52 protein-coding genes, 6 tRNA genes and 1 other RNA gene (1 of these 59 running past the window's edge) are annotated in these 56,376 nt (G+C 56.7%); 36 read left to right on the top strand and 23 right to left on the bottom strand.

What is annotated here, in order from left to right:
• The 5 genes from AC0IXH_RS00470 to maeB all read left to right on the top strand — a co-directional run.
• On the top strand, nt 1-328 hold the 3' end of the coding sequence (locus AC0IXH_RS00470) for a triose-phosphate isomerase family protein (protein WP_471719741.1). Its footprint begins 467 nt before the window's first position; 328 of the gene's 795 nt are visible here — the last part of the coding sequence; its start codon lies off the left edge, out of view; its stop codon occupies nt 326-328.
• The gene (locus AC0IXH_RS00475) at nt 313-1,119 is read left to right on the top strand and encodes a sugar phosphate isomerase/epimerase family protein (RefSeq protein ID WP_471719742.1); all 807 of its coding nucleotides are present in this window, start codon (nt 313-315) and stop codon (nt 1,117-1,119) included. The genes AC0IXH_RS00470 and AC0IXH_RS00475 overlap by 16 nt, the downstream gene beginning before the upstream one ends.
• 4 nt (nt 1,120-1,123) lie before the next feature.
• Complete coding sequence (locus tag AC0IXH_RS00480; protein WP_013203324.1) at nt 1,124-1,981, top strand: phosphogluconate dehydrogenase C-terminal domain-containing protein; 858 nt, start codon at nt 1,124-1,126, stop codon at nt 1,979-1,981.
• Between the two features lie 154 nt (nt 1,982-2,135).
• On the top strand, nt 2,136-3,098 hold the full coding sequence (locus tag AC0IXH_RS00485; RefSeq protein WP_013203323.1) for a sugar-binding transcriptional regulator: 963 nt from the start codon (nt 2,136-2,138) through the stop codon (nt 3,096-3,098).
• Between the two features lie 297 nt (nt 3,099-3,395).
• Complete coding sequence (maeB, locus tag AC0IXH_RS00490) at nt 3,396-5,675, top strand: NADP-dependent oxaloacetate-decarboxylating malate dehydrogenase (protein WP_471719743.1); 2,280 nt, start codon at nt 3,396-3,398, stop codon at nt 5,673-5,675.
• A 60-nt stretch (nt 5,676-5,735) separates the two neighbouring features.
• Here the strand turns inward: maeB and hemF are convergent, their stop codons facing one another.
• A complete protein-coding gene (gene hemF / locus AC0IXH_RS00495; RefSeq protein WP_471719744.1) occupies nt 5,736-6,644 on the bottom strand; it encodes an oxygen-dependent coproporphyrinogen oxidase in 909 nt (302 codons plus the stop codon).
• 50 nt (nt 6,645-6,694) lie between these two features.
• Entirely contained in the window at nt 6,695-7,573 is an 879-nt protein-coding gene (gene amiA, locus AC0IXH_RS00500; RefSeq protein WP_134822531.1) for an N-acetylmuramoyl-L-alanine amidase AmiA, read from the bottom strand.
• 211 nt (nt 7,574-7,784) lie between these two features.
• Here amiA and AC0IXH_RS00505 point away from each other — a divergent pair, with 211 nt between their 5' ends.
• The 4 genes from AC0IXH_RS00505 to AC0IXH_RS00520 all read left to right on the top strand — a co-directional run bounded on the left by AC0IXH_RS00505 (nt 7,785) and on the right by AC0IXH_RS00520 (nt 10,358).
• Nucleotides 7,785-8,210, top strand: a complete 426-nt coding sequence (locus AC0IXH_RS00505; RefSeq protein WP_013203319.1) for a GNAT family acetyltransferase — start codon at nt 7,785-7,787, stop codon at nt 8,208-8,210.
• A 56-nt stretch (nt 8,211-8,266) separates the two neighbouring features.
• Nucleotides 8,267-8,713 carry a DUF2919 domain-containing protein gene (locus AC0IXH_RS00510; protein ID WP_013203318.1) on the top strand — a complete coding sequence of 149 codons (447 nt, stop codon included), beginning with the start codon at nt 8,267-8,269 and terminating at the stop codon, nt 8,711-8,713.
• A gap of 115 nt (nt 8,714-8,828) precedes the next feature.
• Nucleotides 8,829-9,446, top strand: coding sequence for an RpoE-regulated lipoprotein (locus tag AC0IXH_RS00515; RefSeq protein WP_471719745.1), 618 nt, complete (start codon nt 8,829-8,831; stop codon nt 9,444-9,446).
• A gap of 15 nt (nt 9,447-9,461) precedes the next feature.
• Nucleotides 9,462-10,358, top strand: a complete 897-nt coding sequence (locus AC0IXH_RS00520) for a Dyp-type peroxidase (RefSeq protein WP_471719746.1) — start codon at nt 9,462-9,464, stop codon at nt 10,356-10,358.
• Nucleotides 10,359-10,422: 64 nt separating this feature from the next.
• Here AC0IXH_RS00520 and xylB read toward each other — a convergent pair whose 3' ends face one another.
• A complete protein-coding gene (xylB, locus tag AC0IXH_RS00525; protein WP_471719747.1) occupies nt 10,423-11,886 on the bottom strand; it encodes a xylulokinase in 1,464 nt (487 codons plus the stop codon).
• A gap of 17 nt (nt 11,887-11,903) precedes the next feature.
• Complete coding sequence (gene xylA / locus AC0IXH_RS00530; RefSeq protein ID WP_013203314.1) at nt 11,904-13,223, bottom strand: xylose isomerase; 1,320 nt, start codon at nt 13,221-13,223, stop codon at nt 11,904-11,906.
• 353 nt (nt 13,224-13,576) lie between these two features.
• Here xylA and xylF point away from each other — a divergent pair, with 353 nt between their 5' ends.
• From xylF to AC0IXH_RS00590, 12 genes are all read left to right on the top strand, one after another.
• Entirely contained in the window at nt 13,577-14,572 is a 996-nt protein-coding gene (xylF, locus tag AC0IXH_RS00535) for a D-xylose ABC transporter substrate-binding protein (RefSeq protein WP_013203313.1), read from the top strand.
• A 31-nt stretch (nt 14,573-14,603) separates the two neighbouring features.
• Nucleotides 14,604-16,145 (top strand): xylose ABC transporter ATP-binding protein, encoded by a 1,542-nt coding sequence (locus tag AC0IXH_RS00540; RefSeq protein WP_206403785.1) that lies wholly within the window; start codon nt 14,604-14,606, stop codon nt 16,143-16,145.
• Entirely contained in the window at nt 16,123-17,301 is a 1,179-nt protein-coding gene (gene xylH / locus AC0IXH_RS00545) for a xylose ABC transporter permease XylH (RefSeq protein ID WP_013203311.1), read from the top strand. The genes AC0IXH_RS00540 and xylH overlap by 23 nt, the downstream gene beginning before the upstream one ends.
• Nucleotides 17,302-17,434: 133 nt before the next feature.
• Nucleotides 17,435-18,613: a D-xylose utilization transcriptional activator XylR gene (gene xylR / locus AC0IXH_RS00550; protein WP_013203310.1), complete on the top strand. Its 1,179-nt coding sequence runs from the start codon at nt 17,435-17,437 to the stop codon at nt 18,611-18,613.
• A gap of 162 nt (nt 18,614-18,775) precedes the next feature.
• Complete coding sequence (locus tag AC0IXH_RS00555; RefSeq protein ID WP_346593960.1) at nt 18,776-19,792, top strand: sulfate ABC transporter substrate-binding protein; 1,017 nt, start codon at nt 18,776-18,778, stop codon at nt 19,790-19,792.
• Nucleotides 19,792-20,625, top strand: a complete 834-nt coding sequence (gene cysT, locus AC0IXH_RS00560) for a sulfate/thiosulfate ABC transporter permease CysT (protein ID WP_013203308.1) — start codon at nt 19,792-19,794, stop codon at nt 20,623-20,625. Before AC0IXH_RS00555 ends, cysT begins: the two co-directional genes overlap by 1 nt.
• Entirely contained in the window at nt 20,625-21,500 is an 876-nt protein-coding gene (cysW, locus tag AC0IXH_RS00565; protein ID WP_013203307.1) for a sulfate/thiosulfate ABC transporter permease CysW, read from the top strand. The genes cysT and cysW overlap by 1 nt, the downstream gene beginning before the upstream one ends.
• Nucleotides 21,490-22,578 carry a sulfate/thiosulfate ABC transporter ATP-binding protein CysA gene (cysA, locus tag AC0IXH_RS00570; protein ID WP_013203306.1) on the top strand — a complete coding sequence of 363 codons (1,089 nt, stop codon included), beginning with the start codon at nt 21,490-21,492 and terminating at the stop codon, nt 22,576-22,578. The genes cysW and cysA overlap by 11 nt, the downstream gene beginning before the upstream one ends.
• An 80-nt stretch (nt 22,579-22,658) precedes the next feature.
• On the top strand, nt 22,659-23,537 hold the full coding sequence (cysM, locus tag AC0IXH_RS00575) for a cysteine synthase CysM (protein WP_013203305.1): 879 nt from the start codon (nt 22,659-22,661) through the stop codon (nt 23,535-23,537).
• A gap of 93 nt (nt 23,538-23,630) precedes the next feature.
• Nucleotides 23,631-24,311 (top strand): response regulator transcription factor, encoded by a 681-nt coding sequence (locus tag AC0IXH_RS00580; protein WP_013203304.1) that lies wholly within the window; start codon nt 23,631-23,633, stop codon nt 24,309-24,311.
• The gene (locus AC0IXH_RS00585; RefSeq protein WP_013203303.1) at nt 24,308-25,657 is read left to right on the top strand and encodes an ATP-binding protein; all 1,350 of its coding nucleotides are present in this window, start codon (nt 24,308-24,310) and stop codon (nt 25,655-25,657) included. Before AC0IXH_RS00580 ends, AC0IXH_RS00585 begins: the two co-directional genes overlap by 4 nt.
• A gap of 64 nt (nt 25,658-25,721) precedes the next feature.
• The gene (locus AC0IXH_RS00590) at nt 25,722-26,417 is read left to right on the top strand and encodes a GntR family transcriptional regulator (protein ID WP_013203302.1); all 696 of its coding nucleotides are present in this window, start codon (nt 25,722-25,724) and stop codon (nt 26,415-26,417) included.
• Here the strand turns inward: AC0IXH_RS00590 and AC0IXH_RS00595 are convergent.
• Nucleotides 26,414-27,637 (bottom strand): amidohydrolase family protein, encoded by a 1,224-nt coding sequence (locus AC0IXH_RS00595; protein WP_471719748.1) that lies wholly within the window; start codon nt 27,635-27,637, stop codon nt 26,414-26,416. The two genes, AC0IXH_RS00590 and AC0IXH_RS00595, sit on opposite strands and share 4 nt — an antisense overlap.
• 148 nt (nt 27,638-27,785) lie before the next feature.
• Between AC0IXH_RS00595 and AC0IXH_RS00600 the strand changes: the two genes are divergently transcribed.
• From AC0IXH_RS00600 to AC0IXH_RS00635, 8 genes are all read left to right on the top strand, one after another.
• A complete protein-coding gene (locus AC0IXH_RS00600; protein ID WP_106381737.1) occupies nt 27,786-28,187 on the top strand; it encodes a nuclear transport factor 2 family protein in 402 nt (133 codons plus the stop codon).
• A gap of 259 nt (nt 28,188-28,446) precedes the next feature.
• Nucleotides 28,447-30,021 (top strand): ABC transporter substrate-binding protein, encoded by a 1,575-nt coding sequence (locus AC0IXH_RS00605; protein ID WP_346593970.1) that lies wholly within the window; start codon nt 28,447-28,449, stop codon nt 30,019-30,021.
• 23 nt (nt 30,022-30,044) lie between these two features.
• Nucleotides 30,045-31,010 (top strand): ABC transporter permease, encoded by a 966-nt coding sequence (locus tag AC0IXH_RS00610; protein ID WP_053144442.1) that lies wholly within the window; start codon nt 30,045-30,047, stop codon nt 31,008-31,010.
• Between the two features lie 10 nt (nt 31,011-31,020).
• The gene (locus tag AC0IXH_RS00615) at nt 31,021-31,989 is read left to right on the top strand and encodes an ABC transporter permease (RefSeq protein ID WP_013203297.1); all 969 of its coding nucleotides are present in this window, start codon (nt 31,021-31,023) and stop codon (nt 31,987-31,989) included.
• A 14-nt stretch (nt 31,990-32,003) separates the two neighbouring features.
• A complete protein-coding gene (locus tag AC0IXH_RS00620; RefSeq protein ID WP_471721104.1) occupies nt 32,004-32,996 on the top strand; it encodes an ABC transporter ATP-binding protein in 993 nt (330 codons plus the stop codon).
• Nucleotides 32,993-34,018: an ABC transporter ATP-binding protein gene (locus tag AC0IXH_RS00625; RefSeq protein ID WP_471719749.1), complete on the top strand. Its 1,026-nt coding sequence runs from the start codon at nt 32,993-32,995 to the stop codon at nt 34,016-34,018. Before AC0IXH_RS00620 ends, AC0IXH_RS00625 begins: the two co-directional genes overlap by 4 nt.
• Entirely contained in the window at nt 34,015-35,205 is a 1,191-nt protein-coding gene (locus AC0IXH_RS00630) for an amidohydrolase family protein (RefSeq protein WP_471719750.1), read from the top strand. The genes AC0IXH_RS00625 and AC0IXH_RS00630 overlap by 4 nt, the downstream gene beginning before the upstream one ends.
• Nucleotides 35,193-36,695 (top strand): amidohydrolase family protein, encoded by a 1,503-nt coding sequence (locus AC0IXH_RS00635; RefSeq protein WP_471719751.1) that lies wholly within the window; start codon nt 35,193-35,195, stop codon nt 36,693-36,695. Before AC0IXH_RS00630 ends, AC0IXH_RS00635 begins: the two co-directional genes overlap by 13 nt.
• Nucleotides 36,696-36,744: 49 nt before the next feature.
• Here the strand turns inward: AC0IXH_RS00635 and crr are convergent, their stop codons facing one another.
• The 5 genes from crr to cysZ form a co-directional block, all read right to left on the bottom strand.
• Nucleotides 36,745-37,248, bottom strand: a complete 504-nt coding sequence (gene crr, locus AC0IXH_RS00640) for a PTS glucose transporter subunit IIA (protein ID WP_053144436.1) — start codon at nt 37,246-37,248, stop codon at nt 36,745-36,747.
• A gap of 43 nt (nt 37,249-37,291) precedes the next feature.
• Nucleotides 37,292-39,019 carry a phosphoenolpyruvate-protein phosphotransferase PtsI gene (gene ptsI / locus AC0IXH_RS00645; RefSeq protein ID WP_013203291.1) on the bottom strand — a complete coding sequence of 576 codons (1,728 nt, stop codon included), beginning with the start codon at nt 39,017-39,019 and terminating at the stop codon, nt 37,292-37,294.
• Between the two features lie 220 nt (nt 39,020-39,239).
• Entirely contained in the window at nt 39,240-39,497 is a 258-nt protein-coding gene (gene ptsH / locus AC0IXH_RS00650; protein WP_013203290.1) for a phosphocarrier protein Hpr, read from the bottom strand.
• Between the two features lie 392 nt (nt 39,498-39,889).
• Nucleotides 39,890-40,861, bottom strand: a complete 972-nt coding sequence (cysK, locus tag AC0IXH_RS00655; RefSeq protein ID WP_013203289.1) for a cysteine synthase A — start codon at nt 40,859-40,861, stop codon at nt 39,890-39,892.
• A 129-nt stretch (nt 40,862-40,990) separates the two neighbouring features.
• Nucleotides 40,991-41,752, bottom strand: coding sequence for a sulfate transporter CysZ (cysZ, locus tag AC0IXH_RS00660; RefSeq protein WP_013203288.1), 762 nt, complete (start codon nt 41,750-41,752; stop codon nt 40,991-40,993).
• Between the two features lie 220 nt (nt 41,753-41,972).
• Here cysZ and zipA point away from each other — a divergent pair, with 220 nt between their 5' ends.
• From zipA to AC0IXH_RS00675, 3 genes are all read left to right on the top strand, one after another.
• Complete coding sequence (zipA, locus tag AC0IXH_RS00665) at nt 41,973-42,935, top strand: cell division protein ZipA (protein ID WP_346593979.1); 963 nt, start codon at nt 41,973-41,975, stop codon at nt 42,933-42,935.
• Between the two features lie 86 nt (nt 42,936-43,021).
• On the top strand, nt 43,022-45,040 hold the full coding sequence (ligA, locus tag AC0IXH_RS00670; RefSeq protein WP_471719752.1) for an NAD-dependent DNA ligase LigA: 2,019 nt from the start codon (nt 43,022-43,024) through the stop codon (nt 45,038-45,040).
• Between the two features lies 1 nt (nt 45,041).
• A complete protein-coding gene (locus AC0IXH_RS00675; protein ID WP_013203285.1) occupies nt 45,042-45,257 on the top strand; it encodes a DUF3820 family protein in 216 nt (71 codons plus the stop codon).
• Nucleotides 45,258-45,275: 18 nt separating this feature from the next.
• On the opposite strand, the gene AC0IXH_RS00680 is transcribed toward AC0IXH_RS00675, so the two are convergent.
• On the bottom strand, nt 45,276-46,295 hold the full coding sequence (locus tag AC0IXH_RS00680; protein WP_013203284.1) for a bile acid:sodium symporter family protein: 1,020 nt from the start codon (nt 46,293-46,295) through the stop codon (nt 45,276-45,278).
• Between the two features lie 95 nt (nt 46,296-46,390).
• On the opposite strand from AC0IXH_RS00680, the gene AC0IXH_RS00685 reads away from it, so the two are divergent.
• Nucleotides 46,391-47,311 carry a LysR family transcriptional regulator gene (locus AC0IXH_RS00685; RefSeq protein ID WP_053144426.1) on the top strand — a complete coding sequence of 307 codons (921 nt, stop codon included), beginning with the start codon at nt 46,391-46,393 and terminating at the stop codon, nt 47,309-47,311.
• Here AC0IXH_RS00685 and AC0IXH_RS00690 read toward each other — a convergent pair.
• The 6 genes from AC0IXH_RS00690 to AC0IXH_RS00715 form a co-directional block, all read right to left on the bottom strand.
• On the bottom strand, nt 47,308-47,661 hold the full coding sequence (locus tag AC0IXH_RS00690) for a FlxA-like family protein (protein WP_013203282.1): 354 nt from the start codon (nt 47,659-47,661) through the stop codon (nt 47,308-47,310). The two genes, AC0IXH_RS00685 and AC0IXH_RS00690, sit on opposite strands and share 4 nt — an antisense overlap.
• Nucleotides 47,662-47,863: 202 nt before the next feature.
• A non-coding RNA gene (locus AC0IXH_RS00695) (RtT sRNA) lies at nt 47,864-47,986 on the bottom strand.
• A gap of 31 nt (nt 47,987-48,017) precedes the next feature.
• Nucleotides 48,018-48,093, bottom strand: a tRNA-Lys gene (locus AC0IXH_RS00700).
• 4 nt (nt 48,094-48,097) lie between these two features.
• Nucleotides 48,098-48,173 (bottom strand) — tRNA-Val (locus AC0IXH_RS00705).
• A 30-nt stretch (nt 48,174-48,203) separates the two neighbouring features.
• Nucleotides 48,204-48,279 (bottom strand) — tRNA-Val (locus tag AC0IXH_RS00710).
• Nucleotides 48,280-48,329: 50 nt separating this feature from the next.
• Nucleotides 48,330-48,405 (bottom strand) — tRNA-Val (locus tag AC0IXH_RS00715).
• Between the two features lie 273 nt (nt 48,406-48,678).
• On the opposite strand from AC0IXH_RS00715, the gene gltX reads away from it, so the two are divergent.
• Entirely contained in the window at nt 48,679-50,094 is a 1,416-nt protein-coding gene (gene gltX / locus AC0IXH_RS00720) for a glutamate--tRNA ligase (RefSeq protein WP_013203281.1), read from the top strand.
• A gap of 50 nt (nt 50,095-50,144) precedes the next feature.
• Here gltX and AC0IXH_RS00725 read toward each other — a convergent pair whose 3' ends face one another.
• Nucleotides 50,145-50,504 (bottom strand): YfeC-like transcriptional regulator, encoded by a 360-nt coding sequence (locus tag AC0IXH_RS00725; protein WP_013203280.1) that lies wholly within the window; start codon nt 50,502-50,504, stop codon nt 50,145-50,147.
• Nucleotides 50,505-50,653: 149 nt separating this feature from the next.
• Nucleotides 50,654-51,442: a formate/nitrite transporter family protein gene (locus AC0IXH_RS00730; protein WP_013203279.1), complete on the bottom strand. Its 789-nt coding sequence runs from the start codon at nt 51,440-51,442 to the stop codon at nt 50,654-50,656.
• Nucleotides 51,443-51,872: 430 nt separating this feature from the next.
• Between AC0IXH_RS00730 and AC0IXH_RS00735 the strand changes: the two genes are divergently transcribed.
• A tRNA-Ala gene (locus AC0IXH_RS00735) sits at nt 51,873-51,948 on the top strand.
• Between the two features lie 49 nt (nt 51,949-51,997).
• Nucleotides 51,998-52,073: transfer RNA gene (locus AC0IXH_RS00740), tRNA-Ala, on the top strand.
• A 40-nt stretch (nt 52,074-52,113) separates the two neighbouring features.
• Here AC0IXH_RS00740 and AC0IXH_RS00745 read toward each other — a convergent pair.
• Genes AC0IXH_RS00745 through AC0IXH_RS00760 form a run of 4 tightly spaced genes read right to left on the bottom strand, consistent with a single transcriptional unit; the run spans nt 52,114 to nt 56,347 of the window.
• On the bottom strand, nt 52,114-53,715 hold the full coding sequence (locus AC0IXH_RS00745) for a rhodanese homology domain-containing protein (RefSeq protein ID WP_471719753.1): 1,602 nt from the start codon (nt 53,713-53,715) through the stop codon (nt 52,114-52,116).
• On the bottom strand, nt 53,633-54,298 hold the full coding sequence (locus tag AC0IXH_RS00750) for a cysteine dioxygenase family protein (protein WP_471719754.1): 666 nt from the start codon (nt 54,296-54,298) through the stop codon (nt 53,633-53,635). Before AC0IXH_RS00750 ends, AC0IXH_RS00745 begins: the two co-directional genes overlap by 83 nt.
• Nucleotides 54,291-55,265, bottom strand: a complete 975-nt coding sequence (locus tag AC0IXH_RS00755; protein ID WP_105760579.1) for an ABC transporter substrate-binding protein — start codon at nt 55,263-55,265, stop codon at nt 54,291-54,293. Before AC0IXH_RS00755 ends, AC0IXH_RS00750 begins: the two co-directional genes overlap by 8 nt.
• On the bottom strand, nt 55,265-56,347 hold the full coding sequence (locus AC0IXH_RS00760) for an LLM class flavin-dependent oxidoreductase (RefSeq protein WP_053144416.1): 1,083 nt from the start codon (nt 56,345-56,347) through the stop codon (nt 55,265-55,267). Before AC0IXH_RS00760 ends, AC0IXH_RS00755 begins: the two co-directional genes overlap by 1 nt.
• Nucleotides 56,348-56,376 lie beyond the last annotated feature (29 nt).

Here is a 56,376-nt window from a genome sequence, read left to right on the forward strand (position 1 = left end):
TCTGCTGACGGCCCGCCAGCAACAGCTTTCCGGCCACATCGTTCTGGCCTATGAACCGCAGTGGGCGATTGGCGCGGCCACCTCCGCGCCCGACGATTTTATCGCTGAGGTCTGCCACGGCCTGCGTGCGTTCAGCGGGCTAGGGGAATTCACCTTCAGCGTGATTTATGGCGGCAGCGCGGGGCCGGGCTTATTACGCCGTCTGGGTCACCACGTTGACGGTTTGTTCCTTGGACGCTTTGCCCATCAGCCGGCGGCACTGGCGTCAATTATTGATGAAGCCGCCGAACTGGCTACATCTCAGGAGGCAGCATGGCAACAGGCTTAAGCACCTACGCCTATTTCTGGCGGATGTCAGAAAAAGTCCCGGCACCGATGTCCCTGCAACAGGTCCTGCAGCACACCGCTGAAATAGGCGTGTCGCTGTTCCAGATTTGCGACTATCCGCAGATTGAAAGCTGGAGCGCGGCGCAGCTTCAGGCGCTGCGTCAGCAAGCTGACCAGCTGGGCATGGCGCTTGAGCTGGGCACGCGTGGCCTGCAGGCCGGGCATCTGCAACGCTACCTCGAACTGGCCGATGCGCTTGAAGTGACCGTATTGCGGTCAATGTTCAACAGCGCGACGTCACGACCGACGCTGGCCGAAGCGGGCGCGATGATCGAAACCGTGCTGCCACAATTTGAGCAGCAGCAGGTCAAACTCTGTCTCGAAACCTACGAGCAGGTGCGCAGCGCCGACATGATGTCGGTGATCAACCGCTTCGACTCCCCGTCTCTGGGCGTATGTCTCGATCCGGCCAACTGCGTGGCCGCGCTGGAACTGCCTGAACAGGTGATTGAAAACACCGTCGATCGGGTACTGAACCTGCATATCAAAGATTTTGCTTTCTCGCGTCAGGATGGCTGGGTCGGCTTTACCCTCGCCGGCAGTCCGATGGGCGAAGGCTTACTGAATTATCGCCAGCTGATTGAGCGCGTGCGCCCGGACAGCAGAGGCATCAACCAAATCGTCGAGCACTGGTTACCCTGGCAGCAGGATGCGCAACGCACCTGCCAGCTGGAACAGCAGTGGACTCAACAAAGCGTCGATTATTTAGCGAAACATCAATTCCAGGAGTGATTTTATGAGCACACAATTAAAAACAATTACCGTTATTGGCGCCGGCGGCAAAATGGGCATGCGCATCTCAGCCAATCTGCAAAAAAGTGATTATCAGGTCTTCTATTGTGAGAGCGCGCCACAGGCGCAGGAACAGGTCACCGCCCAGGGCCGTGAACTGTCGGCCGCTGAATCGGTGGTGCCGGTCAGTGATGTGGTGATCCTCGCGGTGCCGGACATCGTGTTGGGCAAAGTGTCTGAAATCGTGGTGCCGCAGATGAAAACCGGCGGCATCCTGTTAACGCTGGATCCGGCTGCCGCCTATGCCAACCTGATCGCCCAGCGCGACGGCATTGAGTACGCGGTTGCGCACCCTTGCCATCCCTCGGTATTCCTCGAGCGTTACACCAAAGAAGAACATGCCGATGCGTTCGGGGGTGTGGCCGCCATCCAGCACATTGCCGCATCCTATGAGACCGGCAGCGACGCGCAAAAAGCCGAGCTGAGCAAGGTGGTCAGCGTGATGTACGGCCCGGTTGAGGAAGTGCACTGGGTGACGGTGAAGCAGCTGGCCTATCTGGAGCCAACGTTAGTGGAAACCGTGGCCTGTATGGTCGGTGCCTTTATGAAAGAAGCGCTGGACGAAACGGTCAAGCATTCTGGCGTGCCGGAAGCCGCTGCGAAAGCGATGCTCTACGGGCATATTCAGATTGCGCTGGCGGTGGCTTTCCGCGCCACCAACCCGTTCTCGGATGCCTGCATGATCGCCATGGAATATGGCCGTGAGAAGATTGTGAAACCCGACTGGAAGCAGATTTTTGACGAGAAAGAGCTGGATATCGTCATTGCCCGTATGCTGAAAATTGACGCAATCCGCCGCTAATTGTGAGCGTCCCCCTGGCAAGAATGGGCAATCATTGGCTCATCGCCGGGGGAAAGTGGTATAAATCCGGTCTATACCGTGCGGGCGGCCCGAGTGCCGCCCGGGCTTTGTTGCCCGCCAGGCACCGACTTATCTCCAGCTCAAGAGAACCCGGATGGAAAAGAACTCGCCTTCTCAGGATACAGAACTGCTGACGGAAATTGCCGTTGCCTACTATCAGGACGAAATTACCCAGGAAGAGATCGCGCGTAAATTCGGTATTTCCCGCATCAAAGTGGGTCGCTTGCTCAAGCGGGCCAAGGAAGAGGGCATTGTTGAAATCAACGTGCGCTATCACCCGGTGTTCAGTACCCGCCTGGAACAGCAGCTGCTGGAGCGCTTTCCGCTGCAACGTGCCTTAATCGCTTTGGATTATCAGGATGAAGAAGAGCAGCGCCGTCAGGTTGCGGCGCTGGTTTCCGCGCATCTGGCGCAGACGCTGAAGGATAACGCGGTGGTCGCCGTGGGACAGGGACGCAATATCGCCGCGGTGGCCGATCATCCCGGCAACGTGCCGATCCGCAACTGCCACTTTATCAGCGGCATTGGCGGCACCCATCGGCCTGGCGATGCGATCAACGCCGACCATATCAGCCGCCGTCTGGCGCGCAAGTTCGGCGGCATCAGCGAAACGCTGTATGCCCCGGCCTACGTGGAAAACCGCGCGCTGAAAGAGTCCTTTATGCAAAACGGCACCATTAAAGAGACCCTCGATCGCGCCCGCAAAGCCGATATTGCGCTGGTCGGCATTGGTGACATGAACGAGAACAGCTATATGGTGAAGCTCGGCTGGTTTACGCCGCATGAAATTATTGATGCCAGCCTGAATCAGGGCGTCACCGGGGATGTGGCGGGCTATGACTTCTTTAATGCGCAGGGCCAGCACGTTGATACGGTGATGAACGATCGGGTGATCGGTTTGAGTATCGAAGAGCTGCGCAAAATACCCTGCGTGATTGCCATCGCCTCGGAAAATACCAAAGCCATGGCCATTCTTGGCGCGTTAAGAACCGGCGCTATCGATATTATTGCCAGCTCGGCACAGAACATCCGCACCTTGCTGAATATGACCAAGTAACGCTGGAACGCGCGCGGATATCGCGGCGTTCAACGATAGTGCCTTTCCTCGCTGATATACTCTGCAGCAGCCTTTATGGCTGCTCTGCCTTTTCTCCCCCCACATGCATTTATCCCGTCTTTGAAGGCACCACGTTGCTGACGCCGGGCGGGTTTTATTCGCTGTTGCTGATTACTGGAAACCATTTCCATAAAACCTGAATTCCTGGCGGTTTTATACACTGCTTCAAGTTTTGCCCCGCGAAGCCCTTTTATACTGACGCGTTGACTCCCTCCGTAGAAAACAAGGATCCTGATAATGGACGAACAACTGAAGCAGAGTGCGCTCGATTTTCATCAGTTCCCGGTTCCGGGAAAAATTCAGGTCTCACCGACGAAACCCCTGGCAACACAACGCGATCTGGCACTGGCTTACTCGCCGGGCGTGGCGGCACCTTGTCTGGAAATTGCCGCCGATCCGCTCGCCGCCTTTAAGTACACCGCGCGGGGAAATCTGGTAGCGGTGATCTCTAACGGCACCGCGGTGCTGGGGCTGGGCAATATCGGTGCGCTGGCAGGTAAGCCGGTGATGGAAGGGAAGGGCGTGCTGTTTAAAAAGTTCGCCGGCATTGACGTGTTCGATATCGAAATAGATGAGCTGGATCCCGACAAGCTGATCAACGTGATTGCCGCGCTGGAGCCGACCTTTGGCGGCATCAATCTGGAAGATATCAAAGCGCCCGAGTGCTTCTATATCGAAAAGATGCTGCGTGAGCGGATGAATATCCCGGTATTCCATGACGATCAGCACGGCACTGCCATAATCTGTACCGCCGCGGTACTCAACGGGCTGCGGGTGGTGAAGAAAACCATTTCCGACGTGCGGCTGGTGGTTTCGGGCGCCGGTGCGTCCGCCATCGCCTGCATGAATTTGCTGGTGGCGTTGGGAATGCAGAAACACAACATTGTGGTCTGCGACTCCAAAGGGGTGATTTACCAGGGGCGCGAAGCAAATATGGCCGAAACCAAAGCGGCCTATGCGGTGCAGGACAGCGGCAAACGCACGCTGGATGAGGTGATTGAAGGTGCCGATATCTTCCTGGGCTGTTCGGGTCCCGGCGTGATGTCGCAGGAGATGGTGAAAAAAATGGCGCGCGATCCGCTGATCCTCGCGCTGGCCGATCCGGAGCCTGAAATTCTGCCGCCGCTGGCAAAAGCGGTGCGGCCGGATGCGATTATCTGTACCGGACGTTCCGACTATCCCAACCAGGTGAATAACGTGCTGTGCTTCCCGTTTATTTTCCGTGGCGCGCTGGATGTCGGTGCTACGGCGATTAATGAAGAGATGAAGCTGGCTGCGGTGCATGCTATCGCCGAACTGGCGCTGGCGGAGCAGAGTGACGTGGTGGCTTCCGCCTATGGCGATGAAGAACTGGCGTTTGGCCCGGATTACCTGATCCCCAAACCCTTCGATCCACGGCTGATTGTGCAGATAGCGCCGGCGGTGGCCAGGGCGGCGATGGATTCCGGCGTGGCGACGCGGCCGATCGAGGATATGGACGCCTATCGCGAAAAGCTCAGCGAGTTTGTTTATAAAACCAACCTGTTTATGAAGCCGATCTTTTCGCAGGCGCGCAAAGATCCGAAACGGATTGTGCTGGCGGAAGGCGAGGAAGCCAGAGTGCTGCATGCCACCCAGGAGTTAGTCTCGCTGGGGCTGGCGAAACCAATCCTGATCGGCCGTCCGAGCGTGATCGACATGCGGCTGAAAAAACTGGGGCTGAAGATTGAAGCCGGAAAGGATTTTGATGTGGTGAATAACGAATCCGATCCGCGCTTTAAAGCCTACTGGAGCGAGTATTACCAGATTATGAAGCGGCGCGGCGTCTCGCCGGAACAGGCCCAGCGCGCGGTGATCGGCAACCCGACGCTGATTGGCGCAATCATGGTACATCGCGGTGAAGCGGATGCGCTGATCTGCGGCACCATTGGCGACTTTAAAGAGCATTACGAGGTGATCGAAAAGCTGTTTGGCTTCCGCGAAGGCGTCAGGGTCGCCGGAGCGATGAACGCGCTGCTGCTGCCTGCCGGCAACACCTTTATTGCCGATACCTACGTCAATGAGGATCCCACGCCGGAACAGCTGTGCGAGCTGACGCTGATGGCAGCGGAAACCGTGCGCCGCTTTGGTATCGAACCGAAAGTTGCGCTGCTCTCACACTCCAGTTTCGGCACCTCCAACGCGCCGGCCGCCTGTAAGATGCGGGAAACGCTGGCGTTGGTGAAAGCGCGCGCGCCGGAGCTGGAAATAGACGGTGAGATGCATGGCGATGCGGCGTTAGTGGAAAGCATCCGTCAGGAGTTGATGCCGGACAGCCCGTTAAAAGGCGCGGCGAATATCCTGATTATGCCGAACGTCGAGGCGGCGCGGATCAGCTACAACCTGCTGCGCGTTTCCTGTTCGGAAGGGGTGACCGTCGGTCCGGTACTGATGGGGATTGCCAAACCGGTGCATGTGCTGACGCCAATCGCCTCGGTCAGGCGTATCGTCAATATGGTGGCGCTGGCGGTGGTTGAGGCGCAAACGGCACCGTTATAAAGCCGCAGGCCGAAGAGGATGCAAGGGGCGATAAGCGTGTTATCGCCCCTTTTTTTTAGCTTAAATCCACGCTTTCACCGGCAGGAAATCGGTATAGAGCGCGGCTTCCGGGGTGCCTGGCTGCGGCGCGTAGTCATACTCCCAGCGCACCAGCGGCGGCATAGACATCAGGATCGACTCGGTTCGCCCACCGGTTTGCAGACCAAACAAGGTCCCGCGATCCCACACCAGATTGAACTCCACGTAGCGGCCACGGCGGTACAGCTGGAAATCCCGCTCACGTTCGCCCCAGCTCAACCCCTTGCGGCGTTCGATAATTGGCAGATAGGCCTGCAAAAAGCCTTCGCCCACCGCCTGAGTAAAGCGAAAGCAATGGTCAAAGTCAGGGGTATTCAGGTCGTCAAAGAACAGCCCGCCGATGCCGCGCTGCTCGTTGCGGTGCTTGATAAAGAAGTAGTCGTCGCACCACTTTTTATAGCGCGGATAGACATCTTCACCAAACGGCTGGCAGAGATCGCTGGCCGTCTGGTGCCAGTGCACGGCGTCTTCGGCGAAGCCGTAATACGGCGTCATATCGAACCCGCCGCCAAACCACCACACCGGATCGGCACCGGGCTTCTCGGCAATAAAGAAGCGCACGTTGGCATGGCTGGTCGGCAGATAGGGGTTTTCCGGGTGGATCACCAGCGACACGCCCATCGCTTCAAAGCTGCGGCCTGCCAGCTCCGGGCGGTGTGCGGTGGCAGACGCCGGCATTTGATCGCCATGAACGTGGGAGAAGTTAACGCCGGCCTGCTCGAATATCGCGCCGTTGCGTAGCACGCGGCTTCGACCGCCGCCGCCGCCTTCGCGGTCCCAGCTGTCTTCTTCAAAATTTGCCTTGCCGTCAGCCTGGGCTAACTGCTGGCAAATGCTGTCCTGTAATGTGAGCAGAAACTGCTTCACCTGGGCGAGGTCGGGTGCGTTCATGGCTTACCTTGCTGATGAAAATTGACGCGCGGAGTATACGCCAAAATGGGTCAGCTGGGGCGTCTGTTATTGGCATCGAACTCATTAAAGTAGCTGACGATGCCGCCGACAATCGCCGTGGCGATTTTTTGCCGGAAGGCGGTGGTGCCTAACAGACGCTCCTCAGCCGGGTTGGTAATAAAGGAGGTTTCCACTAACACCGACGGGATCGAAGGGGACTTCAGCACGGCAAACGCCGCCTGTTCGGTATGCTGGCTGTGCAGGTGATGCACCGGACGGATTTGGCCCAGCACGTGTTTGCCCAGCGTCAGGCTGTTTTTAATGGTGTCGGTCTGTACCAGGTCGAACAGCACCTGCTGCAGATAGTGGTCTTTATCGGCGGCTTTGACGCCACCGACGTCATCGGCGGCATTTTCACGCTGCGACAGGTAGCGCGCCATGCTGCTGCTGGCCCCGCGATTGGACAGGGCAAACACCGAGGCACCGTTGGCATCGGGGCTGGTAAAACCGTCGGCGTGGATCGACATAAACAGGTTCGCGCCGTGCTGATGGGCGATTTCGACACGCTCACCCAACGGAATAAAGTGGTCGGACTCGCGGGTGAGCCGCGCTTCGATATGCGGATGGTCGTTGAGCATGGTGCGGATATGATTGGCAATTTCCAGCACCACATGCTTCTCTTCGGAACCCTCTTCGCCCACCGCACCGGAGTCAATGCCGCCGTGGCCCGGATCGATCATCACGATTTTTTTACCGTTGGCGGACGGCGGTGGCGGGGTGTTGGCTTTAGCCCGTGCCGAAGCGAGTTTTAGCGACGCGCTTTCCTCTTTCGCCCTTGCCGGTTTATTGACCAGTAAAGCCAACGCCAGGCCGGAAAGCAGCAGCTGACGTCGGGAAGTTAACGGGGTCATCTGGCCAAACTTTTTCATCAACACATCCTCAGGGCACAAAGTGCTTATTGTTATATCGTAACAATAGCTCCCGCGCGAGGAGGGAACTATTTCAACTTTTTACTTTCCATTTCAGCAGGCTAACAGATGGGCTCGGGCGTTTTTTTCGCTCTTAATGGTGGTTGAGGCTTGCACCGCCGAAAGAAAGCGTGATAATCAGCAAATTGTGGTTAACATCTGGGGCAACGCCATGGAAATTCGCGTATTTAGCCAGGACGATTTTGAAGAAGTGATTACCCTGTGGGAGCGTTGCGATCTGTTACGTCCCTGGAACGATCCGGAAATGGATATCGAGCGTAAGCTCAATCACGATCCCGATCTGTTTCTGGTGGCGGTCGTCGGTGGGGTAATTGTCGGCACGCTGATGGGCGGCTACGACGGTCATCGTGGATCGGCTTATTATCTCGGCGTTCATCCCGATTATCAGGGCCGTGGCTTTGCTAATGCATTGATCAACCGGCTGGAGAAAAAGCTGATCGCCCGCGGATGTCCGAAAATCCACGTGATGGTGCGTGAAGAAAATGATGCGGTAATGGGCTTTTATGAAAAGCTCGATTATGAAGCGGTGGACAGCGCGCTGCTCGGCAAACGCCTGATCGAAGATCGCGAATATTAATCGCTCGGGTGGCGCGGTGTCACCCGACGTTCCTGCCTGTGATGTGAAATAACCTGATGTATTCCCCTGACGATTACGATGCCCGAGGCCAGCTGCGATTACCGCTGGGCTTCTGGGCGATTTTGCTGTTACAGGCCCGCACCTGGGTGCTGTTTGTGATGGCTGGCGCCTCGCGTCAGCAAGGGACTTCGCTGCTGGCGTTATTCTATCCTGACACCCATGCCTTCTGGCTGGGGCTGGGATTAGGCGTGCCCGCCGCGCTGGGCCTGCTGTTAACCGGCTATCGCCAGCGCGCACCGAAACTCTGGCAGGCCTGGCGCTGGGTGCTGATGCTGACCCTGGTGGCGATGCTGGCGTTGCAGGCCTTCACCCTGTGGCACGGCGACGACGCCGTTTCACCGCTGGTGATCCTGTTTACCGGTTTTGACCTGCTGGCGCTGTACTGGCTGGCTTTCAACCGGCGGTTAAAAGCCTGTTTTGATCCTGCCAGCAATATGGCATAAACCTGTCGCCTGGCGCTTTCAGGTTTTTATCCCACTCTGTGAGCCGGATAAAACTTTTTCACGGATTAACACTCCAACCAGTTCAGACGTTTTAGTCACCATGACAGGAGTTGCAATGAAATCTGTTCGCCCGGCACTGATCGCCGTCGCTTTGCTGTTGGCCGGTTGCGCCAGTTCAGGCCCTTCACCCCAGCAGTCCAACGGCGCGACCTGGTGGAATCCGCTGACCTATTCGTGGTCCAGCCTGGCGCCATGGCACTGGTTTGGCTCCTCGCTCACCGTTGAAGAGCAGGGTGTCGGCACGCTGAATGGCAGCACCGCCATGACCGAAGAGGCTATCAGTGACGGCCTCAACGGCAACTATCAGGTGCGCAAAGGGATGCGCAGTGATAATGGCAACGTGGTGACCTTCTTCCAGGCCGTGAAAGATGCCAAGGTTAAGGTGGAAGTGAGCGGGCAGTCGACCGTCGACCGTATTGAGGTGACCGACAGCAGCATTGCCTCCGCCGACGGCAATAAAATCGGTACGCCGTTCAGCGATCTGTTCCGCAAAGCCTTCGGCGCCTGCCAGAAAGGCACCGGCAAAGACAGCGACGGCGTGGAGTGTAATGCGCCAGGCAGTCAGCATATCAGCTACGTCTTTACCGGCGAATGGCACGGTCCGGAAGGCCTGATGCCGTCGGATGAGGCGCTGCAGAAATGGACCATCAGTAAAATCATCTGGCAAAAATAGCAGGAGAGCCACACCATGTCCCAGTCCCAGAGCGGCATTTTATTAGAACATCGCCGTTTTGCTGTTTACCTTGAAGCGATGATGCAGGGCGATTTAGCCGCCTTTCGTCAGGGTATTCCTCTTTTCCTGCAGCAGCTTGAGCAGTTGCAACAGCGCTGGCCGGATGCGGGACTGGGTGCGGTTATCGCCTTTGGCCCGGCGTTATGGAACGATCTGAACCCTGCAAACAGCACTGCTGAGCTGAAAGACTTTCAGCCGCTGGGGAAGGGCATGGCACCCGCCACGCAGCGCGATCTGCTGATCCATATTCAGTCCTTACGCCATGACGTGAACTTCAGCCTGGCGCAGGCGGCGGTGGCGGCATTTGGCGGATCGATTACCGTGGTGGAAGAAACCCACGGTTTCCGCTGGGTGGAAGATCGCGATTTAAGCGGCTTTGTTGATGGTACGGAAAACCCGCAGGGCGAGCAGCGGCCGATGGTGGCACTGATTGGCGCAGGCGAAAATGCCGGTGGCAGCTACGTCTTCAGCCAGCGCTGGGAACATAATCTGAAGATGTTTAACCGCATGGCGGTGAATAAGCAGGAGCAGATTATGGGCCGCACCAAAGAGAGCAATGAAGAGCTGGAAGGCGACGACCGCCCGGCCACGTCGCACGTGGCCCGTGTCGACCTGAAAGAGGACGGCAAAGGCCTGAAAATTCTGCGCCAGAGCCTGCCATACGGTACGGCCAGCGGCACCAACGGGCTGTTCTTCCTCGCCTATTGCGCCACGCTTTACAACATTGAAAAGCAGCTGTTAAGCATGTTCGGCGAGCTGGACAATAAGTTCGATGCCATGCTGCGCTTTACCAAGCCGGTCAGCGGCAGCTATTTCTATGCGCCTTCTCAGCAGCAGTTAGCCGCCCTGTAATACGCAATAAGCCCCTCACGAAAGGGGCTTAATTCCCTGCTCACAGATCCTTCCTCAACCGGCATTACTCCTCAGTCATAAACGGCAACAGCGCCTGATACAGCTGGCGGAAGGTTTCCCGCTGTTGGGCATAATGCTGATGATTTTCCGCATCCGGCGTATGGCGTTGTTCCAGCGGCAGCTCGGGCAACATCTCGCTGAGCGGCTTGTGAGGATTGATCGCGATTTGCGCCAGCCTGGCCGCACCCAGCGCAGGACCCACGTCACCGCCGGTGCGGTACTCCAGTGCATGTCCGCAAATATCCGCCAGCATCTGCCGCCACCAGGCACTTCGCGCACCGCCGCCGATCAGCGTGATGCTGCGCGGTTGCAGGCCGCTGGCATGCAGCGCATCCATGCCGTCCGCCAGCGCAAAACCCACCCCTTCCAGCACGGCGCGCGCCAGATGTTCGGCACCGTGCTGATGCGTCAGCCCCCAGAAAGCGCCTTTCGCCTGCGGATTGTTATGCGGCGTGCGTTCTCCGGAAAGGTAGGGCAGGAACCACACCGGCGCATCAACCGGTTTGGCCTGCTCCGCCAACGTAAGCAGCGTCGGCACATCGCGAATATTGGTCAGCTTGCAGGCCCAGTCCAGGCAGGACGCCGCGCTCAGCATGACCGACATCAGATGCCAGGTTTCCGGCAGCGCATGGCAGAAGCTGTGCACCGCACTTTCCGGATTGCTCCTGAAGCCGTCGCTCACCGCGAAATAAACCCCCGAGGTGCCAAGCGACAGCATGGCCTGGCCCGGCTGATACAGCCCAACGCCAATCGCGCCGGCGGCATTATCGCCACCGCCCGCCACCACCGGTAAGCTACCCGCCAGCCCCCAATGCTCGGCGAGTTCGGCGTGCAGCTTGCCGGTTATCTGGTTGCCCTCAAACAGCGCAGGCATGGCGTTGCGGGACAGGCCGCAGGCAGACAGCAGTTCATCGCTCCAGTCACGCTGGCTGACGTTCAGCCACATCGTTCCCGCCGCATCGGACATATCGCTGGCGAATTCGCCGGTCATCCGCCAGCGCAGGTAATCCTTCGGCAGCAGCACTTTGTCGATCTGGCTGAAAATCTCCGGCTCGTGCTGCTTCACCCACAGCAGCTTGGGCGCAGTGAACCCCGGCATCATCACGTTGCCGGTGATATCACGCGAGGCCGGAACCGCCTGTTCCAGTTCCCGACATTGCGCCGCGCTTCTGCCGTCGTTCCACAGGATCGCCGGACGTAAGATCTGCTGGCGCGCATCCAGCAGCGTGGCGCCGTGCATTTGTCCGGTCAGGCCGATGGCCTTCACCTGCTGCAAATCCTGTTGTTTCGCCAGCGCCTGCATCGCCTTATCCGTTGCCTGCCACCATTCAGCAGGCGACTGCTCCGACCATAATGGCTGCGGGCGTGAAATCGTCAGCGGCTCACCGTGCGTGGCAAGCAGCTGCCCGCTTTCACTGAGCAGGATAGCCTTCACCCCGGAGGTGCCGAGATCGATGCCGATATACATAGGGACGTGTCCTTGTATTAACCAAACAGATAGCGATTCACCAGATTCTCCAGCTTTTCCTGATGACCGCTCTGATGTTGTGGGGCCAGGTTATGATCGCCGGCGTATTTCGCCAGCGCATCCAGCGACAGCTTGCCTTGCAGGATCTGCTGGCCCAGCTCGCCGTTCCAGTTGGCGTAGCGTTTGGCGACCAGCTGATGCAGCTCACCCTCTTCAATCATCTTCGCCGCCACCTTCAGCGCCAGCGCCATGGTATCCATGCCACCAATATGACCATAGAACAGATCGTATTTATCGGTGCTCTGACGGCGGACTTTGGCATCAAAATTGAGGCCGCCGGTGGTAAAGCCGCCCGCTTTAAGAATTTCAAACATCACCAGCGCATTTTCTTCGACGCTGTTCGGGAACTGATCGGTATCCCAGCCGAGCTGAGGATCGCCACGGTTGGCATCGACCGAGCCGAAGATCCCCAGCGCAATCGCCGTGGCAATCTCATGATGGAAGGAGTGGCCGCCGAGGGTGGCGTGGTTCGCCTCGATATTCACCTTGATCTCTTTTTCCAGGCCAAACTGCTTCAGGAAGCCATACACCGTCGCCACGTCGTAATCATACTGGTGCTTGGTCGGCTCCTGCGGTTTCGGCTCAATCAGCAGCGAGCCCTGGAAGCCAATTTTATGCTTATGCTCAACCACCATCTGCATAAAGCGACCGATCTGCTCGCGCTCCTGACGTAAATCGGTGTTAAGCAGGGTTTCATAACCCTCGCGTCCGCCCCACAGCACGTAGTTTTCGCCGCCCAGTTTCTTCGTTGCGTTCATCGCGGTGAACACCTGAGTCGCTGCCCAGCTGAACACTTCCGGATCGGGGCTGGTGGCCGCGCCTGCGCCATAGCGGGGATGGGTAAAGCAGTTGGCGGTGCCCCACAGCAGCTTGACGCCGGTGGACTGCTGTTTTTCCGCCAGCACATCGCTCATCACCGCAAAGTTATTCAGGTAGGTCTTCAGCGAGTCGCCTTCCGGCGAGACGTCCACATCGTGGAAGCAGTAGTAAGGCACGTTCAGTTTCTGGAAGAATTCGAAGGCGACATCGGCCTTACGCTTTGCCAGCGCCAGCTGATCCCCCGCCTGCTGCCACGGCCGCTCGAACGCCCCGACGCCAAACATATCCGCCCCGGTCCAGCAGAAGGTGTGCCAGTAACAGGCAGCAAAACGCAGATGTTCATCCATCCGTTTGCCGAGGACGATCTCGTCGGGATTGTAATGGCGAAACGCCAGCGGGTTTTTACTGCCGGTTCCTTCAAAGCGAACCTGTTCAAGCTGATCAAAATAGGGTTGCATGGTTGACTCCTGGGTAGCTGGCCCGTCTGGCGGGATAGGGGCATCTTCGGAGTTCAGCGGCCGAACCACAATTACGTTATTTCACACTCAAATTCAGAGAATTATTAACTGTGCGTGAGATCTCATTATTCAGCGGGAAAAGTTAACTTCAGCCGGTGCCGCATTTTTAAATGCGCTGAAGGTGAATGATGACAGCAAAACATGACCGTGGTCATAAAACAAAAACTAAACCAAAAATCGTAATCAACGGGTAAGAATCAGTAATTGCTCAACCGGAAGCAATTGACAACAATCCGCTGGACGTTTCGTGACCTCTATTTCCCCGACACCATCAATAAAAAAGGGTAATAAAAATGAAATTCAAGCACCTCTTACTCTCTGCCTGTGCGCTGTTAGTGTTGGCCAGCCAGCCTGGATACAGTAAAGAAATCAAAATCGGGATGGCGATTGACGATCTGCGTCTGGAGCGCTGGCAGAAAGATCGCGATATTTTTGTGAAGAAGGCCGAGTCGCTGGGCGCAAACGTATTTGTGCAGTCCGCCAACGGCAACGAAGAGACGCAGATGGCGCAGATTGAGAACATGATTAATCGCGGGGTCGATGTGCTGGTGATCATTCCTTACAACGGCCAGGTGCTGAGCAACGTGATCAAAGAAGCCAAACGCGAAGGCATCAAGGTGCTGGCGTATGACCGGATGATCAACAACGCCGACATCGATTTCTATATCTCTTTCGATAACGAAAAGGTCGGGCAGCTGCAGGCGCAAAGCCTGGTACAGCGCGTGCCTACGGGGAATTACTTCCTGATGGGCGGCTCGCCGGTGGATAACAACGCCAAGCTGTTCCGTCAGGGGCAGATGACCGTGCTCAAGCCGCTGATCGATAGCGGGAAAATCAAAGTGGTGGGCGATCAGTGGGTCGACGGCTGGCTGCCAGAGAACGCGCTGAAGATTATGGAGAATGCGCTGACCGCCAACAATAACCACATTGATGCGGTGGTGGCGTCGAATGATGCGACCGCGGGCGGGGCGATTCAGGCGTTATCGGCCCAGGGGCTGGCGGGGAAAGTGGCGATCTCGGGGCAGGATGCAGACCTGGCGGCGGTGAAACGCATTGAGGCGGGCACCCAAACCATGACGGTGTATAAACCGATCAGCAAGCTGGCCGATGACGCGGCGAAAATTGCGGTGCAATTAGGTTCGGGCCAGCAGCCAGAAAGTAATGCCACATTAAATAATGGCGCTAAAGAGGTGAAGTCCTGGTTATTAACGCCGATTTCGGTCAATAAATCGAATATCGACAGTACCATTATCGCTGACGGATTCCATAAAAAAGCCGAATTAAATTGAACCCTCCGCAGCGAAATAACGGGAGGACAGAATGGCTATTCTCTTAGAGATGAAAAATATCACCAAGCAATTCGGCGTGGTTAAAGCCGTCGATAATATCAGCCTGCAGCTTGAAGCAGGCCAGGTATTATCACTTTGTGGTGAGAATGGTTCAGGGAAATCAACGCTAATGAAAGTGCTGTGCGGAATATATCCGCACGGCAGTTATTCAGGTGAGATCTATTTTTCAGGCGATCTGATCACCGCGAAAACCATTCGGGAAACCGAACAAAAGGGCATCGCCATTATTCACCAGGAGCTGGCGCTGGTGAAACAAATGACCGTGCTGGAGAACATGTTTCTCGGCAGCGAGTGGGGCCGGTTTGGCCTGATGGATTACGAGTCGATGTATCTGCGCTGCCAGCGAATGCTGGCGCAGGTCAAGCTGAACATCGACCCCAATACCCGCGTGGGTGAGCTTGGCCTGGGCCAGCAACAGCTGGTGGAAATTGCCAAAGCGCTGAATAAGCAGGTGCGCCTGTTGGTACTGGATGAGCCAACCGCTTCGCTCACCGAAAGCGAAACCGCCACGTTGCTGGAGATCATCAGCGATCTGCGCGATCACGATATTGCCTGCATCTACATCTCGCACAAGCTGAACGAGGTGAAAGCCATCTCGGATTTAATCTGCGTGATACGGGACGGGCGGCATATCGCCACGCGCTCTGCCGCAGGCATGAACGAAGACGACATCATTGCGATGATGGTGGGGCGTGAGTTAACCGAGCTGTATCCCCAGGAGCCGCATCAGATTGGTGAGGTGGTACTGCAGGTGGACAACCTCACCGCGTGGCATCCGGTTAACCGCCATATTCGCCGCGTCGATGACGTTTCCTTTACCCTGCGGCGCGGCGAAATCCTCGGTGTCGCCGGGCTGGTGGGGTCGGGCCGTACCGAAACCATGCAATGCCTGTTTGGCGTTTACGCTGGCCGCTGGCAAGGCAACATCGCGGTAAACGGGCGCCCGGTGACCATTCAGCACTGTCGCCATGCGATGGCGCAGGGCATTGCGATGGTGCCAGAAGATCGTAAACGTGACGGCATCGTGCCGGTGATGAGCGTGGGGGCGAATATCACTCTGGCGGCATTAGGTCAGTACAGCGGGCGCTTCTCGCTGCTGGATGAAGCCAAAGAACAGGCCACTATTCAGCACTCGCTGGCGCGGCTGAAGGTGAAAACCTCCTCGCCCTTGCTGGCGATTGGCCGGCTCAGCGGCGGCAATCAGCAAAAAGCGATTCTGGCGCGCTGTCTGTTACTGGACCCGCAAATTCTGATCCTCGATGAGCCCACGCGCGGCATCGATATCGGGGCGAAATATGAAATCTACAAATTGATTAACCAGCTGGTGCAGCAGGGCATCGCCGTAATTGTGGTGTCTTCTGAACTGCCCGAAGTGCTGGGGCTGAGCGACCGGGTGTTGGTGATGCATGAAGGGCGAATCAAAGCCGATCTGCCGAACCGCAACCTGACCCAGGAACAGATTATGGAAGCCGCGTTAAGGAGTGAAACTGATGTCGAAAAGCACGCAATCTGAAGTGAGTTTACCGCCAGTCACGCCACGCGGCCTGCGGTTGAAGTCTCTCAATCTGCAAGTCTTCGTGATGCTGGCCGCCATTGTGGTGATCATGCTGTTTTTCACCTTCACTACCGAAGGTGCCTACCTGAGCGCCCGTAATATCTCCAACCTGCTGCGCCAGACAGCGATCACCGGCATTCTGGCGGTGGGCATGGTGTTCGTGATTGTCTCTGCCGAAATCGATCTGTCGGTGGGCTCAATGATGGGATTACTGGGCGGTGCGGCGGCGATCTTCGATGTCTGGCTGGGCTGGCCGCTGCCGCTGACCATTGTGGTGACGCTGTTGGCTGGGGTGTTGTTGGGTGCGTGGAATGGCTGGTGGGTGGCTTACCGCAAGGTTCCGTCATTTATTGTCACCCTTGCCGGCATGCTGGCGTTTCGCGGCGTGCTGATCGGCATCACTAACGGCACCACGGTGGCGCCGACCAGCGATGCGATGTCGCTGATGGGGCAAAGCTATCTGCCCGGCGGGCTGGGCTTTGGTATTGGGGCGGTGGGGCTGATGCTGTTTGTCGCCTGGCAGTGGCGACGTCGCGCCCGTCGGGCACAAATGGGACTGCCGGTGGCCAGTGCCAGCGGCGACGTCACGCGCCAAAGCATCATGGCGATTATCGTGCTGGGCGCGGTGTATCTGCTGAATGATTATCGCGGGGTGCCCACGCCGGTTTTGATCCTGACCGCGCTGATGCTGGCCGGGATGTTTATGGCCACCCGAACCGCCTTCGGCAGACGCATTTATGCTATTGGCGGCAACATCGATGCCGCGCGCCTGTCGGGCGTAAACGTTGAGCGCACCAAGATGGCGGTGTTCGCCATTAATGGGTTGATGGTGGCGATTGCCGGGCTGATCCTCAGCTCCCGACTGGGTGCCGGTTCACCTTCGGCCGGCAACATTGCCGAGCTGGATGCGATAGCGGCCTGCGTAATTGGCGGAACCAGCCTTGCGGGCGGCATCGGCAGCGTCGCCGGCGCGGTGATGGGGGCCTTTATTATGGCGTCGCTGGATAACGGCATGAGCATGCTGGACGTGCCGACCTTCTGGCAGTACATCGTTAAAGGGGCGATTTTGCTGCTGGCGGTGTGGATGGATTCCGCCACCAAGCGTCGGGTATGAATCGCCTGGAATGCCGCCAGAATGTGCCGGCCCAGCGAAAGGCTTCGCGTTGCCTCACAAATCTGGCGGCATTTTCACTGCTCTGTTGATGGCTGTGCTATCCAGAGAGCAGCATGATTTCAGGGGAACCCGTATGTTCGGCAAACGTTTTCGCATTACCTTGCTGTTTAACGCCAATAAAGTCTATGACCGTCAGGTGGTGGAAGGCGTCGGCGAATATCTGCAGGCTTCACAGTGCGACTGGGACATCTTTATTGAGGAAGATTTCCGCTGCCGCATCGACAATATCCGCGACTGGCTGGGCGATGGGGTGATTGCGGATTTTGATGACGGTGAGATAGCCAGGCTGCTGCACAACGTTAAGGTGCCTATCGTTGGCGTGGGCGGCTCGTATCTGCAAAAAGAAGATTACCCGCCGGTGCATTACATCGCCACGGATAACCATGCGTTGGTCGAAGCGGCCTTTATGCACCTGAAGGAAAAGGGCCTGAACCGCTTTGCCTTTTACGGCTTACCGCCGGAAGGCGGCAAGCGCTGGGCGCAGGAGCGGGAACAGGCTTTCCGCAATCTGGTTTCGGCCGAGCAGTATCAGGGCGTGGTGTATCAGGGAATGGAAACCGCGCCGGAGAACTGGCAATACGCGCAAAACCGGCTGGCGGACTGGGTGCAAACCCTGCCGCAGCAGACCGGAATTATTGCGGTCACCGATGCCCGCGCCCGTCATCTGCTGCAGGTGTGTGAGCATCTGGACATTGCCGTGCCGGAAAAACTCAGCGTGATTGGCATCGATAATGAAGAGCTGACGCGTTATTTATCGCGCGTGGCGCTCTCATCGGTAGCGCAGGGCACGCGGCAAATGGGCTACCGTGCGGCAAAACTGCTGCATCAGTTGTTGAACGAGCGGGAAATGCCGCTGCAACGCATTCTGGTGCCGCCGGTAAAGGTGGTGGAACGGCGCTCGACCGACTTCCGTTCGCTGCGCGACCCGGCGGTGATCCAGGCGATGCATTATATTCGCCATCACGCCTGCAAAGGGATTAAGGTGGAGCAGGTGCTGGAATCGGTCGGCATGTCGCGATCGAACCTGGAGAAGCGCTTCAAGGATGAGACCGGCCAGACCATCCACAATATGATCCACGGCGAGAAGCTGGAGAGGGCGCGCAACCTGTTAATTTCCAGCTCGCTGTCAATCAACGAGATCTCACAGATGTGCGGCTATCCTTCCTTACAGTACTTCTATTCGGTATTCCGCAAAGATTACGATATGACGCCGAAAGAGCACCGCGATAAGTACGGTGAGGTGCTGTGCTGATCGTCTGCTTTCCCATCCCCTGCATAAACAATTCCATTCGCTTATAGCGTTTTAAACTTCCAAATCACCAAACGGTATATGAAATCGTTACTGCTTTTAGTGTGGTTATAAATAAACTGAGGATACTTCAGGGCGCGAGCCGACTGTTTCCCAGGGTGCATAATGACGTTACCGACGGTTAAAAAAATAATGAGCAGTGCCGCTTTCTCGTTGCTGTTAGCCGGGTCCGCTCAGGCTACCGAGCTGTTGAACAGCTCCTACGACGTCTCGCGCGAGCTGTTTGTCGCCCTGAATGCGCCTTTTGAAAAACAGTGGGCCGAGCAAAATAACGGTGACAAGCTGACTATCAGACAGTCACACGCCGGCTCATCCAAGCAGGCGCTGGCCATTTTGCAGGGCCTGAAAGCCGATGTGGTGACCTACAACCAGGTGACTGACGTGCAGATTTTGCACGATCGCGGCAATCTGATCCCGGCCGACTGGCAAAAACGTTTCGCCAATAACAGCTCACCGTTCTATTCGACCATGGCGTTCCTCGTGCGCAAGGGCAACCCCAAGAACATCCACAGTTGGGATGACCTGGTGAAAACTGATGTGAAGCTGGTGTTCCCCAATCCAAAAACGTCAGGCAACGGGCGTTACACCTACCTGGCTGCCTGGGGCGCCGCCGATAAAGCGGACGGTAAAGATCGGGCTAAAACCGAGCAGTTTATGACTCAGTTCCTGAAAAACGTCGAGGTCTTTGATACCGGCGGTCGCGGTGCCACCACCACCTTCGTTGAGCGTGGGCAGGGCGATGTGCTGATCAGCTTCGAGTCGGAAGTGAACAATATCCGCAATCAGTACGCCAAAGATGGCTACGAAGTGGTGGTGCCAAAAACCAATATCCTGGCGGAGTTCCCGGTGACCTGGGTCGACAAAAATGTCGAGGCCAATAACACCGGCAAAGCCGCTAAAGCCTACCTGGGCTATCTCTACACGCCAGCGGCGCAGAAAATTATCACGCAGTATTACTACCGCGTGAACAATCCTGAGCTGATGGCGCAGCAGAAAGATCGTTTCCCGGCGGTTGACCTTTTCCGCGTGGAAGAGGCCTTCGGCAGCTGGGACCAGGTAATGAAAACCCAGTTCGCCAGCGGTGGTGAGCTGGACAAATTGTTAGCCGCAGGACATCAGTAATGTTTGCCACTAAAAGTAAGCGCGTGCTGCCAGGCTTTGGTATCAGCCTCGGTAGCAGCCTGTTCTTCACCTGCCTGATCCTGCTGTTGCCGATCAGCGCACTGCTGATGCAGCTGTCGCAAATGACGCTGTCTCAGTATTGGGAAGTCGTGACCAACCCACAGGTGATGGCCGCCTACAAAGTTACCCTGATTTCAGCCGGCGTGGCCTCGTTGTTCAATGCCGTGTTCGGCATGCTGATGGCGTGGATCCTCACCCGCTATCGTTTTCCTGGCCGCACGCTGCTGGATGGCTTAATGGATCTGCCGTTTGCTTTACCGACGGCGGTGGCGGGCTTGACGCTGGCCGGCCTGTTCTCGGTCAACGGCTGGTATGGTCAATGGCTGGCGCAGTTCGACATTAAAGTGTCTTACACCTGGCTGGGCATTGCCGTCGCCATGGCGTTTACCAGCATTCCGTTTGTGGTGCGTACCGTTCAGCCGGTGCTTGAAGAACTGGGCCCGGAATACGAAGAAGCGGCCGAAACGCTGGGCGCCACGCCTTGGCAGAGCTTCCGTCGCGTGGTGCTGCCTGAAGTGGCGCCGGCATTGCTGGCCGGCACCGCGTTGTCCTTTACCCGCAGCCTGGGCGAGTTTGGTGCGGTGATCTTTATTGCCGGCAACATTGCCTGGAAAACCGAAGTGACCTCGCTGATGATTTTCGTCCGTTTGCAGGAGTTTGATTATCCTGCCGCCAGCGCCATTGCGTCAGTGATCCTCGCGGCATCGCTGCTGCTGCTGTTCGCGATTAACACCTTACAGAGCCGCTTTGGCCGTCGTATTGGAGGTCATTAATGGCTGATATCACCGAATTGAAAGGGGCCAGCCGCAGCCGCATCAACTGGGGTAAATGGATCCTGATTGCGCTGGGCATGCTGATCTCCTTTGGGCTGTTGGTGGTGCCGATGGTGGCGATTTTTACCAGCGCCTTCTCCAACGGCCTTATGGCGTCGTTCAGCAACCTGAAAGATGGCGACATGCTGCACTCAATCTGGCTGACCGTCCTGATGGCGCTGATTACCGTGCCGGTCAATCTGGTGTTCGGGACGCTGCTGGCCTGGCTGGTTACGCGCTTTGATTTCCCCGGCCGCCAGCTGCTGCTGACCCTGTTTGATATTCCTTTTGCCGTGTCGCCGGTGGTGGCGGGGCTGATGTATCTGCTGTTCTGGGGCGTCAACGGCCCGGCAGGCGGCTGGCTGGACGCACACAATATCCAGCTGATGTTCTCCTGGCCGGGGATGGCGATGGTGACCATCTTTGTGACCTGTCCGTTTGTGGTCCGTGAGCTGGTGCCGGTGATGTTGAGTCAGGGCAGCAATGAAGATGAAGCGGCGGTGTTGTTAGGCGCGTCAGGCTGGAAAATGTTCTGGCGGGTGACCCTGCCCAATATCCGCTGGGCGCTGTTGTACGGTCTGGTACTGACCAATGCCCGTGCGATTGGCGAATTCGGTGCGGTCTCGGTGGTCTCGGGATCGATTCGCGGCGAGACCTACACGCTGCCATTACAAGTTGAATTACTGCATCAGGATTACAACACCGTCGGGGCCTTTACGGCGGCCGGGCTGTTAACCCTGATGGCGATAGTCACACTGTTTCTGAAGAGCGCGCTGCAATGGCGTTTAGAACACCAGAACAAGCGTTTGCAACAGGAGGGGAACCATGAGCATTGATATCAGCAAAATTAACAAATCTTTCGGCCGTACTAAGGTCCTGAACGATATTTCACTGGATATCCCTTCCGGTCAGATGGTGGCATTGCTTGGGCCTTCTGGCTCAGGGAAAACCACGCTGCTGCGCATTATTGCCGGGCTGGAAAGCCAGAACAGCGGCCGTCTGAGCTTTAATGGCAAAGACGTCACCCAGCTGCACGCGCGCGACCGCCAGGTGGGCTTTGTGTTCCAGCATTACGCCTTGTTCCGCCATATGACGGTGTTCGATAACATCGCCTTCGGCCTGACCGTGCTGCCACGCCGCGAACGTCCTTCTGCGGCGGTGATTAAGCAGAAAGTCACCAAGCTGCTGGAGATGGTGCAGTTAAGCCATCTGGCTACGCGCTTCCCGGCACAGCTTTCGGGCGGTCAGAAACAGCGTGTGGCGCTGGCGCGTGCGCTGGCGGTTGAACCGCAGATCCTGCTGCTCGATGAGCCGTTCGGTGCGCTGGATGCCCAGGTACGTAAAGAGCTGCGCCGCTGGTTGCGTCAGCTGCATGAAGAATTGAAGTTCACCAGCGTCTTCGTGACCCACGACCAGGAAGAAGCGATGGAAGTGGCCGATCGCGTGGTGGTGATGAGCCAGGGCAACATTGAACAGGTCGGCACACCGGACGACGTCTGGCGCGATCCGGCTACCCGGTTTGTGCTGGAGTTCCTCGGTGAAGTGAACCGCTTTGAAGCCGAAGTGCATGGTTCCCAGTTCCACGTTGGCGCGCATCACTGGCCGTTGGGCTATACGCCCGCGCATCAGGGCCGCGTCGAGCTGTTCCTGCGTCCGTGGGAAATCGACGTCAGCCGCCACAGCAGCCTGGAAACGCCGTTACCGGTGCAGGTGCTGGAAGTCAGCCCGCGCGGTCACTACTGGCAGCTGGTTGCGCAGCCAGCCGGCTGGGGCCTGGATCCGATTACGCTGGTGGTGGAAGGGACGCAGACTGCGCCGGTTCGCGGCGAGCAGCTGTTTGTAGGCCTGCAACAGGCTCGCCTGTACAAAGGTGAAACGCCGTTGCGACAGGTTGCCTTTGCGCAAAGTGCCTGATATTTTCTAGTCGAACAGGGTCAGGTCTTCCTGACCCTTTTTTTTTGCCAGCTTTTCTGGCTCCTTCCAGGAATCGCACAGTGACCACACTAGAAAATACCATCGGCAACACGCCCCTGATCAAGCTTCAGCGCATGACGCCCGCCAACGGCAGCGAAATCTGGCTGAAGCTGGAAGGCAATAATCCCGCAGGTTCGGTAAAGGATCGTGCCGCTTTCTCGATGATCGATCGGGCCGAGCGTCGCGGTGAGATCCAGCCGGGCGACGTGCTGATCGAGGCCACCAGTGGCAACACCGGGATCGCGCTGGCGATGATCGCCGCGATGAAAGGCTATGCGCTGAAGCTGTTGATGCCTGAGAACATGAGCGTGGAACGCCAGATGGCGATGCAGGCTTACGGTGCCGAGCTGATTCTGGTCAGCAAAACTCTCGGGATGGAAGGCGCACGCGATCTGGCAAAGGAGATGGAAGCCAGAGGCGAGGGCAAGGTCCTCGACCAGTTCAACAACCCGGACAATCCGCTGGGACATTACACCACCACCGCACCGGAAATCTGGCAGCAGTCTGCCGGACGATTAACCCATTTCGTCTCCAGCATGGGCACCACCGGCACCATTACCGGCGTGGGTCGCTATCTGAAAGAGCAGTGCGACAGCGTGCAAATCGTCGGTTTGCAGCCCGCTGAAGGCAGCAGCATTCCCGGTATCCGTCGCTGGCCCGAGGCCTATTTGCCGGGCATTTACCGCCCGGAGCTGGTGGACCGGGTGATCGATATGGCGCAGGCCGAAGCGGAGCAAACCATGCGTTTGCTGGCCCGCCGTGAAGGCATTTTCTGCGGCGTCAGTTCCGGCGGTGCGGTTGCCGGCGCACTGCGCATTGCGGAGGAGCAGCCGGGCAGTATCGTGGTGGCGATAGTGTGCGATCGCGGCGACCGTTATCTCTCTACCGGCGTTTACTAATTCCTGCTGATACACTGTAAGGATTAGGTAAAACCGGCTGCTATTAAGTCACCGACAGGTGAATATAGCGGCTGACTCACTGAGAGATGCTGTATGAAAATTTTACTGGTCGACGACGACCTCGAGCTGGGCACCATGCTCAGCCAGTACCTGATTGCTGAAGGCTTCGACGCTTCGCTGGTGTTAACCGGCAAAGCGGGCGTTGAAGGCGCACTGTCTGGCGAGTACAACGCGATGATCCTCGACATTATGCTGCCCGATATGAGCGGTATTGATGTGCTGCGCCAGGTCCGGCAGAACTGCCGCCTGCCGGTGATCATGCTGACCGCCAAAGGCGACAACATTGACCGGGTGATTGGCCTGGAAATGGGTGCCGATGACTACGTGCCGAAACCTTGCTATCCGCGCGAGCTGGTCGCCCGACTGCGCGCCGTACTGCGCCGCGTTGAAGAGCAGCCGGTGGTTGTCGAAAGCAAAGAGCTGGCAACCTGGGGCGATCTGACGCTGAATCCGGCCACGCGCATCAGCGAATGGAAAAAACAGGCGTTTGATTTAACGGCCTCGGAGTTCAACTTGCTCGATCTGCTGCTGCGTTCTCCTGACCGCGTGGTCTCGAAGGACGAGCTGTCTGAAAAAGGCCTTGGACGCCCGCGCGAAGCCTATGACCGCAGCGTCGACGTGCATATCAGCAACATCCGCCAGAAGCTGGCCGCCTTAACTAACGAGACGATCAACATCGAAACCGTGCGCAGCATTGGCTACCGTATCCGATGAAAGCAGGGTTTCGCGGGCTGTTGTTCTGGAAAATTTTGCTGGGCTTCTGGCTGACTTTTTTGATCATGAGCCAGTTTCTGTGGCTGAGCTTTTCCTTTTACGGCAAGCACCATGAGCCGCCGGAAAGCCTCGCGGCCCGGCGCATCGTCAATCTGCAGATGACCTCGGCGGTGTCGGTCCTGCAGCGCGGCGGCATGGACGCGCTGAATGATATGATGGCCGACTGGTCTGACAGCGACCGCCGTTTCTTCTCGGTGCAGGTGATGCAAAAGCCGCCGCAGGAAATTCCGCGCGGCGATTTGAATCGTGACCTGCGTCCGGGTGAGTTTCCTAAAGAAGTGATTGAGTGGGTAACTGGTGCCGACGGCCAGCAGTATCAGCTGCGCTACGATGTGCAGGGCCTGCGCGAAGACAGCCATATGGGCGGCCCGCGCCGCAGCTTCCTCAATATCCCCGAGCCGATGCTATTTTTGGCCGGCGGCGGCGGTTTACTCTTCAGCCTGATACTGGCATGGAACCTGACCCGACCGATGCGCCAGCTGCGCGCCGGGTTTGACCGCGTCTCCAAAGGCGATCTTTCGGTACGCCTGTTCCCGGTAATGCGACGTCGTTACGATGAGCTGTCGGTGGTGGCGCAGGATTTCGATGCAATGGTTGAGCGCCTTTCGGTGCTGGTGAAGGCGCGCGAAGAGCTGCTGCATGATGTCTCCCATGAATTACGCTCACCGCTGGCACGTTTGCAGCTCGCAACCGGACTGGCCCGCCAGACGCCGGAATCCGTTGGCCAGTCGCTGGATCGCATCGATGAAGAGGCGCGTCGTCTGGATAAGATGATTGGCGAACTGTTGACCCTCTCGCGGGCTGAACATGAAGCCATGCCCGACGAGCAGTACTTTGATTTACTGGGCCTGCTGGAAGCGGTGGCAAACGATGCCCGCTATGAAGCGCAAATCCCCGGCGTGGAAATCCTGCTGTTTGCCGACAAGAGCGGCGACTACACCGTTAAAGGGGATGCCAAGCTGATCCGTTCGGCGGTGGAAAACGTGGTGCGTAACGCGCTTCGCTACTCATTGCAGGGACAACGGGTGGTGATCAATCTGCGTCAGGAGCAGGGCTGGCTGAATATCAGCGTGATCGATCAGGGGCCGGGCGTGGATGCCGATAAGCTCTCCAGCATCTTCGATCCCTTTGTGCGGGTGAATTCGCCGCTGTCGGGAAAAGGCTACGGACTGGGGCTGTCGATCGTACGCAAAGTGCTGCTGGCCCATCAGGGCGAGGTCAGCGCAGTCAACGGCAAGAACGGCGGGCTGGAACTTACGTTACGTTTGCCACACTGGGTGGTTTAATTGTGCCGCACGGTGCTATGATTGTCGGCTTAAATCGTTAGCAATCACGTTCATGAGGTAAGGGATGAGTAAAGTTGCGACCAGCAAGCAACAGGAAGTCCAGCGGATCGTTGAAGCGTTGTCCATTGCCATCGCTCAGCATCGTTTAAAGCCGGGAACGCGACTGGTGGAAGCGCAAATTGTGGACGTGCTGGATGCCAACCGCAACCACGTTCAGTCGGCCCTGCAACGCATGGCGCTGCAGCATATCGTCACCATTGAGCCCAACCGTGGCGCGATGGTCGCGCAGCCAGAAGCCCGTGAAGCCCGTGAAATTTTTACTGCCCGCCGCGCCATCGAAAGCGCCATCATTGCCTGCATCACGCCTGAAAATATGGCTGCCCATCTGGCTGAGCTGGAAGCCCAGCAGCTGGCGGAAGTGAATGCCACTAAGCTTGATGACCGCCGGGAAATTGTCCGTGAGCTGAGCCAGTTTCATCTGCTGTTAGGCAAAGTCAGTGGCAATCAGGTGCTGAGTGAAATCCTCGCCAACCTGATGGTGCGCAGCTCGTTGATTGTGGCGCTTTACCAGCGTAACGATATTCCTTCCTGCCAGTGCGACGAGCACAGCGCAATTGTCAGCTCGCTGAAAGAGGGCGATCTGGCCCGTGCGCAGGCGATTATGATTGCCCATCTTAATGAGCTGGAGCAGCAGCTGGATCTGAATGACACCTCGCCAGATTCCCTGAGCCTGCGCCAGGCGCTGACGCTCTCTTCCTAGTCTCTGAGTAACTGCGCGGCCGGGCGATGAAAGGTTTGTCGCCCGCGCTTAAAGCCCATCAGCGGCACCGCAATTTCCCTCACGACCTCACACGCCTGCGCGCTGGCAAACACCACAAAATCAGCCTGACATCCCGGCGTTAAGCCATAGTTTTTTAGCCGCAACATTTTCGCCGACTGGCTGGAGATCCACGCCAGGCAGCGCAGCATTTCTGCTGACGTGGCCAGCTGCGTGACGTTGGCAAACAGGTTTGCCTGACGCACCAGCGACGCATCGCCATACGGCGTGAACGGGTTGCCAATGTTGTTGCTGGAGAGTGAGCAGGTCACGCCGCAGCGATCGAGCGTGGCCAGCGGCGCAACGCCACGCGGCTTCAGCTGAAACTGGTCACGGCCAGTGAGAAACAGGTCGGTGGCAGGCAGGGCGGTGATCTGCACGCCCGCGTTCGCCAGCCGGTGTGCCAGCGCGATCAGCTGCGGTTCAGCCAGGGCTGCGAGACGTGTCGCATGGCCCAGCGTGACCCGGCCCGCCATCTGCCAGCGTTCGGTGGCGGCAATCACATAGTCCATGTTGCTGCTGTCGGCCTGCAGATCGAAGTCCAGATGGAAATCGAGATCCACCTGCCAGCGAGCGGCCAGCGCAAACAGGCGGTCAATCTGCCCGCAGGGATCGCTGTCGGTATACGGGCAGCCGCCCAGCAGATCGGCACCTGAAGCCAGCGCGTCCTCCAGCAACGCCTCGGTGCCCGGATTGTTCAGCAAGCCTTCCTGCGGGAAAACGCACAGGCTGAGATCGATCGCCCACGCATAATCCGCTTTCAGCCGTTTGATCGCCTTAAACCCGGTGAGCCCAATCTGTGGATCGATTTCGATATGCGTGCGGATCCAGCTGGTGCCCTGCAAAATGGCCTGCTCCAGCACCTTCGCCCCGCGCTGATAGACATCCTCTTCGCTAAAAGTGGCTTTCGCCAGCCGGGTTTGTTCGATGGCTTCGCCGAGCGTGCCCTTGTGCAGCTGGCAGCGGGACAAAATACAGGCTTTATCCAGATGAAGATGGGTTTCCACCAGCCCCGACAGCACCAGATTGCCGCCTAAATCGACGGTGGAACAGCCGGGGATTGCTTTCTCAGGCGAGGAGATAAAGCGGCCGTCTTGCACCCACAGGGTTTGAAGCCGGTCGCTGTGGGCCAGCCGGGCATGAATAAACTGAACAGCACTCATGGTGAATCCTTAATTGCTAGCAATATTATAATTATCTCTAGCAATTTAGATGCCATTTTGTTATTCCTCACCCCATCCGGGCTGACCAGCGCCGGTATGGCGCTGACGGAATCCCCTGATGCCTGTTCAAGTAAAACTGGAGAAAACCATGACTAACGATTGTTCAGCGGTTGATCTCGTCAAAGACTTTTTGGCGGCATCAATGGCACCGGACCCGGTGCTGGCGGCCACCTATATGACCAAAGATGTAAAAATCACCTTCACCGGACGGCGCGAAATGCCCGATCCGCAGGCGATCACGGCATTTAACGGTGCCCGCTATCAATGGGTAAAAAAACAGTTGGGGCAGTTCGACTGGATGGATCGGGGCGATCACGTTGTGGTCTATGCGACCGGCACGCTGTATGGCCAGTGGCCCGATGGCCGCGAGTTTGCCGGCAATCGCTACGTCGACCGTTACGAAGTGCGTGAAGGTAAAATCACCCATATGGACGTGCTGAACGACAGCGCTGAATGGATCCTGACGCCAGAAATCGGCCGCACGGCCTGATCCCCACAGGAGCGGATCGCTTCCGCTCCTGCCGCTTTGCACCAATACGGTGTGTTTTCCTGCTTTTTTTGTTCCATTTTTGGGCAACTCAATCTGCACTGCTTTTTCTCCCCTCCGCCTAATCTCCCGTGTTATCAGCTTATTTTTTCTTTTCTGCGATCTGGCACAGTTAATGCTAGCAATGATTGCTAGCAATTAAAGGGTTTGTTGCTATTTGTTTAAGGTGCCTCTTCTTTCACTGTTACCTCCAGGCGGAAAAATGAAAAAAGTCATGGTTACACTGTTGTTGGGTCTGATTGCTTCTCCGTGGGCAAAGGCTGAAAACGTCGTACGTTGGGCCGTTGCCGCAGATATTCCCACGCTGGACCCTTACGCCTATGCCTCTACCACGGCGTTGACCTTCCAGAACCATATCTATGAAGCGTTATTGCAGCGCGATAACGACCTGAAGCTGCAGCCGACGCTGGCGACAGGCTGGGAATATGTTAACGACACCACGCTGCGCTTTACCCTGCGTCAGGGCGTTAAGTTCCAGAACGGTGATGACTTTGATTCGGCCGATGTGGTGGCGTCCATTGCGCGCGTCACCGATCCGGCTTCCGGCATCCGTGCCAACGCATCCACCATCAAAGATGCGGTGGCCGTCGACAAGTACACCGTCGATATTCATCTGAAAGAGAAAAGCGGTATCGCGCTGAATGAACTGAGCGGCGTGATGATGATGGACAAGGAGTGGATGGCACAGCATAACGCGCTGTCACCGACCAGCATGAGCCAGGGAACCGAAGGCTTCGCCACCAATAACACCAACGGCACCGGACCGTTTATGCTGCAAAGCCGCCAGCGTGAAGCGCAGATGGTGCTGGTGCGTAACCCCGACTGGTGGAACAAGGCGCATTCGCAAACCAACATTGACCGCATTATTTTCAAACCGATCACCGCCGACGCCACGCGTCTCTCCGGCATTCTGGCGGGCGAATACGATTTGGTGACCAGCGTGCCGTTGCAGGATATCGCCCGGCTGAATCAGGATCGGACGCTGCAAACCCTGATCAGTCCCTCGTTGCGCGTCGACTTCCTTACCTTTAACCTGCGCGACACCCTGAATGCCGGCAACGTCGACGGCAAAAACCCGCTGAAAGATCTGCGCGTGCGGCAGGCCCTGATGATGGCGGTGAACCGCGAGGCCATCGTGCAAAAAATCATGCGCAAAATGACCAGCGTCGCCAATACCTATCTGGCACCGGCCATTCCTGGCTATGACGCGGCCAGCGCCATCACGCTGGACTACAACCCGGAAAAAGCCAAAGCGTTGCTGGCCGAAGCGGGTTACGGCAAAGGCTTTTCACTGGCATTTGACTGCCCGGAAGGGATGTATATGAACGCGCCGCAGTGGTGCCAGGCGGTGCAGAGCTACTGGGCAAAAATCGGCGTCAAAACCACGCTGACCATGCATACCAACAGCGTTTACAACCAGATCACCGATAACGGCAAAACCGATATTGGCGTGCTGGGCTGGGCGAACCTGCCGATTATGGATGCCTACAGCATTTCCGTGCAGCTGCTGCATACCAATGACGGCAGCGGCTACGGCATGTTCAACGTGCCGCGCTACTCGAATCCCGCCGTCGATAAGCTGATCGAGCAGTCTATCCCGGAGCTGGACAGCGCGAAACGAACCGAAATGCTGCGTCAGGAGATCAACCTGGCGCAGGCAGACCTGCCGTTTATGCCGATGCATTTCGAGCCGGTGGTGTGGGTGGCGAAGAAAAATATCGCCATCAAGCAGAGCCCGGACAACGTGGTGCGCCTGTGGTACAGCAGCGTTAAGTAACCCTCTGAACGGACAGATGACCTATGCCTCTCTTTCTGATTAAGAAGTTGATTCAGGCGCTGTGTCTGATGGTGGTGGTGGCGTTTATCGCCTTCTCGATGTTCCAGTATCTGGGCGATCCGGTGAATAACATGCTGCCGGAAAGCGCCACCCAGGCGGAACGGATGCAGCTGAGAAATTCGTTAGGATTGAGCGATCCGATGCTGACGCAGTTTCTGCACTTTATGCAGCGCATCCTGCACGGCGATTTTGGCATCTCCTATTACAACCAGGTCGATGTGTTCCATCTGATTATGGAACGCCTGCCCGCCACGCTGGAACTGGTGTTTGTGGCGGTGGTGCTGTCGCTGGTGGTGGGATTTCCGTTGGGCGTCTGGTCGGCTATCAGCAAGAACCGGGTGATGCCCGGCCTGATCCAGGGCTTGTCGTTAATCGGCATCTCGTTACCCAGCTTTCTGACCGGCATCCTGCTGATCATCATCTTCTCGGTGTGGCTGGGCTGGTTCCCTTCCAGCGGGCGCGGTGACACGGTGCATCTGGGCTTCTGGAGTACCGGCCTGTTAAGCCTGAGCGGCTGGCGCTCGGTGATCCTGCCGGCGATTTCGCTGTCGCTGTTTATGATCACCCTGATTATCCGCCTGGTAAGAACGCAGATGCTGGAGGTGATGGGCACCGATTACATCAAGTTCGCCCGGGCGCGAGGGCTGAAGTCCCGCAGCATCTGGTTCCATCACGCGCTGCGTAATGCGCTGCTGCCGGTGGTGACCATTATCGGCCTGCAAATCGGCGGGCTGATCGCCTTCGCCATCGTCACCGAAACTGTGTTCCAGTGGCCAGGCATGGGACTGCTGTTTATTCAGGCGATTAACTATGTCGATATCCCGGTGATTTCGGCCTATCTGATTTTTATCGCACTGATTTTTATCGTTATTAATACCACGGTCGATCTGCTCTATTTCCTGATCGATCCACGAATGAAAAAACAGTGAGGGCGGAATAATGAAAATGCCACAAAACCCGGCCGTAGCCGCGCCCAGCGGGAGCCTGACCCGGTTACGTCAGCGCCTTTCGGCCTGGCGGGACAGTGATTTTCTTTGGCTGTTCTGGCGCTCAAAACCGGTGGTGCTGGCCTTTATCTGGACGCTGGTGCTGCTGCTGGCGGCGTTGTTCAGCCACTGGCTGGCACCGCACGCGATTTTTGACAGTTCCAGCTTCGATCTGATGGATTCAGAACTGCCGCCGGCCTGGCTGGAGGCCGGCGATCCGCGCTTCTGGCTGGGAACGGATGTGCAGGGCCGGGATGTGCTCTCCTTAATTCTTTACGGCTTAAGCATCTCCTTAACGGTTGGGGTGATCAGCGTGGGCTGCTCGCTGGTGGTGGGCACGCTGCTCGGGGTGATCAGCGGATATCTCGGCGGCTGGGTGGACACGCTGATCATGCGGCTTGCCGACGCGATGTTAAGTATTCCCACCATTATGTTTTCACTGTTGATCAGCGGCGTGGCGCGAGGGCTGGTGCCGAAAGAGATGTACGGTGCGGTGGCGATGCCGGTGATTGTGCTGGCGATTACCCTGACCGGCTGGATGCAGTATGCCCGCACCATCAGAAGCCTGACGCTGCTGGAGAAGCAGAAAGAGTATGTCCAGGCGTCCCGCGTCAGCGGTGGCGGCACCCTGCATATCATGTTTGCCCATATCCTGCCGAACGTCATCAGCCCGCTGTCGGTGCTGGCGACCCTGCATCTTGGAATGGCGATCCTTACTGAAGCCACGCTCTCGTTCCTCGGCGTCGGCATGCCGCCGGATCAACCTTCGCTGGGCACGCTGATCAACGAAGGCAATCAGTTTTTATTCTCGGGTCAGTGGTGGGTGGTGTTATTCCCGGCGCTGGTGTTGGTGACGCTGTCGCTGGCGTTTAACGTGCTGGGCGACTGGCTGCGCGATGTGCTTAACCCGCGCCTGCGCTAAGTGAGAAAAGAATGATGAATCCTGACGCGATTGAAATTGAACCGTTGCTGGAAGTGAAGCAACTTTCGGTGGAATTCCTGCACCGTAAAGGCGATGTGCAGGCGCTGCATGAGGTCAGCTTCTCGCTGAAGCCGGGGGAAATCCTCGGCATCGTTGGCGAATCCGGTGCGGGGAAATCGCTGACCGGCGCGGCGATCAGCGGATTGCTGACCCTGCCGGGCCGCATCAGCGGTGGCGAAATCCGCTTTAATCACCAACGCATTGATAACCTGAAAGAGGAACCCCGCCGCAAGCTGCGTGGCAAAGCGATTGGTTGCATCTTCCAGGATCCGCTGACCAGCCTGAATCCGGTGTTGACCATCGGCGACCAGCTGACCGAAACCATTGCCACCCATCTCAAGCTCTCCGCGTCGGCCTGTCGCCAGCGGGCGATTGATTTGATGACCGAAGTCGGCATCAGCAGCCCGGAAATGCGTATGGACCAGTACCCGCATCAGCTTTCGGGTGGGTTACGTCAGCGCATCGTTATCGCGCTGGCGCTGTGCGTCGATCCGCAGCTGGTGATCGCCGATGAACCGACCACGGCGCTGGATGTGTCGGTGCAGGCGCAGGTGCTGGCGCTGCTGCGGCGGTTATGCAAACAGCACCAAACCGCCGTGATGCTGATTACCCATGATATGGGCGTGATCGCCGAAATTTGCGATCGGGTAGCGGTGATGTACGCCGGCAGACTGGTAGAGATTGGGCCGGTTGCCGATGTCATTCACCATCCCCGTCATCCCTATACCCAGGGGTTGATGGCGTCTATTCCGTCGATGCATCAACGCCAGGAATTCCTCACCCAGATTGAAGGCGCGATGCCGCGTCTGACGCAACTGCCGTCGGGCTGTACCTTCCATCCGCGCTGCACGCACTGTACGGCACACTGTCGTCAACAGGAGCCCGCCTTGCTGACTGTCGGCTCATCAAGCGTCGCCTGTCTTAACCTGCCTGGGAGTTCGCTATGAAACCCGTTGCCTCTCCACGCGTGGTGCTGTCGGTCAAGGATCTGCATATCAGTTTTCGGGTCGGTCAGCGCAGCCTGTTCAGCAAAGGTAAGCCGCCGCGGCTGCAGGCAGTGCGCGGTATCAGCTTCGATATTCGTCAGGGCGAAACCTTCAGCCTGGTCGGCGAATCCGGCTGCGGTAAATCGACGGTGGCGCGCGCGCTGGCCGGGCTTTATCAGCCGGAAGCAGGCGAGATCGCTTTTGCCGGGCAAACGTTAGATCCACAGGCGGCACCTTCTGCCAGCGGCATTCAGATGATTTTTCAGGATCCCTACGCCAGCCTGAATCCCCGCTGGCGAATCGAGCGGATTATTGCCGAGCCTCTGTGCCTGCAAAAGCGGGTAGGGCACTACCGTCAGGCGCGGCAGCAATGTATTGCTCTGCTGGAGCAGGTGGGGCTGACGGCGGCTGATATGGAGAAATATCCGCACCAGTTTTCAGGCGGGCAGCGGCAGCGAATCTCTATCGCCCGGGCGCTGGCAACCCAGCCACGATTTTTGATCTGTGATGAGCCTACCTCGGCGCTGGATGTGTCGGTGCAGGCGCAGGTGCTGAACCTGATGCGCAAGCTTCAGCGCGAGCTGGGGCTGACCTACTTTTTTATCAGCCATAATATGTCGGTGATTTCGCACTTCTCCGATCGCGTGGGCGTGATGTATCTGGGGCGCATCGTTGAGACCGGCACCGTCGAGGAGATTTTCAGTCATCCGGCGCACCCTTATACCCGTCTGCTGATGGCCGCCATCCCCAATCTTGCGGGCAACACTCGTGAACGCAGCGCATTAACCGGCGAGGTTCCCAGCCCCTTAAATCCGCCTTCCGGCTGTGCCTTCCACCCGCGTTGTCCGCACGCCACGGCGAAATGCCGCAGTGAAGCGCCCGTAATTCATTCCCGCTCGGCCAGCCATCAGGTGGAATGCCATTTCCCCGAGCTGGCGTTACAGCCTCAGCAATCCCTTATCACAGGAGCAGCAACCTTATGACCTTATTGATTAAGCAGGCGACGGCATTTGACCATCATCAACCCGAAGACTGGCTGCTGGAGCAGGGTAAAATCGTGGCCAGAGCCGCGACGTTGCCCGCACCGACCGCTGACTGTACGCTGATTGATGGCCGCGGCTTCCAGCTTTTCCCAGGCCTGGTGGATGGGCACGCGCACATTGATAAAAGCGTCTGGGGACGCGACTGGTATCACAACGATGTGCCACGGGATCTGACGGCGATTATCGCCAACGAACGGGACTATCGCCGCAATCAGCAGCCGGATATTCAGCTGCAATCGGAGCGGATAGTCCGTGAGTGCATCAGCCACGGCACCGCGTTTATCCGTAGCCATATCGACATCGATAACGAATGCGGGCTGAATAACCTTGCTGGCGTGCTGGCTACCAAAGAAACGCTGCGCGGGCAGGTGGATATTGAAACCGTCGCCTTCCCGCAGAGCGGGATTTTGCGCAGTCCGGGAACGGAAGCACTGCTGGAAAAAGCGCTGCAGATGGGGGCCGATCTGATTGGCGGACTGGATCCCTGCTCGTATGAAAAGGATCCGGTTAAACACCTCGATATCATTTTCCGCCTGGCGACGAAATATGGCAAAGGCGTGGACATTCACCTGCATGAGCTGGGTGAACTGGGGGCGTTCAGCACCGAGCTGATCATCAACCGCACGCGGGAATACGGTTTAGCTGGCAAAGTGACCATCAGTCACGCCTTCTGCCTCGGGATGGCTGATGCCGACGCGCAGAAACGCTTTGCCGACCAGCTTGCGGAGCTGGACATCGCCATCGCCACCACTGCGCCTACTAACGTCGCCGTTCCGCCTTTCGATCTGCTGCGTGCCGCAGGCGTGCGGGTCTGCGCCGGGAATGACGGCGTGCGCGATACCTGGAACCCCTATGGCAACGGCGATATGTTGCAGCGCGCGATGCTGATGGGCTTACGCTACCGCTGGCGCAAGGACAGTGAAATCCTCAAGGCTGCGCGAACCGTTACCGAAGGCGGCGCGGAGGTGATGCGGCTGGAAAATTACGGTCTGAACGTTGGCTGTCGGGCGGATATGGTGCTGGTGCCGGCCCGCGCGATGGCTGAAGCGATCGCCTGCCCGCCGTCGGGACGCACCGTGATCAAACAGGGCGTGGTGATTGCCCGCAACGGGGAGTGCCTGTTTTGACCGATATCCCGCAGAAAGTCAGCCGCATCCGGGCGCGCTGGGTGGTTGGCTATGAAAACGGCGATCATCAGCTTTTTCAGGATGGCGAAGTGGTCTGGCAGGGCGCGCAGATACTTTTTGTCGGCCATGGTTATCCGGGCAAGGTTGATGATGAGATTGAAGCCGGAAATGCGCTGGTGGGGCCCGGTTTTATCGACCTGGACGCGCTGGGCGATGTCGATACTACCGTGCTGGGATTTGATAACCAGCCCGGCTGGCGTAAGGGCCGGGTTGTCGCCGCCGACTGGGTCCGGCGCGACCTGTACAGCCGGGACCAGCTCGACTTCAGTAAACGCTATGCTTACAGCCAGCTGTTACGCAACGGCATTACCACCGCACTTCCCATCACCTCAATCCTCTATCGCGAGTGGGCAGAAACCTTTGATGAATACTGCTACGCCGCTGACGTGGCGGAATCGCTGGGCATCCGCGCTTATCTTGGTCCGGCCTTTATGGCTGGCTACCACGTAGTGGAAGCCGACGGTAGCATTACTCTGCGGCTGGATGAAGCCAAAGGTCTGCACGGACTTGAGCAGGCGGTGGCGTTTGTCGACCGGCTGTCGGCGCGGAACTGCGCAACGGTTAAAGGTATGCTGGCACCGGATCGAATTGAAGGTGGCACGCCCGCGCTGTTTAACGGTCTCTCACAGGCTGTTAACGCGCTGCGCTGTCCGACACGCCTGCACTGTTGCCAAAGCCAGCTGGAGGTCAATGAGGTGGCTTCCCGCTTTGCAGGCAAGAGCTCGCTGGAAGTGCTGGAGGATTTCTCGCTGCTCAATCGCCATATGCTGTTACCGCATGGGCAGTTTTTAGGTGGTCCTCAGCCTGACAGCGTGAAGATCTCCGCAGACATCGCGCGGCTGGCGGCGTCGCAGGCCACGCTGATTTCCTGTCCGCTGGTGTCAGGGCGGCACGGTAAATATCTCGAATCCTTCGACGAGCTGCGTGAGAAGGGCGTAAACCTTGCGCTTGGCACCGATACCTTCCCGCCCGATATGATCAGCAATATGCATCTCGGCACTATTCTGAGCCGCGTGGTGGCGTCGGACAGCGCTGCAGCCAGCGCGGCCGAATATTACCGCATGGCAACGCTGGGCGGTGCCAAAGCCCTTGGCAGAGAGGATTTAGGGCGACTGGCTGCGGGCGCGCAGGCGGATATTGTGCTGTTCGATCTGGATGAACCGGCGATGGGGCAGGTTTTTGATCCGATCACCGCGTTGGTGATTAACGGCAACGGCCGCGATGTGCAGGGCGTGATTGTGGCAGGAGAGAAGGTGTTGTGGGACCGACAGCTGGTTAAGCCGGGTTTTGATCTCGATCGGCTGCATCAACAGGCGGGCGTTCAGCTTACCGAGTTGCAGCAAACCTATCCGGAGCGAAGCTGGCAGCATCCTGAGGTCAGCGAGATATTTCGCTCTTCGTTCCCCATCCGACGCGGCAAACAGCCATAAAAAAAGCCCCCTGACTGCTCAGGGGGCTCTGTTTCAGACGCAAAACCGATTACTTACGGATACGGATCACAGGTGTTTCACCCACGACCACAGAACCTGTCAGTTTAACCAGCTCTTTGATCTCATCCATGTTGGAGATGACGACCGGCGTCAGCGTTGATTTCGCTTTTTCTTCCAAAAGTGCCAGGTCGAACTCGATAACGACGTCGCCTTTTTTCACTTTCTGGCCTTCTTCAGCGATGCGCTTGAAGCCTTCACCCTTCAGTTCAACCGTATCAATTCCGAAGTGGACAAACAGCTCGATGCCGTTGTCTGACTCGATGGAAAATGCATGATTGGTTTCGAAAATTTTACCGATGGTGCCATCAACCGGCGCAACCATTTTATTGCCAGTAGGTTTGATAGCGATACCGTCGCCAACAATTTTCTCCGCAAACACTACGTCCGGTACGTCTTCGATATTGACGATTTCACCAGACAGTGGCGCTACGATCTCAATGGCTCCAGATGCGGTATCTGACTTATCGCCAAAAAGTTTTGAAAACAAACCCATGATCTTCTCCTAAGCAGTAATATTGGGCCAGCGTCTACACATCTTAGCAGAGTGTTTTTTCTTCAATGAACTTGTTAACCAGGTTCATCAACTCATCCGCTGTCGGTTGAGCCATAGCCTGCTCTGCTAATGCCTTCGCATCTTCAAAATTCGTATTACGAATAATTTTCTTGATGCGTGGGATAGAAATGGCACTCATGCTGAATTCGTCCAGCCCCATTCCCAATAACAACAGTGTAGCACGTTCATCGCCAGCCAGCTCACCACACATCCCTGTCCATTTGCCTTCAGCATGAGACGCATCAATAACTTGCTTGATAAGTGTCAGTACGGAAGGGGTCATCGGGTTGTACAGATGCGAGATCAGATCGTTACCACGGTCAACCGCCAGCGTGTACTGCGTCAGGTCGTTGGTACCAATACTGAAGAAATCAACTTCTTTAGCCAGATGATGGGCAATTGCCGCTGAAGCCGGTGTTTCCACCATAATGCCCACTTCAATGGTCTCATCAAAGGCTTTGCCTTCTTCGCGCAGCTGCGCTTTCAGCGTTTCCAGCTCGCCTTTCAGGGTGCGAACTTCTTCGACCGAAATGATCATCGGGAACATGATGCGCAGCTTGCCGAAAGCGGAAGCACGCAGGATAGCGCGCAGCTGAGCATGCAGGATTTCCGGACGGTCCATCGCGATACGGATGGCGCGCCAGCCGAGGAATGGGTTGTCTTCTTTTGGCAGGTTCATGTACGGCAGATCTTTATCGCCGCCGATGTCCATGGTGCGCACGATCACTGCCTGCGAGCCCATCGCTTCAGCCACGGCTTTATAAGCCTGGAACTGCTCTTCTTCGGTAGGCAGGGAGTCACGGTCCATAAACAGGAATTCGGTGCGGTACAGGCCGACACCTTCTGCGCCGTTACGCTCAGCGCCGGCGACGTCGCGCACGGTACCGATGTTGGCACAGACTTCAACCTGATGGCCATCAAGCGTAATCGCCGGCAGATCTTTCAGTTTCGCCAGGTCGTTTTTCTCGCCCACGTACTGCGCGTGAATCGCCTTCAGCTCTTCAATTTTTTCTGCGGTTGGATTGACGTAAATCTGGTTGTTTACGCCGTCCAGAATCAGATAGTCGTCATTCTTAACCTGAGAGGTGACATTGCCGGTACCGACGATGGCAGGGATCTCAAGGGAACGCGCCATAATCGAGGTGTGTGAGGTACGGCCACCCAGATCGGTAATAAAGCCGAGCACCTTGTCGAGGTTCAGCTGTGCGGTCTCTGACGGCGTCAGATCCTTGGCAACCAGCAGCACTTCATCAGCAATGGCGCTGAGATCGACGATGTGCAGACCCAGAATATTCTGCAACAGACGCTTACCGATGTCGCGCACGTCAGCCGCACGCTCTTTCAGGTATTCATCATCCAGCTCTTCTAACGCTTTCGCCTGGCCTTCAATCACAGAGTGAGCAGCCGCGTCGGCAGAAGACAGATCGTCTTTAATCAGGGCTATGATTTCCTGTTCCAGCTCTTCATCTTCCAGCAGCATAATATGCCCTTCGAAGATGGCCGCTTTCTCTTCACCCAGCGATTCGCCGGCTTTGATGCGGATCGCTTCCAGCTGGCTTGCAGCCTTGGTGCGACCGTCGAGAAAACGCTGAACTTCTTGCTCAACCTGGTCGGCAGCAATTTTTTTCCGGTTGATGACTATCTCATCTTCTTTCAGCAGAAGCGCTTTGCCAAAAGCGATACCCGGTGATGCTAAAATACCTGAAATCATAACCCTACCTTTTTAATTACTAGTAATCACCCGGGGCGAACAACCCAGAATCTGTGGGTCAATCACCTCAGCGAGCCAGCCTCTATGTAGGCGACAGCGTAACACGCTGGCTGCTCCCGGTTTGCACAGAAACGTACTTTACGAAAGCAACAACGCGGACATGCTGTCCGCGATCAATATGTTTGCACTAATTTTACTGGCTCAGCGTGAGAAGAGGCGCTTATTCGAGCTCTGCCATCAGCTTGACCAGATGCTCAACCGCTTTCTGCTCGTCTTCACCTTCAGCAGACAGCATCACCACAGTTCCCTGAGTCAGGCCCAGAGTCTGCAGCTTGAACAGGCTTTTCGCGCTGGCTGATTTGCCGTTAGAGGTCACGGTGATGTCTGATGCAAAAGCTTTCGCTTCTTTCACGAACTGTGCAGCAGGGCGGGTATGAAGGCCGTTAGGTGCGGTGATGGTAACTTCTTGCTGGAACATGCTTTTTCCCCAACTTATTTTGTTTGATGTTATCGACCTAAAGTCTAGCCTGGTGACCGGACTTTAGCCTGTATGTGTCGCGCTGGCCTGCGTACAAAGACGCGCCAAAAAATGCGCTGTTTAAGGGTAGGGTGGAGGCGGAGTAAAACCTGTTACGCGCCATCACTAACCTGTTCCCATTATGCCGCGAATTGTGCCGTAGCGCCAAACCAGTAAATCGATTCAGCTTGATCCATCTCACGCGGCGATTAATTTTGTGGATCGAAATAATGGCAGCTTAGATACCAGACACTGACGGGTAAAAGCAATCTGCAGGATGGCAAAACTTTGATGTGCTCCACAAAAAAGCACCCGTTTGGGTGCTTTTTTAGACAAATCCGCCTGCTGCAGCGTTACTGCTGCAATTCTTTCTCGGTGAAGAGATCGGCAAACAGCGCAGTACTCAAATAGCGTTCGCCGGAGGACGGCAAAATCACCACGATGGTCTTATTAGCGAAGGCTTCTTCTTCCTGCAGCTTCAGTGCTGCAGCAACCGCCGCACCGGAAGAGATGCCGGCCAGAATCCCTTCTTCTTCCATCAGACGACGGGCAGTAGAAATGGATTCTTCGTTGGTGATCGCCACCACGCGGTCAATCAGGTTCAGGTCGAGGTTGCCTGGGATAAACCCGGCACCGATACCCTGGATTTTGTGCGGACCAGGCTTGATCTCTTCGCCTGCTAACGCCTGAGCGATAACCGGAGAATCCGTTGGCTCTACTGCAACGGTGATCAAATCCTTTTTGCCTTTGGTATTTTTCAGATAACGGCTAACGCCGGTCAGCGTTCCGCCGGTACCGACACCGGCGATAAACACATCCACGTTGCCATCGGTGTCTTCCCAGATTTCAGGACCGGTGGTTTTTTCGTGGATTTCTGGGTTGGCTGGGTTGCTGAACTGCTGCAACAGCACGAATTTGTCCGGATTGCTGGCAACCACTTCTTCCGCTTTGGCGATGGCACCTTTCATGCCTTTTGCGCCTTCGGTCAGGATCAGGTTGGCACCCAGCGCTTTAAGCAGCTTGCGGCGCTCAACGCTCATCGTTTCCGGCATGGTCAGCGTCAGCTTGTAACCGCGCGCAGCGGCAACATAGGCCAGTGCGATACCGGTGTTACCGCTGGTTGGTTCAACCAGTTCAACACCTGGCTTCAGAATGCCACGTTTCTCTGCGTCCCAAATCATATTGGCACCGATACGGCATTTTATGCTGAAGCTCGGGTTACGGGATTCCACTTTTACCAGAATGCGACCGTTACCGATGCGGTTCAGACGAACCAACGGTGTATGACCGATTGTTAAAGAGTTGTCTTCATAAATCTTACTCATAGCCCGTCCTTAACTGTATGAAAAATTGGGAACGCAGAAAGCATACCCGCTTCAGTTTCTCAAGGAAGTGAAGAAATCGTATATATATATGTTATGCAGAAATAAGGGCAATGGAAATGGCATAAGGCCCTACGCCACTCGCCCGAGCGTCGTGCGATAGCGGTCAACCCACATCGCTGTCGCGCCACAAACCGCCACCGGCATGATCGCCAAATTCAGAATAGGGACCATGGTGAACAGGCTGACCAGCGCGCCAAACTGCATGTTGTCGGTCTTGTTTTGCCGCAATGCCATGCGCATCTGCTGGAAGCTGACTTTATGGTTATCGAACGGATAGTCACAGTACTGAATCGACAGCATCCAGGCGCTAAACAGGAACCACAGCACCGGCGCAACGGTCTGGCCAAAGCCCGGCACAAAGTAAAGGATCAACAGCACAATCGCGCGGGGCAGGTAGTAGGCCAGCTTTTGCCATTCGCGTTTCATGATGCGCGGAAGGTCTTTCACCAGACCGGCCCAGCCACTGTCTGGCAGCGGCTTGCCCGTTAATCTGGCTTCAAGCTGCTCGGCCAACAGGCCACAGAACGGCGCGGCTATCCAGTTGGCAATGGTGGAGAAGAAATAACTGAACACCAATACGATTGAAATAACGGTCAGCGGCCAGAGCAAATAGCTTAGCCATTGCAGCCAGTCGGGAACTTTAGCCATCAGGGCCGGGAGCCACTGGCCAAGTTGCCAGAACAGCCAGATAAAAGCACCGCCCATTAGCAGGACGTTGATCGCCAATGGCACAATCACAAAGCGGCGGATGCCCGGCAAGCGGATCAACTTCCAGCCCTGCGAAAAATAGTGAATGCCATTAACAGAAGGTGGGGTATTTGTCGGGGCCATGGTCTGATTTTCTCCTTACAGACGGTGTTGCAACGCTAGCATAACTCAGCTATTTGCGCTGACCAGTGCGCTTTTGAACGAAAAAACAGCAAAAAACCGTGTTGATGCACGCTTATTTGTCAGAAAATACTGCACGGACTTGCACTTGTTAACCAGGGCAAATACAGTTAGAGGATAAAGTTTGCCGCGGTGGCAAGGTATTGGAACAACAGAGAATACAATGATGCAGGATTTGCGTCTGATATTAATCGTTGTTGGCGCGATCGCCATAATAGCGCTTTTACTGCACGGCCTCTGGACCAGCCGTAAAGAGCGCTCATCCGTTTTTCGCGATCGCCCTCACAAGCGTTTAAAACAGGAAAGAGAAGAGACATTTGACGACGTCGATGATGGCGTGGGTGAAGTGCGGGTGAAACGGTCGCGAGCTGATGATGAAGACGATGATGTCGTTCCTCCAGCCGCTTTTGGCACTGATCAAGCGCCACCGCGTCCCGTTCGTGCCCAGCCTGAACCGGTACGTCACCAGCCGCAGATTGACGAGCAGCCGGAGCTCGATCCGCTGTTCGGTGGCGAACTGCCGCATGCGCCTGAACCTGATTACGACGATGAGCCGGAGCCTGTTCGTCAGCAGCCGTCTGTTCATCAGCCGCAGCCTGCCGCTAAGCCTGACGTCGCTACCCGTGCGCCGGTTGCCGAGGCTAAAGCGGAACCGGTCGCCGCAGAGCCAGAAGCGCCTGCAGCGGCACCGAAGCAGGAACGCGCGAAGGAAACCGTGCTGGTGCTGCATGTCGGCGCCCACGCTGGCGGCACGCTGAACGGCGAAGCGCTGTTACAGGGCGTGCTGCAGGCGGGCTTCCAGTTCGGTGAGATGAACATCTTCCACCGTCACCTGAGCCCTGCAGGAAGCGGCCCTGTGCTGTTCAGCCTGGCGAACATGGTGAAACCGGGTTCGTTTAACCCCGACGATATGGGTGATTTCACCACGCCGGGCATTTCCATCTTTATGATGGTGCCTTCTTATGGTGATGCGAATCAGAACTTCAAGCTGATGCTGCAATCTGCCCAGCGTATCGCCGACGATGTTGGCGGTGTGGTGCTGGATGATGAGCGCCGCATGATGACGCCGCAGAAGCTGGAAACCTATAAAAACCGTATTCGTGATGTGATCGAGGCCAACGCCTGACTCACTGAGCAGTAAGGCAATAGCCTGACTTCCCGTTTTTCCAAAACCCCCGCCAGTCGGGGGTTTTTTATCGCTATGGTGCCGCTATGGAATCCGTACAAGACAAAATCACTGCGCTGCAAACCACTCTCCGCCATCACGAATATCAGTATCACGTGATGGACGATCCTGAGGTTCCCGATGCGGAATACGATCGGCTGATGCGCGAACTGCGCGAGCTGGAACAGGCACATCCTGAACTGGTCACCGCCGATTCGCCCACTCAACGCGTTGGCGCGGCACCGCTCGGCGCTTTTGAGCAGGTTCGTCACGAAGTGCCGATGCTGTCGCTGGATAACGCCTTTGATGAAGAGAGCTATCTGGCTTTCTATAAGCGGGTGCAGGATCGGTTAAAGAATACCGACGATATCACCTTCTGCTGCGAGCTGAAGCTGGATGGACTGGCGGTCAGCCTGCTGTATGAAGATGGCCTGCTGGTGCGGGCTGCGACGCGTGGCGACGGCACAACCGGTGAGAATATTACCGCCAACGTGCGCACTATTCGCGCCATTCCCCTGCGTTTGCACGGCGAGATTATCCCGTCGCGGGTGGAAGTGCGTGGCGAAGTCTTTATGCCGCTGGCAGGATTTGAAGCGTTAAATAATGAAGCGCGCCGCACAGGTAACAAAGTTTTTGCCAACCCGCGCAATGCCGCCGCAGGCTCGCTGCGCCAACTTGATCCCCGCATCACCGCCAAACGCCCGCTGACCTTTTTCTGTTACGGCTTTGGCCTGCTGGAAGGCGGCGAGATGCCGCGCAGCCATATGGCGCGTTTGCAGCAGTTTAAGGCCTGGGGCTTGCCGGTCAGCGACCGCATCAAGCTTTGCCATACTGCCGAGGAAGTTTTGGCCTTCTATCGTCAGGTTGAGCAGGATCGCCCGACCTTAGGGTTTGATATTGATGGTGTGGTCATCAAGGTGGATTCACAGGATCTGCAGGAGCAGTTAGGGTTTGTCGCCAGGGCCCCGCGTTGGGCGGTGGCGTTTAAGTTCCCGGCGCAGGAGCAGATGACCACCGTGCGTGATGTCGAGTTTCAGGTGGGCCGGACGGGCGCTATCACCCCGGTAGCCCGACTGGAGCCGGTGCAGGTGGCTGGCGTGATTGTCAGCAATGCCACGCTGCATAACGCCGATGAAATCGAGCGTCTTGGGCTGCGTATCGGCGACCGGGTGATTATCCGTCGCGCCGGTGACGTTATCCCGCAGGTGGTCGGGGTGATTGAGTCAGAGCGCCCGGACGATGCGCGCGAAGTGGTATTCCCAACCCATTGCCCGGTCTGTGGCTCCGATGTCGAGCGCGTCGAGGGTGAAGTCGTTGCACGCTGTACCGGCGGCCTGATCTGCGGTGCTCAGCGCAAAGGCGCACTGAAGCATTTCGTTTCCCGCCGCGCGCTGGATGTTGATGGCATGGGCGACAAGATTATCGATCAGCTGGTGGAGAAAGAGTACGTCCATACGCCAGCCGATCTGTTCAGGCTTACCGCAGGCAAACTCACCGGGCTGGATCGGATGGGGCCAAAGTCAGCGCAAAACGTGGTGAACTCGCTGGAGAAGGCGAAGACTACCACGCTGGCGCGTTTCCTTTACTCCCTTGGCATCAGTGAAGTGGGTGAAGCGACAGCCGCTAACCTTGCTGCGCACTTTGGCTCGCTGGAGAAGATCATGGCCGCCGATCTGGACGCGCTAATCGCGGTACAGGATGTCGGCACCGTGGTGGCCAGCCATTTGCGTAACTTTATGGATGAAGAGAGCAACCGCGAGGTGATCCGTCAGCTGGTGGAAGAAGCGGGTATCAACTGGCCGGCCGTTGAAGTGGTCAATGCGGCAGAGATCGACAGTCCGTTTGCCGGAAAAACCGTGGTTCTGACCGGTTCACTGACGATTCTGTCGCGCGATGAAGCGAAAGATCGCCTGACGGCGTTAGGCGCCAAGGTCAGCGGCAGCGTTTCGAAGAAAACGGATCTGGTGATTGCCGGCGAAGCGGCAGGCTCCAAGCTGGCCAAGGCTCAGGAATTGGGTATCGACGTGATTGATGAAGCTGAGATGATCCGTTTACTGGGAGAGTGAGATGGAAAAAGAGCATTTGCTTGAAATCGCCAACAGCATCATGCCTTTTGGTAAATATAAGGGCAGGGCGCTGATTGATTTACCGGAAGAGTATCTGTTGTGGTTTGAACGGAAGGGCGAATTTCCGGCGGGTCATCTGGGTGAGCTGTTGCAGCTCACCCTCGCGATAAAAATCGAAGGGCTTGATGGGCTGGTGAAACCGCTGAAGCGCGGGTGATCACCAGCCCGGTCTGCATTACTTCTGCGATTCAACCACGGCGGCTTTTGCTTCCACCTTCTGCTTAGCGGCCAGCTTCTCGCCGGTTTTTTTATAGCGTTGCGCCAGCATCGAGCAGACCATCAGCTGCACCTGATGGAAAATCATCAGCGGCAGCACGATGATGCCCACCGAGGCCGACGGGAACAGAATGTTGGCCATTGGTACACCGTTCGCCAGGCTCTTTTTCGAGCCGCAGAACAGGATGGTGATTTCATCTGCGCGATTAAAGCGGAACAGTCGTGCGACCAGCAGGTTGATCACCAGCGCCACAAACAGGATCCCCAGGCTACCTGCAACGATATACAGCAGCGTAGATGCGCCCACGCGATGCCAGATGCCGTTTACCACCGCTTCACTGAACGCGGAATAGACCACCAGCAGAATCGACGCCTGGTCGGTTTTACCAATCAGCCCGCGGTTTCTCTCAACCCAGCCCGCAATCCAGCGGCGTGAAAGGTGACCCACCACGAACGGCACCAGCAGCTGCAGCATAATCTTACCGATCTGCTCAAAACTGCCGCCGGCAGCATCGCTGTGCACGTTCATCACCAGGCCCACCAGCATCGGCGAGATAAATACGCCCAGCAGGCTGGACGCCGAGGCGCTACACACCGCCGCGGCGACGTTGCCGCCTGCCAGTGAGGTCAGGGCAATGGCTGACTGGACGGTGGCCGGCAGAATGCACAGGTACAGGAAGCCGGTATAGATTTCCGCGCTTACCGGCAGCGGGTGCCACCAGACGAACAGCAGGCCGAGGATTGGGAACAGCACGAAGGTGCTGCACATCACCCACAGATGCAGCCGCCAATGGCTGCCACCGGCAATAATTTTTTCTTTAGACAGCTTGGCGCCGTGCATAAAGAACAACAGCGCAATCGCCGCCGTGGTCAGGTATTCAAAGAATTCCACAAAATGCCCACGCGCGGGCAGGAAGGTTGCCAGCAGCACGGTAATAATCAGTTTCAACATCAGTGGATCGATACGGAAGATGCCCATTGTTAATGCCTGGTTAAAAAAATGATGGGGCTATTGTGCGCTGGGCGGTTTTAGAAATAAAATTGATTTATTGAATACATATATGAATAAAACAGATGAATTATACCCTGCGTCAACTTCGCGTGTTTGTCGCCGTTGCCCAGCAAGGCAGTTTCAGCCAGGCCGGGCAGCTGATTGGACTGAGCCAGTCCGCGGTCAGCCACAGCATTAAAGAGCTGGAAGGGGAGATGGGCATCCGTTTGCTGGACCGCACCACGCGGGAAGTGTTGCTGACCGAAGCCGGAGAACAGCTCTCCAGCCGGCTTGAGCGGCTACTGGAAGAGCTGAATACCACCTTGCTGGATGTACGCAGCTACGGGCAGCAGAGAAGCGGCACGGTGCGGGTGGCTGCCAGCCAGACCATCGCCGCGCATTTAATGCCGCAGTGCCTTGCCGCCAGCACGGAGCATTTTCCTGATATCAAAGTGATGCTGCGCGATCGTCCTCAGCAATGGGTGCTGCAAAGCATTCGCAATGCGGAAGTGGACTTCGGAATTGTTGTCGGGCCGCTGCCGGAAGAGGATTTCGAAACGGAAGCAATTCTCGATGAACCTTTTTTGCTGTTGTGCCGTAAGGACGATCCGTTGGCGGCTCAGCAAACCATTCACTGGCAGATGCTTAACCAGCGGCAGCTGGTGCTGCAGGATTATGCCTCCGGCAGTCGGGTTCTTATCGATGAGGCATTACGCGTCCAGCAGGTTCAGGCGGAGATTGTGCAGGAGATCGGTCATCCCGCCACGCTCTATCCGATGGTGGAAGCGGGAATTGGCATCAGTATTCTTCCGGCGCTGGCATTGCCGTTGCCTGAAGGCAGGCCGTTACTGGTGAGGCGTATGGTGCCGGAGATTAACCGCACCATTGTGCTGGTGCGCCGTAAAAATCGCTCGCTTACGCCCGCAGCCGAGGCCATCTGGCAGGAAGTACGCCAGCAGGCACTCCTGCTGACGCAACAACGCAAGAAAACTCCGGCGTTTTAGATATAGACGTTCAGCGTGTTGGTGGCGGTAGGGCGGTTTACGCCGTCTGCCGCTTTGGAAATGGTGTTGGCAGTGTCATCTTTCGCGCTGCTTTGCTTTTCCTGCGCCTTCTCAGCCTGCTGCTGCTCAACCTGAGCAATCTGCGCTTCAATCATCTGAATCTGGCCTTCGATCAACTGCTGTTGTTCAGACTTTTGTTCATCCGTCAGCGTCGTGTCGTTGCCCAAATCCTTTAACTGCGCCTGCAGTTGGGTGATCTGCTTGTTGAGGGTGGCAACCTGAGAGGCCGACCCGCCGCCTGAACTTCCAGAGCCAATAGAGGATAGGGAGTTGGAACTGATTGTAGTCATCGCTTTCTCCTGTGTAATAGACCAATACGGTTATCGGTAGGAGTGGCGGGATACTTGATGAGAAAAATCGTAAAAGAAGTGCTAAAAAATCGAAAAGGAAAAAGAGTGGCTGTCTATCTCCGTTCGACTCGACCTGCTGCAGGTTCAAATCCTTCACGAATCGCAGATAGCAAAAAGGCGCCTTTAGGGCGCCTTCGTACATTGGTGGGTCGTGCAGGATGACTCGGCTACGCCTCGCCCTTCGGGTCGTTGCTGTCGCAACGCTGTCTCACTGCGTTCGACTCGACCTGCTGCAGGTTCAAATCCTTCACGAATCGCAGATAGCAAAAAGGCGCCTTTAGGGCGCCTTCGTACATTGGTGGGTCGTGCAGGATTCGAACCTGCGACCAATTGATTAAAAGTCAACTGCTCTACCAACTGAGCTAACGACCCGAAGTGGTGGGTGATGACGGGCTCGAACCGCCGACCCCCTCCGTGTAAAGGAGATGCTCTACCAACTGAGCTAATCACCCACTTCGGTACTTCACGAAACTGCTGAGAGATGGTGGGTGATGACGGGCTCGAACCGCCGACCCCCTCCGTGTAAAGGAGATGCTCTACCAACTGAGCTAATCACCCATCTCTGAGAACTTCGGTACTGCTTAACACTGCGGAGCCACCGTTTAGAGTGGTGGGTGATGACGGGCTCGAACCGCCGACCCCCTCCGTGTAAAGGAGATGCTCTACCAACTGAGCTAATCACCCCCGCTGTGTGGAGTCGCATTATAGGGATCGCGGCAAATGAGTCAACGGTTTTTAAAACGAAAATGTTCGTTCGTCTTAAATTTAATCAAGATGTTGGGGTTTTATCCAAAAATGGGGGGGTGCCGCTGGCTTTTCCGCCAAAGGCCTCTAACAACCGGGGGAATGCCGTTGAGGATTCGTTTGCAGATGGTAGAATGTTGCCCACTTTGTGTTGGTCTTTACTGACCTCCTCCAGCAATGCGCGACTCTGATAGCGTAATAAGGCAGCTGTTAATGAAAATCAAAACCCGCTTCGCACCCAGCCCAACCGGCTATCTGCACGTTGGCGGCGCGCGTACCGCGCTTTACTCCTGGTTGTTTGCCCGTCACCAGGACGGTGAGTTTGTGCTGCGTATAGAAGATACCGATCTGGAGCGCTCCACCCAGCAGGCTATCGACGCGATTATGGATGGCATGAACTGGCTGAACCTCGACTGGGACGAGGGCCCGTATTACCAGACCAAACGTTTTGACCGCTATAACGCGGTGATTGATCAGATGGTCGACGCCGGCACAGCCTATAAATGCTACTGCTCCAGAGAGCGTCTCGACGCGCTGCGCGAAAAGCAGATGGAGAATCATGAAAAGCCGCGTTATGACGGCCACTGCCGCGACAGCCACGAACATCATGCCGATGATGAGCCGTGCGTGGTGCGTTTCCGTAACCCGCAGGAAGGATCGGTGATCTTTGATGACCAGATCCGTGGCCCGATCGAATTCAGCAACCAGGAGCTGGACGATCTGATCATCCGTCGTACTGACGGCGCGCCGACCTATAACTTCTGCGTCGTGATTGATGACTGGGATATGGAAATTACCCACGTGATCCGCGGTGAAGACCATATCAACAACACCCCGCGTCAGATCAACATCCTGAAAGCGATCGGTGCGCAGGTGCCGGTTTATGCGCACGTGTCGATGATCCTCGGCGACGACGGGAAAAAACTGTCCAAACGTCACGGTGCCGTGGGCGTGATGCAGTATCGCGATGATGGCTATCTGCCAGAAGCGCTGCTGAACTACCTGGTGCGTCTGGGCTGGTCCCATGGCGATCAGGAAATCTTCTCTATTGCTGAGATGAAAGAGCTGTTCGAGCTGGACGCGGTCAGCAAATCTGCCAGCGCCTTCAACACCGAAAAGCTGCAGTGGTTGAACCATCATTACATCAATACCCTGGCGCCTGAGTATGTGGCGACGCATCTGCAATGGCACATCGAGCAGGAAAAAATTGATACGCGTACCGGCCCAGAGCTGGCTCAGCTGGTCAAACTGCTGGGTGAGCGCTGCAAAACGCTGAAAGAGATGGCTGCGTCATGCCGCTACTTCTATGAGGACTTCGCGGAGTTTGATGCCGATGCAGCGAAAAAACACCTGCGTCCGGTCGCTCGCCAGCCTCTGGAAGTTGTGCGTGACAAACTGGCTGCTTTAACTGACTGGACGGCAGAAAACGTTCACCAGGCCATTCAGGCCACGGCTGATGAGCTGGAAGTCGGTATGGGCAAAGTCGGCATGCCGCTGCGTGTGGCGGTAACGGGTGCCGGTCAGTCTCCTGCGCTGGATGTCACCGTTCACGCCATCGGCAAAACGCGCTCAGTGGCGCGCATCAATCAGGCATTAAGCTTTATCGCAGAGCGCGAAGCTCAGCAGTAATCTCAGCTGACGTCTGCAAATAAAAAAAACCGGCCAACTGGCCGGTTTTTTTATGCCTGAGCGTCGCTGATGTCGAGGCGGCTCAGTAAACCTTGTACGCCTTCACGTAACAGCAACGCGTAAAGCCTTTCCTGTTCGGCGGCATTCATTTGCTGCAATGAGGTCATCAGTAAAGATTGCAGAGAGTTGGGGGCAACGCGGTAAGTTGCAGAGGGTTCCGACGCATGGCGCGTGGATTTTAGATACGTTTTGACGCGGTCATCAATTTGGATCATCCGTGCTTTACCGCCCTGGACGCCGGTTTTCGGCATGGTTGTCCACTGCTCTTTCTTGACCCATTTGTTGATCGTCTGACGGCTGAAACCTGTTTCCCGGGCCAGCTCTTCTGGTGTTAACCATTCCTTTTTCATAATGCAATTCCTGTTTGCGACGTGAGATAACGCGAACATATTACAGGATTTTGTTGCGTGGACAACTAACAGCAAGCGCTGAAAAGGGAGGCGGTTCGCAATTGAAAAGAAGAAATTTCCCCCTGCCCGCAGGCAGAGGGAAAGGGGGATTAGCCCTGCGCTTTAGCTGACTCTGCCTGCGGACGGTAAGCCATATAATAGGCCAGACCGACGAACACCGCGCCGCCAAAGGTATTACCGAGGAACACGGCGGCAAAGTTAGGCAGATATTCCGCCCAGCTTAACTGACCGGCAAAAATGGCCGCAGGAATGATGAACATGTTGGCCACCACGTGCTGGAAGCCGATCGCCACAAAGGCCATCACCGGGAACCACATACCAAAGATTTTGCCGACCACATCTTTACTGGCAAACGCCAGCCAGGTCGCCAGGCAGACCAGCCAGTTACAGCCGACGCCAGAGATAAAGGCGTGAGTGAAGTCAGCGTTTACTTTCGCGGTGGCAATAGCAACGGTCTTCTTCAGGTAGTCGCCTTCGGTCATGCCCAGCATATGACCAAAGAACCAGGCGATGGCGATGCTGCCAATAAAGTTAGCGATGGTGACCCAAAACCAGTTACGCAACACGCTGTAAGCACTGATCTGACGCGCGAACCAGGCAATGGGCATGGTCATCATGTTGCCGGTCAGCAGTTCACCGCCGGCCAGAACCGTCATGATAATTCCCACCGGGAACACCGCAGCGCCCAGCAGGCCGCCAAATGAGCCCCAGTCTGCAGGTAAGGAGTTAATAACGTGGATATCCAGCAGGAAGCCAAGGGCAATAAACGCACCGGCCAGGAAGCCAAGGATCAATAAAGTCGAAACAGATGAATGGCTTTTCGCCACGCCGGATTGAATAGCAACCGCTGCGATTTCTTTAGGTGAATGCAAGGACATAGGAGCTCTGATTCTGGTGTAGTTAAGGATGAAATGGCCGGTTCCGTCGCGTCGGGAAACGCGCGCATCCAGCGCTGAGAGGGCTCCGGCCTTCGAAAGCGCGGGCAGTTTTGCACGAGAAATTAACAAAAACAAGATCAATTAGACCGCTAATTAACGCGTTGTTTACAAGATTGGCGCGGTCAAACTGTGTCGGCAGGAATAACCGGATGAAATTGCACTCTTTACCCTATTTTGTCGTTTCAACAGGCCAGTTCAAGGCAGTTCTCTCTGGATAAACGGTGACTCAACAAGCTGTAATTGGTGCGGTTTGGCGGCTTTTTCAGCGATTAGACAGAGTTTGGCAATTTGCCGTTGACACCTTCACCCCCGTTTCATATTATCCCCGCCGTTGAGACGACTCCGGTTGTCTGACGAGGTTATCCGGCTTGGGGGTATAGCTCAGCTGGGAGAGCGCTTGCATGGCATGCAAGAGGTCAGCGGTTCGATCCCGCTTATCTCCACCAAATCTTCACCAGCAGATTTTGTGGCACCGGATAACAGATTGAATTATGTGGGGGTATAGCTCAGCTGGGAGAGCGCTTGCATGGCATGCAAGAGGTCAGCGGTTCGATCCCGCTTATCTCCACCAATCAATTCCTTTCTTGCTTCACTCTCCCCCAGCATCCGTTTTATTTCAGTTCAAGCACCGTAAATCCATGCGTTCCATCGCGATCTAACTGCGCAATCAGCCCAAACTCCCAGTCTAAATACGCCTGCATCGCGTCGGCAGAATTATCCGTGCCTTCATACGGGCGACGATAGCGATCGCTTCTCGGCTGTAACAGCTGCGTTTCACCCTGTTCTATGGGTAAACCTGCCGCTCTCCACGCCGCATTGCCGCCCGTCAGCACGCTGACCGGCTTGCCGCTAAGCTGCTGCAACTCTTCCACGGCATAGCGTGCCAGCAAACTGCTGCCACAGGTCACCACATACCGATCGGCGGCGGGCAGTGCCTGCAGGCCTTTCTGCGTCAGTAAACCGCGCTGCAGCCATGCTGCGCCCGGAATATGGCTGGCAACATAGTTAGCGCTGGTGGTGAAGTCCAATACCTGGGTACCGGGCGTATTCAGCCAGTCCGCCAGCACGGCGGGTGAAACCTCTTCCTGCTCTGGCAGGGCAGGGACTTTCGCTACCCAAGGGCCTTGCTCGCTGAAATCGTGCTCAACCAATCCATCCAGTACCGACACATCCCAGCCCAACTGCGCCAGCCAGGACGCACTCATATTGGCGCGTGCACCGTCGTTATCAATCAGCACGATGCGTGCGCCGCGCACGCTGGCGGTGTGATCCGTCTCCTGCACCAGCTGACCGCCCGGCACCGATCGTGAACCGGGCAAATGACCGGCGGCATATTCTTCAGAATCGCGGACATCAAACAGATACAGCGTCCGGGCGTGATCCTGCTGCCATTGCTGCAGCTGCGCCCGCGTCAGACGCTTGACGCCTGCCTGGTCAGCGACATGACGGGCGCGTTGCGCGGCCTGGGTTTTGGCCGTCTCGCTGCTTTCACCAAAGCGTCGGCTCTGGCCATGCTCCAGCGGTTGTCCGGCCAGCGTCCAGCCGATGGTGCCATTTCGCAGCGCAAATACCGGGTTGGTAATCCCGGCATTCACCAGCGACTGCGTACCGATAATGCTGCGGGTTCGACCTGCGCAGTTAACGATAACCGTTGTGGTTGGCGAAGGAACCAAATCCTGCACCCGCAGCACCAGTTCTGCACCCGGCACGCTGATGCTGCCAGGAATGCTCATGGTCTGATATTCATCGAATCGACGGCTGTCCAGCACCACCACCGGTTCACCGCTGTTTAATAACGCCTGAACATCTTCCGCGGGCAGCGACGGGGTGTGCACCCGACTCTCGACCAGCTCACCAAAGGCTTTGCTTGGCGAGTTAACATCGATAAACAGTTCACCGCCTGCATCCTTCCAGCCTTGCAGGCCGCCTTCAAGCAGGGCGACGTTGGCATAGCCGAAGTCTTTCAGGCGCTCAATGGCCAGCGCCACCAGCCCTTCGCCGTTGTCATAGACGGTAATCGGCGTGGCAAAGCGCGGTACCCGGTTAAGGATCTCCAGTTCCAGCTTTGAAAGCGGAATGTTCACCGCAAACAGCGGATGGCCTTCGGCATACTGCGCTTCTTCCCGCAGGTCAATTAACGCCAGCTCCTGCTGCTGAAGCAACGCCTGACGGATGTCGTGAAAACTGCGGGTATGGAGTAGATGATAAACCATGTGAAAGATCCCAAATATTAGGTAAATACGCGTTGTTATAGCCGGAGATAAACGGTTTTTCTTCGCCGGTTTCGCTGTAAACCGCGCGCTGAACTGCGCCGATATTGCCGCCATAAACATGAATACTGATGGAAGTGCGATCGCTGAAGGCGTTGCTGACCCGGTGAATATCGCCGACCCGCGGCGAGACCGCTTCAACCGTGCCGGGATCCAGCCGCACCGGATCGCCATGTGGCGATAACCCGCGCGCATCGCGGATGAAATTCTGTGAAATTTCCGCGCCGCGCAGCATGCCAATTAATCCCCAGACGCGATGATCATGCACCGGCGTCGATTGCCCTGCGCCCCAGACAAAGCTGACCACCGAAAACCGCTGGCGGGCATCGGCATGCAGCAAATACTGCTGGTAGCGGGCCGGATTTGGCTGGGCAAACGCCTCGGGAAGCCAGTCATCATGGGCGATCAGCTGATGCAGCAGCTGGCTGCCGCGATGAAGCAGATCGGCTTCCTGCGGCTGTTCATCCACCAGCGTGGCCAGGCTACCGACAAACTCGCGCAGGCGAGCGCTGTTCAACTCACTCATGTTTTGCCTCCTGGCTTAAGGCCAGCTGATTGGATTGGCTGGAGAGGCTGTAATCGAAGGCCTGATGGACATCAATCGACTTCGGCAGCACATGATTTTTATAGAAAAAATCGGCGGATTGCTGCAGGGAATCCGCCAGCTTCGGCGTGAATTCCACCGGGCGGATCTGCGCACTGGCAATCCAGCGTTGGGTAATGTTTTCTGGCATGCCCAGTGAGGTCGACAGTGCCTTAGCGAAGGCCTCAGGATGGTGCTGCGCCCAGATTTGCGCTTTTGCCAGCCGTGCCTGCAGGTCGGCTATCGCCTTGCGTTTGCCCGGATCCTTCAGCGCTTCTTCACGGGCTAAGGCATAGGAGTAACCGGACAGGATCCCTTTGCCGCCGCCCTGTGGCACTAACAGATCCTGATCGACCACCACGGCGGAAGAGACGTAGGGTTCCCAGGTAGCCCAGGCATCGACAGAATGACTGGCCAGCGCGGCACGTCCATCAACCGGTCCAAGGAAGCGCAGCGTGACGTCAGAGGGTTTCAGGCCGGCTCTGTCCAGCAGACCCAGCAACAGATAGTGGCCCCAGCCGCCACGGTTGACGGCAATTTGTTTGCCCTTCAGATCTTTTAAGCTGTGGATGCCCGAATCCGGGCGGGTAAGTAAGGCAATGCTGTCAGGGTTGTTTTGCCAGGCACCCACCGCTTTTACCGGTGCGCCGGCGGCATAAACAAATAAGAACGGCAGATCGCCGGTGAAGCCCACGTCCAACGCGCCCGCGTTCAGCGCTTCCTGCACCGGTGCGCCGGAATCGAAAGAGGTGAGCTTCAAATCATAAGGCAGGTCTTTTAACTGCCCGGACTCGCGCAGCGAAATAAAGCGATCGCCTTTCACATCGCCCAGCCGCAGGGTGACTTTCTCCGCCAGCGCTGAGGTGGCGAGCGATGACAGTACGACTGCCAGTAAAAAAGGAAAACGCATCAGGCACTCCTTGCCACTTTGCGGGCCGCGACTTTCTCTCTGGTCAGCGGGATCAGTTCACGGCCGTAATCCAGCGCATCGTTCAGCGGATCGAAGCCGCGGATCAGCACGCTTTCAATGCCCAGGTCGTAATACTTCAGCAGCGCGTCGGAGACCTGGTCCGGCGTACCGACCAGTGAGGTGGAGTTATAACCGCCGCCAACCAGTTTAGCGATGCCGGTCCACAGGGATTTGTCGAGGCGTTCCCCTTCATTGGCGGCGGCCATCAGGCGGGCCGCGCCGACGCTTTGCGGCTTCGGCAAACCAAAATCATGGCCGGATTCAATCAGCTTTTTGCGGGCGACTTCGCGGATATGCTCGGCTTTTTCCCAGGCTTCTTTCTCCGTGGCGGCAATAATCGGGCGGAAGGAGATATTGAAACCAATCTGGCGGCCCTGTCTGGCGGCTTCTGCACGCACCGTCCGCACGGTTTCTGCGGCACCGGCCAGCGGTTCACCCCAAAGGGCGAACACGTCCGCATGACGACCTGCCACTTTGATCGCTTCAGGCGAGGAGCCGCCGAAATAGATCGGCAGCGCGCTTTGCTGTGGCTTCACCGCCGAAAACGCCTGCTCAACCTGATAATGCTCGCCCTGGTGATCGTATGGCGTGTCGGAAGTGAGGCTCTGCCTTAATACGCTCAGGAAATCATCGGTGCGCTCATAGCGCTGGGTCTTGTTAAGGAAATCACCATCACGGCGTTGTTCAACATCGCTGCCGCCGCTGATGATATGCACCGCCAGGCGGCCATCGGTGAGTTGATCGAGGGTAGCGAGTTTACGGGCTGCCAGCGTCGGCGAGACAAAGCCCGGACGGTGGGCCAGCAGGAATTTCAATGTTGAGGTGTTGGCGGCGGCATGCGCAGTGACCAGAAAACCATCCGGTTGATCGGACCAGTAGCCGACCAACACCCGATCGAAACCGGCCTGCTCATGAGCACGGGCAAAGTCTGCAATGTACTGTTTATTGAATAGCGGACCGCTGGCAGGAATGATTTCGGACGCCAGGCGATGGCCAATCATACCGAGGAATTGAATGCTCATCAGGTTCTCTCCAGGTGAGGGCCGGTAAA

This window comes from Erwinia sp. AC075, from assembly GCF_979253995.1.

Coding starts and splice junctions, on each gene's coding strand:
- AC0IXH_RS00585 (WP_013203303.1), top strand. CDS start 24,308: ATGAAAGCAGGGTTTCGCGGGCTGTTGTTCTGGAAAATTTTGCTGGGC.
- AC0IXH_RS00475 (WP_471719742.1), top strand. CDS start 313: ATGGCAACAGGCTTAAGCACCTACGCCTATTTCTGGCGGATGTCAGAA.
- xylA (WP_013203314.1), bottom strand. CDS start 13,223: ATGCAACCCTATTTTGATCAGCTTGAACAGGTTCGCTTTGAAGGAACC.
- AC0IXH_RS00685 (WP_053144426.1), top strand. CDS start 46,391: ATGAATTATACCCTGCGTCAACTTCGCGTGTTTGTCGCCGTTGCCCAG.
- AC0IXH_RS00730 (WP_013203279.1), bottom strand. CDS start 51,442: ATGTCCTTGCATTCACCTAAAGAAATCGCAGCGGTTGCTATTCAATCC.
- hemF (WP_471719744.1), bottom strand. CDS start 6,644: ATGAACGCACCCGACCTCGCCCAGGTGAAGCAGTTTCTGCTCACATTA.
- maeB (WP_471719743.1), top strand. CDS start 3,396: ATGGACGAACAACTGAAGCAGAGTGCGCTCGATTTTCATCAGTTCCCG.
- cysK (WP_013203289.1), bottom strand. CDS start 40,861: ATGAGTAAGATTTATGAAGACAACTCTTTAACAATCGGTCATACACCG.
- AC0IXH_RS00690 (WP_013203282.1), bottom strand. CDS start 47,661: ATGACTACAATCAGTTCCAACTCCCTATCCTCTATTGGCTCTGGAAGT.
- AC0IXH_RS00590 (WP_013203302.1), top strand. CDS start 25,722: ATGAGTAAAGTTGCGACCAGCAAGCAACAGGAAGTCCAGCGGATCGTT.
- AC0IXH_RS00595 (WP_471719748.1), bottom strand. CDS start 27,637: ATGAGTGCTGTTCAGTTTATTCATGCCCGGCTGGCCCACAGCGACCGG.
- cysT (WP_013203308.1), top strand. CDS start 19,792: ATGTTTGCCACTAAAAGTAAGCGCGTGCTGCCAGGCTTTGGTATCAGC.
- AC0IXH_RS00725 (WP_013203280.1), bottom strand. CDS start 50,504: ATGAAAAAGGAATGGTTAACACCAGAAGAGCTGGCCCGGGAAACAGGT.
- ptsH (WP_013203290.1), bottom strand. CDS start 39,497: ATGTTCCAGCAAGAAGTTACCATCACCGCACCTAACGGCCTTCATACC.
- AC0IXH_RS00605 (WP_346593970.1), top strand. CDS start 28,447: ATGAAAAAAGTCATGGTTACACTGTTGTTGGGTCTGATTGCTTCTCCG.
- AC0IXH_RS00555 (WP_346593960.1), top strand. CDS start 18,776: ATGACGTTACCGACGGTTAAAAAAATAATGAGCAGTGCCGCTTTCTCG.
- cysZ (WP_013203288.1), bottom strand. CDS start 41,752: ATGGCCCCGACAAATACCCCACCTTCTGTTAATGGCATTCACTATTTT.
- AC0IXH_RS00505 (WP_013203319.1), top strand. CDS start 7,785: ATGGAAATTCGCGTATTTAGCCAGGACGATTTTGAAGAAGTGATTACC.
- AC0IXH_RS00615 (WP_013203297.1), top strand. CDS start 31,021: ATGAAAATGCCACAAAACCCGGCCGTAGCCGCGCCCAGCGGGAGCCTG.
- AC0IXH_RS00480 (WP_013203324.1), top strand. CDS start 1,124: ATGAGCACACAATTAAAAACAATTACCGTTATTGGCGCCGGCGGCAAA.
- AC0IXH_RS00540 (WP_206403785.1), top strand. CDS start 14,604: ATGGCTATTCTCTTAGAGATGAAAAATATCACCAAGCAATTCGGCGTG.
- AC0IXH_RS00485 (WP_013203323.1), top strand. CDS start 2,136: ATGGAAAAGAACTCGCCTTCTCAGGATACAGAACTGCTGACGGAAATT.
- AC0IXH_RS00515 (WP_471719745.1), top strand. CDS start 8,829: ATGAAATCTGTTCGCCCGGCACTGATCGCCGTCGCTTTGCTGTTGGCC.
- amiA (WP_134822531.1), bottom strand. CDS start 7,573: ATGAAAAAGTTTGGCCAGATGACCCCGTTAACTTCCCGACGTCAGCTG.
- zipA (WP_346593979.1), top strand. CDS start 41,973: ATGATGCAGGATTTGCGTCTGATATTAATCGTTGTTGGCGCGATCGCC.
- AC0IXH_RS00610 (WP_053144442.1), top strand. CDS start 30,045: ATGCCTCTCTTTCTGATTAAGAAGTTGATTCAGGCGCTGTGTCTGATG.
- AC0IXH_RS00675 (WP_013203285.1), top strand. CDS start 45,042: ATGGAAAAAGAGCATTTGCTTGAAATCGCCAACAGCATCATGCCTTTT.
- xylF (WP_013203313.1), top strand. CDS start 13,577: ATGAAATTCAAGCACCTCTTACTCTCTGCCTGTGCGCTGTTAGTGTTG.
- AC0IXH_RS00520 (WP_471719746.1), top strand. CDS start 9,462: ATGTCCCAGTCCCAGAGCGGCATTTTATTAGAACATCGCCGTTTTGCT.
- AC0IXH_RS00750 (WP_471719754.1), bottom strand. CDS start 54,298: ATGAGTGAGTTGAACAGCGCTCGCCTGCGCGAGTTTGTCGGTAGCCTG.
- AC0IXH_RS00680 (WP_013203284.1), bottom strand. CDS start 46,295: ATGGGCATCTTCCGTATCGATCCACTGATGTTGAAACTGATTATTACC.
- gltX (WP_013203281.1), top strand. CDS start 48,679: ATGAAAATCAAAACCCGCTTCGCACCCAGCCCAACCGGCTATCTGCAC.
- AC0IXH_RS00630 (WP_471719750.1), top strand. CDS start 34,015: ATGACCTTATTGATTAAGCAGGCGACGGCATTTGACCATCATCAACCC.
- cysW (WP_013203307.1), top strand. CDS start 20,625: ATGGCTGATATCACCGAATTGAAAGGGGCCAGCCGCAGCCGCATCAAC.
- cysA (WP_013203306.1), top strand. CDS start 21,490: ATGAGCATTGATATCAGCAAAATTAACAAATCTTTCGGCCGTACTAAG.
- xylB (WP_471719747.1), bottom strand. CDS start 11,886: ATGTATATCGGCATCGATCTCGGCACCTCCGGGGTGAAGGCTATCCTG.
- AC0IXH_RS00760 (WP_053144416.1), bottom strand. CDS start 56,347: ATGAGCATTCAATTCCTCGGTATGATTGGCCATCGCCTGGCGTCCGAA.
- ligA (WP_471719752.1), top strand. CDS start 43,022: ATGGAATCCGTACAAGACAAAATCACTGCGCTGCAAACCACTCTCCGC.
- AC0IXH_RS00625 (WP_471719749.1), top strand. CDS start 32,993: ATGAAACCCGTTGCCTCTCCACGCGTGGTGCTGTCGGTCAAGGATCTG.
- AC0IXH_RS00600 (WP_106381737.1), top strand. CDS start 27,786: ATGACTAACGATTGTTCAGCGGTTGATCTCGTCAAAGACTTTTTGGCG.
- AC0IXH_RS00580 (WP_013203304.1), top strand. CDS start 23,631: ATGAAAATTTTACTGGTCGACGACGACCTCGAGCTGGGCACCATGCTC.
- AC0IXH_RS00745 (WP_471719753.1), bottom strand. CDS start 53,715: ATGGTTTATCATCTACTCCATACCCGCAGTTTTCACGACATCCGTCAG.
- ptsI (WP_013203291.1), bottom strand. CDS start 39,019: ATGATTTCAGGTATTTTAGCATCACCGGGTATCGCTTTTGGCAAAGCG.
- AC0IXH_RS00620 (WP_471721104.1), top strand. CDS start 32,004: ATGAATCCTGACGCGATTGAAATTGAACCGTTGCTGGAAGTGAAGCAA.
- xylH (WP_013203311.1), top strand. CDS start 16,123: ATGTCGAAAAGCACGCAATCTGAAGTGAGTTTACCGCCAGTCACGCCA.
- xylR (WP_013203310.1), top strand. CDS start 17,435: ATGTTCGGCAAACGTTTTCGCATTACCTTGCTGTTTAACGCCAATAAA.
- AC0IXH_RS00510 (WP_013203318.1), top strand. CDS start 8,267: ATGTATTCCCCTGACGATTACGATGCCCGAGGCCAGCTGCGATTACCG.
- crr (WP_053144436.1), bottom strand. CDS start 37,248: ATGGGTTTGTTTTCAAAACTTTTTGGCGATAAGTCAGATACCGCATCT.
- AC0IXH_RS00755 (WP_105760579.1), bottom strand. CDS start 55,265: ATGCGTTTTCCTTTTTTACTGGCAGTCGTACTGTCATCGCTCGCCACC.